Genomic DNA, 57,671 nt, shown 5'->3' on the forward strand with positions numbered 1-57,671 from the left:
AAATTATCACGAATACTCTATTTAACTCAAATATCTACAGGAAATATCCACTTTAATCTGTTCGCCCAGAATTACTGTTTTGACCCGTCGCCTCTTGATTATTATCAGGTTATATACTATCAACTACAAAATAATCATCGTACCCGTTCAAACTAAAGATAAATGGAGGGTTGTTTGATGCCAGCAAAAACCCCTTTTCTCCATAATGAGATGAGGGGTTTTGTTTTTATTTAGAATTATTATGATTAACCTATTTGGTTAATTAAACTTGACATTCGAGTTCATAATGGATATCCTGTTTAAAAAACAAAAAGACCGAATCATCTCAAACGACGAATCCAAATTAAAGCAAAAATATAAAGGCAATCCCCGAAGAAGCAAGCTGATCAGGGCCCGTCTGGATGAACTGACTGATGCCGAAAATCTGGCAGTCATGCGCTTTTTACCTCAAGCCTATTGTCATGAACTCAAAGGCAACCGGGCCGGTCAATTAGCGCTAAAGCTCGATCAGGGATACCGGATGGTATTCGAACCGGCCGATAACCCTGTTCCTAAAAAGAAAGACGGAGGCCTGGACTGGGACAGGGTGACTGCTATTCGAATCCTTGAACTGTCGGAGGATTATCATGATTAAACAAATTCAAAACGAATATACGCCCGATGTCGTTACCCCGCCCGGCGACACATTGCAAGAGGTTATTGATACCACCGGCATGACCAAGGCCGAGTTGGCGGACCGCATCGGCAAAACTCCAAAATTCATAAACGATATCATTAACCATTATGCGGCCATCACGCCGACAACGGCGATGGAGCTTGAAAAAGTTCTAGGGACTCCCGCGAGTTTCTGGAACAACCGTGAACGACGCTACCGTGAGAGCATTGCCCGCCAGAACGAACGCAAGCGTTTGCAGAAAGAAATACAATGGCTGGATGATTTCCCGATCAGCCCGATGGTTAAAGCCGGCTGGATCGAAAAACACAAAAATAAAATCAACCAGGTGGACGCCCTGCTGCGTTTTTTCGGCATCGCCTCTTCCCGGCAATGGGAAAAATTATGGCTTTCGCCGGCGACCGTTTATCGCAAGTCAAACGCCTTTGCCGCTAAACCGGAAGCCTGCTCGGTGTGGTTGAGAAAGGGGGAACTACAGGCGCAGGAAAGAATTTGCGAGACGTTTGACAAAGAAAAATTCAAGTCCGCCTTAACAACCATCCGCCATTTAACACGTTCCGAGCCACAGCAGTTTGAGAGCAAAACGATTCAATTATGCGCCGAGTCGGGGGTGGCGGTTGTTTTTACGCCCTCGATCAAGGGCGCTCCGGTTTACGGAGCTACCCGCTGGCTGACCCCGGAAAAGGCCATGATCCAGTTAAGCTTACGCGGAAAGTTTGAAGACCTGCTCTGGTTTACTTTTTTTCACGAATCCGGCCATATCCTTCTGCACGGAAAGAAAGAAGTTTTCATCGAAGACAACGACGGCCGGACCGAGAAAGAAAAAGAGGCCGACTGCTTTGCCGCAAACTTTTTAATTCCGATAAACGCCTGGCAAAAATTTTTTTCAACCGCCAATTATCAAAGCAAGGCAGCCGTTGAAGACTTCGCGAAAGAACAGCAGATTTCGCCGGCGATTGTTGTGGGGCGCCTGCAACACGACAATTTAATTCCCCACAATCGCCTGAATGATCTCAGGAGACGTTTTGAAATTAAAAGAAGTTCTTAAATGAAATCTGAAAAAATCACCCTCTCTCAACTCGAATCGTTTCTATTCAAGGCAGCCGATATTTTGCGCGGCAAGATGGACGCCTCGGAGTTCAAGGAATTTATTTTCGGGATGCTCTTTCTCAAGCGCTTGTCGGACGAATTCGACCGCAAGCGGGAGAATCTTCGGAAAAAAGACTTTGCCCACATCAAAGACCCTGCCCTCTTAAAGGAACTTCTTGAAGATAAAACCTCCTATGGCGAGACCTTTTTCGTCCCGCCCCGTGCTCGCTGGCATGGGTCATGGATCGATGAAAACAGCGATGAAGTCCCCCCGCTCAAGCACCTCAAGCACGACATCGGCAATATGCTCAACAAGGCCATCGCCGCCATTGAAGATGAAAACGATGTCTTGGCCGGGGTGCTGAAAAACAACATTGATTTCAATGCCGTCAAAGGCAAGACCAAGATTCCCGACCAGAAGTGGAAGGACCTGCTCGACCACTTTAACCAGCCTCAATTTGTCCTGGTCAACGACAATTTCGAGTTTCCCGACCTGCTCGGAGCGGCATACGAATACCTGATCAAGTTCTTCGCCGACAGCGCGGGCAAAAAAGGCGGCGAGTTCTACACCCCCGCCGAGGTCGTGCGGCTGCTGGTGCAACTCACCAAGCCCGAAGCGGGCAATGAGATCTACGACCCCACTGCCGGTTCCGGCGGTTTTCTCATTCAGGCCCACCAGTACGTCGAGGAGCAAGGGCAAGACCCCAACGATCTGGCTCTTTACGGGCAGGACTCCAACGGCACGGTCTGGTCAATCTGCAACATGAACATGATCCTGCACAACATCAACCGTTTTACCATTGAAAACGGGGACACCCTGGAGGATCCCCTGATTCTGGAAAACGGACAAATACGAAAGTTCGACCACGTCCTTGCCAATCCGCCGTTCTCCCAGAATTACAGCCGGGCCACCCTGAAGTTTCCCAATCGCTTTCGTGAATGGTGCCCCGAGACCGGCAAGAAGGCCGATCTTATGTTCGTCCAGCACATGCTGGCCAGCCTCAAATCCGATGGTCACATGGCCACCATCATGCCCCACGGCGTCCTTTTTCGGGGCGGCAAGGAAAAGCTCATTCGCGAAATCTTCATCGAGGATGATGTCATCGCGGCCATCATCAGCCTGCCGCCCGGGCTCTTTTACGGCACCGGCATTCCCGCCTGCGTGATCGTGGCCAACAAGAACAAGCCCGACGCCCTGCGTGACAAGGTGCTCTTCATCAACGCCGACCGCGAATACGCCGAAGGCAAGGCCCAGAACAAGCTGCGCCCCGAAGACATAGAGAAAATCGATTTTGTCTTTACCCACAAACGGGAGATACCCAAGTACAGCCGTCTGGTCGATAAGACCGAGATCGTCGAGACCCACGACTACAACCTCAACATCCGCCGCTATGTGGACAATACGCCCGATCCGGAACCCGAGGATGTGCAGGCCCACCTCATCGGCGGCGTGCCCGAGGCCGAAGTTCAGGCCAGACAAAATGATTTCTCCAGGTTCGGTATCAAATCAACCGTACTCTTTCAGGCCGAACGACCCGGCTATCTATCTTTTGTCCCGAAAATCGACGTCAAACCAGCCATCAAGACCACCCTCGAAGCCGCCCCCGAACTCAATAAGACCCTCAGCGCCCACCAAAACACCTTGGAAGCCTGGTGGGCCGTGGCCCGCGACGACTTTGCCCAGCTGCGCCAGTCCCGCAACGGGGGCAAAAAGATGCCCGAAGTCCGCCTCGAACTGCTGATCACCTTAAAGGATAAGCTCATCCCCTTGGGCGTGCTGGACGAGTTTAAAAGTGCCGGGGTTTTTGTCAACTGGTGGCAGCAGATCCGGTATGATCTTAAAACCATCATATCCACCGGCTGGCACCACAGCCTGATTCCTGATGATTATCTGATCGCCGACTGCTTCCAAGCTGAAGCCGACGCCACCGAAACCCTCGACGCCCGGATCAGCGAGGCACAGAGCGAACTGGCAGAAGCCTTGGAAACCGCCCAGGAGGTCGCCGGTTATGAACCGGAGGAGGACGAAAAAGTCACCGCCGCCGTCATCAAGAAAGCCCTAAAAGACCTCATCGACGACCTCAAGGGGAGTGAAGGCAGCTCCGCCCGCAAGGAGTTGAAAAACCTCAAGGCCCAGGACAAGGCGATCAAGGCCATCGAAAATCGCATCAAGGATGCCAAGACCGGCCTGAAAACAAAAACCGACGAACTGGCCCTCAAACTCCAGCTTAAACGCCTGGGCGGCGACGAGTTCAAGGCCGAAAGCCTGGAACTGATCCGGCAGGTGGAGGCCCAACTGGCCGAACTGGATTCAAAAAACAAGGCTGAAAAGAAAAATATCACCGCCCTGAACAAAGACAAAGCGGCCCTGAACGCGCGCCTTGCCAAAACCGACGGAATACTTACGGCCATCGGCGGGCAGCTCACCGAGGCCGAGGCCCGCGAACTCATCCTGAAAAAGATCTATGATCTGGTGACCAATGAGCTAAACCGCTACCTCAATACCGAAAAACGGCGCCTTATCGCCATGGTGGAAAACCTCTGGGATAAATATGCTGTTTCCAGCCGCGAACTGGAAAGCCGCCGGGCCGAAACCTTAAAGACGATAGAGGGGTTTCTCCAAAGCCTTGGTTATTTCGGAGGAACGATTAAGGGCGAAAGGGGGGAAATTTGAGATGAGCAAAGACAAAAACCCAAGCTTTAATCCCGTCGAATTCAACGGGATTAAAAAGAAAAGCGAAACCACAGATGGATGACCTTGTTCAGTCTATCGGCAAAATTGCACGGGCAACCCGGCGGCTTGCGCGGCAAGCTGAAAAACAATATGCTCCTGAGATAGAGGATATATTGCGAACCCGGTGCCGCGATCCCCAGCGCATCGAACACCTGCTTGACGGCATGCTCGATTTTGGCTTCGACGCAGGGATGGTCCGTTTATATAAAAAACTTTGCTGCTACTACTTCGAAATAGACCCTGAGGCAACCGCCTCATATGTCCGTGCCTATCGGGACATGTGGGATGAAGAAGGTCAGGCGAAGGGTAAAGAGCGAGGTGTGAAGTGAAGGTTTTGGAAGGTTGGGATAAAAAGACATTGCGGGACCTCGCAACTATCAATTATGGAAAATCACCAATCGAAATTTTGGCGCCCGATGGACCATATCCTGTTGTCGGAACAGGAGGGGCTGAACGACTTGGCGACGATTATTTATATGAAGGCGACTCGATTATTTTAGGAAGGAAGGGAACCATTGATCGAGTTCATTTCGCTACTGGTAGATTCTGGACCATTGATACTGCCTACTATCTTAGCGACTTCGCCGAATCGGTTCCACTATGGTTGTTCTACTTTCTTCAGACAATCGACCTGCGCCAGATGAATGAAGCGACTGGCGTCCCCAGCCTGTCGCGAGATACACTATACAAAATTGAAGTCTCCACCCCTCCAAAGCCCGAACAAACCAAAATCGCCGAGATCCTATCGACGGTGGACCGGGCCATTGAACAGACCGAGGCGTTGATCGCCAAGCAGCAGCGCATCAAGACCGGCCTGATGCAGGACCTCCTCACCCACGGCATCGACGAACACGGCAACCTCCGCTCCGAACAAACCCACCAATTCAAAGACTCGCCGCTTGGGAGGATTCCGGTTGAGTGGGACTGCACGCTTTTGTCACGCTTTGTTCCGTCAGCAGAATATGGCATCTCAACTTCACTTGGTGAGTCTGGAAATCCTGTATTGCGAATGAATAATTTTTTCAAAGGGGAGGCTGATATTTTTGACCTGAAATACACCGACCTAAAAGTCCCTGAAAAATTGTGGCTGCGAGATGGTGATGTATTGTTCAATAGAACGAATAGTTGGGAACATGTTGGTCGAACTGGCATTTGGCGAGGCCAGGTAGAGAAAGCGACATTTGCTTCGTATCTTGTTCGCTTGAATCCAGACCCTAATATGCTGCTTTCCGAACTGTTGAATGTCTGGTTGAACTGGGAGCCAACCCAGGTTGCGATGCGCAGACTCGCCACCCCAGCAGTCCAGCAAGTTAATATCAATCCGACAAACCTAAGAGGCATACATGCGGCATTCCCGAGCAGCTTGAATGAGCAATGCGAGATTGTCAAACGATTCACCAGCATGAGAAACACCATCAGTTCATGCTTTGAGAGTTTCAAAAAACTCCGCTCCCTCAAAACCGCTTTGATGGCAGACCTGCTCACCGGCAAGGTGCGGGTCACGCCGTTACTGGAAAAGAAGGAAGTTGGCGTATGATCAGAAAAAAGGCCCACTATCCACATCAAACTCGACGAACGCGATCATATTTGCTTGATATAATTGTAAAGAACAGGAGATAATCAATGCCTGCAAAACGCGAAATTAAAAGCGAAAAAATTCTGGTCAAGGATATTTTCTCAAATATGTGGTTCCGCATTCCCGAGTACCAGCGGCCATATATTTGGGGGGCAGACGAAATCAATGACTTGCTGGATGATCTTACATTTGCTCATGCGGAGAAGCCCGATCAGGAGTATTTCCTTGGTTCTTTCGTTTTTCAGACCAAGCGAGCAGGATCTGCACCAGGGCTAGATTTTGATGAAAACGATTTGTTGGATGGTCAGCAGCGAATGACCACCCTCCTGATGCTTTTTGGCTGTATTCGTGATTTGTGCACCGACTCTGATGTACATGAAATCTGTATAAGTTCCATTTTTCAAAAAGGGAATAAAATACATAAAATCCCGGAACGAACGAGAATTATGTTTGCAATCCGCGAGTCAGTTCAGGATTTCGTGAATGAGTTTATCAAGGCTGATGGGGCTACAAAACAAAGCGAGAAACTCATAGAGCTGGCAAAAACAAAAGACGATCCTTCGATTCGTAACATGGCCACAGCTGTGTTAGAAATTCATAAATACCTCAGCGATTCAAATAAAAAAATTGACTTGGTGGATTTTGTAACCTACCTTTCCAACAATGTCCTTCTGATCTACGTGGCAACAGAAGACCTGGACGATGCATTTCGGCTGTTTACTATCCTGAACGATCGCGGTGTTCCCCTCCGCAATAGCGATATCCTAAAATCCCAAAATTTAGGTGCTCTTGAGAATGATAAAGAAAAAGCTCGTTATGCAAAGCTGTGGGAAGAAGCAGAAGGCGAATTGGGCGACGACTTTGACCGGTTCCTGAACCATCTTCGTACAATTCTTGTAAAGGAAAAGGCTCGGCTGAGTTTGCTGGATGAGTTTGAACAAAAAATCTATCGTCCTCGCGAAAAGGATAAAACCACGGGGCAATTAAAAGCACCTCTTTTAAAAAAGGGCAAAGACACCTTTGAATTGGTCGACCGCTATCTTAAATATTATGACACCCTACTCGAAGGCGACAATTACGGACAGACGGGAAACTCTTTCCGTTTTGACAACCTTATTAAAGTGATGCTCGCCGGGTTGCCCTCTACCGACTGGATACCCCCACTACTTCGATACTACGACCGTTTTGGACATGATAACATTATGCGGTTTTTGGAATTGCTGGATAACAAGTTCTCTGGCGATTGGGTAGTACAATACACCCCTACCACTCGTATTGAAAACATGAACGAGATTATACGTGCCGTGGAAATAGCGGCTGATACTACCGCGATTATTAATAATATCTGCTTCGCTATTGAACAGGACGCATTTAAGCGTGCCATTGATTCGGCAGTGTATGGCAGACGATTTACCCGCTGTCTGCTGCTGAAACTGGATTATCTGTTTCATGATGACAGCCAACGGATGAGTATAGAGTCTCTTTCGGTGGAGCATATCCTGCCGCAAAACCCTGCGGATACCAGTCAATGGAGGAGAGACTTTACAGACGAACAGCGTGCCGAATGGACAGATCGGTTGGGAAATCTGGTTTTAATTACCACTAGAAAAAACACATCTCAGGGGAACTTAGACTATGCTGACAAAAAAATACGCTATTTTGAGAAACGGATAAATAGCTGCCCGAATTCACTTAGAGTTTTGAACAAATACTCGTGTTGGACGCCTGAGGAAGTTGAAGAAAATCATCGAGCAGTTCATAAAGAACTTAGAGATCATTATGGGATTATGTAATGAGCAAATCTACAGGTGGTTATCGGATTGACAAACGCAACTACGACGAAAAGCTATTACTCGACCTACTCACCGGCAAGATGTGCGTCGCCCCCCTCTTTACGGAACCACAGGAGGCCGGCGCATGAGTTCCAAACTCCCCATCAATCTCGAGGACCTGCTGCGACAGCGAAAGGTTGAGGGCGACCGTATCGAGTATAAAAAGGGATGGAACCCTGACCCGATCATGCGCACCCTCTGCGCCTTTGCCAATGACTTTGAAAATCTCGGGGGCGGATATGTCGTAATCGGGCAGGACTGCGACGAAGCCGGGATGCCCGTTTTTCCGCCGGCAGGTGTGCCTGACAATCAACTGGATGGCATCCAGCGTGAACTTCTGGGATGTTGCAACCAAATCAGGCCGCCCTATTTCCCCCTGCTGAGTGTCGAGCGGTTCGCAGGCCGCAACCTTGTGGTCCTGTGGGCGCCGGGAGGACAGAACCGGCCCTACAAGGTTCCTAGGTTCGTCACGACCGGCAAGAAGGATTACCGCTATTACATACGTCGTTACTCGAGCACGGTCGAGGCGAAAGGCGACGATGAGCGTGAGTTGATCAGCCTCACGGCCAGTGTTCCTTTTGATGACCGTTTTAGCCAGATCGCAACAATGGATGATCTGTCACCCCGGTTGATGGAAGAATTCCTGAGCGAAGTGGGCAGTGGTCTTGCCGATGAGGCGCGAAACCTCTCGATCGAAGCCCTGGGCCGACAAATCAATGTAGTGGGGGGACCAACGGAAGCGCCTTTGCCGAAAAACGTCGGCCTCCTCTTTTTCAATGAGCACCCGAAGCGATTCTTTCCGACAACACAGATCGATGTGCTCTGGTTTCCGGAAGGCGCGGGTGGAAATCGCTTTGACGAGAAAACCTTCGAAGGCCCTCTTGCCCAGATCGCGCGTGACGCGCTGAACTATATCCAGGCAAATTATCTCAAACAAACCGTCGTTAAACACCCCGACCGGGCCGAGGCCGAGCGTTTCTGGAACTTTCCCTATGCCGCCATTGAGGAAGCGGTGGTCAATGCCGTTTACCACCGATCCTACGAGATTCGCGAGCCGATTGAAGTGCGAATCAGCCCGGATGACCTGGTGGTTTTGAGTTTCCCCGGCCCGAACCGTTCCATTCGGATGGCGGACCTGCGGGCCGGCAAAGCTGTCAGCCGCCGCTACCGCAATCGCCGAATCGGCGATTTCCTCAAGGAGCTGGATCTCACCGAAGGTCGTTCCACCGGGATTTCAAAGGTTCTAAAAGTGATGAAAGAGAATGGCTCTCCACCCCCCGAGTTCGAGACGGATGACGACCGCAGCTATTTTCTGATCCGCCTGCCGGCGCATCCGAAGGCAGAATCGGACGAGAGAGCGCACGCCGACACAAAAGAGAAAACGTCGGGGAAAACGTCGGGGAAAACGTCGGGGAAAACGTCGGGGAAAACGTCGGGGAAAATTATTGAACTGATTTTACAGAACGCTTCCATTACCATTCCTGAAATGGCTTCAAAAATCGGGATTACAGAGAGATCGATAGAGCGAAATATTCGAAAACTCCAGGCAGAAGGCAAATTAAAACGCATTGGCCCGGCCAAGGGTGGACACTGGGTTGTCAAGGAGGAATGAGGAGAAGTTTGAAGATTGAAGTGGGAAGTTTGAAAAAAAGAGGAGAAATCCAAGACGATGAAAAGTGATTTGCCGGATCGGACATTTCAATTCGCACAGAGAATCGTGAAGCTGTGTCAGCATTTGGACAGTTCTTCCGGGATATCACGCTCGCTCGCGAACCAACTCCTCCGCTCCGGAACCTCCATCGGGGCGAATGTCGAGGAGGGGCAAGGCTCACAGAGCGAAGCGGACTTTGTGAGTAAATACAGCATTGCCTGCAAGGAAGCCCGAGAATCACACTATTGGCTCCGTTTGATTGCGGCTGCCGAAATGCTTGACTCAAAAAGTCTTGATCCTCTCACTCAGGAATGCGACGAAATTATTGCCATTCTCACGACCATAATCAAGCGACTGAAGACGAAGCTTCAATCTGGAAGGGAGAAGGGTAAAATTCGGTCCGGCGAACGAACAGGGGGAGCAACATGACGTCAAACTGCACCCGTCAAACTTCACTCTTGAGAATAGACGAGCGCAACCACGTCGAAAAGCCGCTGCTCGATCAGCTTGACGGCTTGGACTGGGAGATCACCGACCTCGATAATAAGCAGCATCCAGCCGACAGCTACCGGGATAGCTTTACCGAGGTGGTGATGCCGGCGGTGCTGCGCGAGCAGTTGAAGGTCATCAATGCTTGGCTGGAAGACGACCAGGTGGAAGAGGTGATCAAGCAGCTCACCGCCGGTTTTCCCGGTACCAGCCTGATCGAGAACAATCGCCATGTCCTGAACCTGCTGTTGGAAAACACCAGCGTCAGCGAAAACCGAAAGACAGGCGAAAAAAGCCCAACGGTACATTTTATCGATTTCAAGCACCGGGTCAAAAACCGCTTTATTGCGGTCTGCCGGTTCAAGGTGCGCATTCTGGGCACCGAGCACCACATTCTTCCGGACATCGTGCTTTTCTTAAATGGCCTGCCGGTTGTGGTGATCGAGTGCAAATCGCCCAAAGTCAAGGAGCCCATGGCCGAGGCCATTGCCCAGATGCTGCGTTACAGCGAGCAGCGCGGGGCCAAGGGCGAAGGCAGTGCGCCGCTGTTTTATTACAACCAGTTCATGGTCGCCACCTGCCGCCAGGAGGCCAAGTTCGGCACCATCACTACCCACAGCGAGCGCCTCTTTTTCCGCTGGGCGGACCCCTATCCCCGCAGCGTGGAGGACCTGGAACATGGCGCCAGTGGTCCCAACGACCAGCAGCGCCTGGTGGCCGGCATGCTCGACCGCGACAACCTGCTCGATCTGATCCGTACATTTACCCTCTTTTCCACCAACGACAAAGGCGAGACCATCAAGATAGTCGGTCGCTACCAGCAGTTTCGTGCGGTAAAGCTGGGGGTGCAGCGCCTGCTTGACGGCCGCAACCCCCGCGAGCGCAGCGGTATTATCTGGCACACCCAAGGCTCGGGCAAATCGCTGACCATGATGTTCATGGTGCGCGAGATGTATCGCCATCCGACCCTTTCCAAGTGGAAGGTGGTCTTTGTCACCGACCGCACCCAACTGGAGCAGCAGCTTTCGGAAACCAGTCAGAGTATCGGCTTTACCGTCAAGGTGGCCGACAGCATCCGCACCCTGAAAGACCTCTTGCGCTCAGATTCTTCGGATCTGGTGATGGCCATGATCCATAAGTTCCGCGAAGCGGACTTGACGCAAACCTTTCCGGAGTTAAATCCCAGCCCGCATATACTGGTGATGACCGACGAAGCGCACCGCTCCCAGTACGCCATGCTCGGGGCCAATCTGGACAAGGGGATCCCCAAGGCGGCCCGAATCGGCTACACCGGCACCCCCATCGACAAGACCGAGCGGGTCTTTGGCGATTATATCGACAAATACACCATGCGCCAATCCATCGAGGACGGTGTAACCCTGGAGATTGTTTACGAAGGCCGCACCCACAATGCCGAGGTGGCGGACCAGCAAGGCATGGACACCGCCTTTGCCGATGTGTTCAGCGAATATAACTTGCAAGAGCGCATGGAGATCCTCGGTTACGGCTCCCGTGACGCCTATCTTGAAGCCAAATCCACCATCAAGGCCAAGGCCGGAGATATGGTAAAACACTACCTGACCCACGTCTTTCCCAACGGCTACAAGGCCCAGGTGGTGGCTGTCTCACGGGAAGCAGCCGTACGGTATAAGACCTACGTCGATGCGGCTATCGTCAAGGCCATCGCCGCCCTTGAAAAAGACAATCCGAACTGCATCGATCTGGACCGGCTCAAAAAACTGCAAGCCGATGTGATCATATCCGGAGGGCACAACGATCTGCCGCATATTAAGGCGTATGCGGATAAGTCAAGGCACGAAACGAGCATCAAGAGCTTCAAGCTTCCTTTTGACGGCGAAGATGAGGGAATCACCGGCGACATGGGTATCGTCATCGTCCGGGATATGCTGCTCACCGGTTTCGACGCACCGGTGGAGCAGGTGATGTATCTTGACAAGGTGGTCGTTGCCCACAACCTGCTGCAGGCCATCGCCCGGGTGAATCGGGTCGGCGGCGAAGGGAAGGACAAGGGATTCGTGGTCGATTACGTCGGCATCGGCCACCATTTAAAAAAGGCCATCGAAATCTCCGACGAGCGCGAGCAGAAGGACGTTCTCGATGCCCTGAGCTTTCCGGAAAAAGAGCTGGATGATTTGCGGGCCGTCCACCGGTCGATTATGGCGTTTTTTGAAAAGCACGGCTTGACCGACCTCAACGACCATGACGCCTTTTTCGACCTTTTTTACGATGAAGATGTGCGCTTTGAGTACTTGCTGGCATTTAAAGGATTCACCAAGAGCCTCAACCTCGTTTTCCCGGCCAAGGAAGCGCTCGACTTCATGCCGGATTACCAGCACCTCTCTGAAATCAACGTACTGGCGGGAAAACATTTCCGCGACGCGCGTTTGAGCATGAAAGGGATTCCGCCCAAGCTCAGGGGGATTACAGATACGTATCTGAAATCCAAGGGCATCGACCTCAAAGTCGCCCCCATCTCGATTCTGGACCAGGACTTTGAAAGTCAGGTCGGAAAACGAAAACGGACCAAAACCAAGGCTGCCGAGGTCGAACATGCCATCCGTCACCATCTTGAGGTGGACCTTGATGACGATCCCGATCTGCAAGCCTCCTTTGCCGCGGCCTTGAAGAAAATCCTGGAGGATTTTCAAAAAAATTGGAAAATGATTTACGAGGAGCTGGAAAAACTGCGACAACGCATCATCAATGCCCGCAAGGAGCCGACTTACGGCCTGCACAGGAAAAAACAGATGCCGCTGTTTCGCATGTTCAGGCGGGAAATTTTCGAGGCCGGCGGCCTGTTTTCAAATGCCCAACCCGGGACTGCGGAAACCCAGAAAGCTTTCGGCATGACCGAGGAAGACAGGACCTGTCTGCTGGTGGATTTGACGCAGAACACTTTTCTGGCAGTGGAACGGGAATTGAAACTCACCGGGTTCTGGGAGAGCATCCCGGCCCGCAACAAGCTCAAAGGGGATTTGCAAAAAATTCTGCTGGCAGAGGAATTTGTCAGACTTCCCGATCTCATCAAAAACCGCGCTCATATCATTTCCAGGATTATGGAGATTGCGGAAAAAAACAACGACACCATCCTGTATGCGGAGTGACATGGACTTAGATTACACCATCGTAAGGTCGCCCAGGCGGCGCAAACTGACCATCACCGTCGAACGGGATCGTTCCGTGGTCGTGCATGCACCGGAATCGACATCGGAGGAAAAGATCCATCAGGTGGTGCAGGCAAAGCGCCAATGGATTTACGAAAAAATGAATCACCCCCAAAAGTACCGGGATCTGCCCCATCCCCCGGGAAAGGAGCTCGTCAACGGTGAATCCGCCCTTTACCTTGGGCGACACTACCGCATTGAAGTGGTCAAAACGGGGCTATCCGAGATTCGGTTCAACCAGCGCTTTTATATCCCTGCCGCCCACGCCGGAAAACGCCGGGAGGTTTTGCAGGAATGGTATATACAGCAGGCCGAGGCCAAGATCATCGCCCGGGTGAAACATCACGCCCGCAAACTTGGTGTGGCCTTTTCAAAAGTCAAAATAGTCGACAACCTTTATCGCTGGGGTTCCTGCACCGTGAATAACAATCTCAATTTCAACTGGCGCCTGATCAAAGCGCCTATGGTTGTCATTGATTACGCCATCGTTCATGAACTGGCCCACCTCATCGAGGCCAATCACACCTCAAGATTTTGGAATATCATCTGCGCACAGTCCCCAACCATGGAAAAGGCAAGAGCCTGGTTGAAAGAAAACGGACAGTTGTTGGAACAGGCCATATGAGTGAGATCAGAATCTATTCTTAATATTGATAATAGCGGGGGGTACGGAGTGATTAAACATGGCGACCCGGACTACTGTGTTGACTTGGCCAGGCCAGGCAAGCTGAAAGGCCGGCTCAGCGGCATGCCTCATATTCCACTGAAAGGTGTTCCTCCCATAAGATTGTCAGGTCCGTGCAGCCGGATACTTAAGCAGCTGGCAAAATCATGAAATCAGGGTTGAAAACTATAAAAATGATCCCTGTTGGAAAATTGGAGGTCGCAAATTGCGACATCCAATCCTTTTGTGTGTCTGTCTCGATAGCTCCAAAACTCGCACCATTGGCACGATAAATTAATTGAAGGAAATAATTACCATGAACGAAAGACTTTATTTGCTGAAAATCAGACTGCTTGAAATTCAGCCTGAAATTTGGCGGCAGTTTGTCGCGCCTGCCGGCATTACCCTGGACCGGCTGCATGATGTCATTCAGATTGTGATGGGTTGGACCGACAGTCATTTGCATGAATTCACGATCGGAAATAAACGTTACACGGAATTTCCTGAATCAAAAGAACAAGGTTTTGAATGCGGGAGATATCGCCTGGGGGATCTGGTTAAACAAAAAGACCGCACCTTCAGCTATCTGTATGATTTTGGCGACAGCTGGGAGCATGAAGTCATTCTTGAAGACAGTCGCTATTTCAACCCGAAACTTCAATCTGAAATCGAGTGCCTGGACGGCGTCCGAGCCTGTCCGCCTGAAGATGTCGGCGGTGTCCCGGGATATTATGAATTTTGTAAGGCTTTGAAAGATCCGCACCATGAAGAGCACGAGAGCTATAAAGAATGGATCTCTGGTTTTCCTTATTTTGAGAGTGCCTTCGACAGCGAGCGATTCGAAACCGAAAAGGTGAATCATGAGCTCTTGAAATATCTGAGGTGGTCGCGGGATAGGTTCAGGCCGTGGTAGCAGAAACCGTAAGCACGGGTGGAAAAACAAACCTGTGCAGACGACGGAAGCGGCATAGTTTTCAAATGAAGGGGAGCACTATATGGCAAAAAAACCGAAAAAAACGGATGTCCTGGCTGAGTTGCTGGCGGTTGCTTCGTCCAGGGTATTAACAGATCTGGTTCTAAAGCTTGCAGCGGGTCGGCCCGATGTCCGTCGGGAATGCCTCGATTTTCTGAAAACCCATGTTTCTGTTTCAAAAGCACTTGAAAAACGATCTGAAGGTGAAATCGTGTTGGCCCTATGGTCCGAGCTGGCGCTTGATCTGGGAGATCTGGATGAGTACGGCGGTGGCGATTATGCCACCGAGGATCATGTGGCTGAGCTTTTGGACCAGATTCGGACCCAACTGGATTCTAAAAATGTTGATTCAGACCATCGGCGCGAAATTCTTGATAGCGTTTTGCCCTATATTGAAAGCGGCAATGCCGGTATGGACGATCTGCTTTATGATGTCGCCTATGCCGCATGCTATGACGATCTCGACCTGCGCGAGCTGGCGGAGGCCTTCGAGTCGATGCCGGGTGATTGGAAAGCGGCCAATGCCCGTTGCATTTACCGCCAGATCGGAAATCAGGAAAAATATCTAGAGTTGCGTATGGGGCAGATGGAATACGGTGCGGATTACCATGACTTGGCGACATTTTATTGGGAGTCCGGGGAAAAGGAAAAGGCCCTGCAGGTGGCTGAGGAGGGTTTGCGCAAAGGGAAGGGAAGAATGGAAGAGTTGCGCATGTTTGTTGCCGATCGAGCTGAAGAATCGGGCGACCGCGAAAAGTATCTGGCGCTTCAATTCGACCAGGCTACGGATGGCCTGACGCTTGCAAAATACAAGGCTTTTAAGAAGATATGCACAGCAGCCGAATGGGCACGGTTCGAACCCAAAGTGCTTGCCCGGATCAAGGACGCCTGGCGCGCGGAACAGCTTAAAATTCGCATGCATCGCAAAGAGTACGCTGAGGCCATGGCCATTTTGACCAAGGGGCGATATCCGATGACGGACTGGGATTCAGATGATGAAATCCGGACAGCCAAAAAGCTTGAAACGCTCTACCCCGAAGAGATTCTCAAATACTATTTTTCGGGGGTCGGCGATTTAACGGTTAACGCCTCGCGAAAGGAGTATGCCCGCAAAGCCAAGGTGATGGCCAAGGTGCGGCATTTGCTGGTTGAGGTGATTGGCGAAGAAGCGCGCTGGAAAAATTATGCGGCTAAAGTCAAACAGGACAATATCCGGCGTCCGGCTTTTCAGGCGGAGTTTGCCGGGGCGCTGCCGGGCTGGCGGGAGTTGACCTGAACTGGACGCGAACAGAAAAAAGCTAACCGATTTGGGTCCGGAAGCCCTGGCCGACGCATTGGGCGAAAAGAAAATGGTTTCAGACCTCTTTGAAAAAGGGGGAAATATTAATCATACCTTGCATAGCAAACCACGACCACTCAGCAAGACTGTGCCGATGATATCGCACAAAGGGAGTAATTAAAAGAAATGGCGATAAATGAAAATTTTTTGGAAAAAAAGCAACGACTCGAACAGATCAAAGAATTGGTAAAGGACTTTTGTATGGCGCACATGAACGAGGAGTTGACGGGCTATGCCCTGAAACTGTGTGAGACCTTGGGTCGCAAGCGAAATATTTCTCTTGTGCGAGGGGAAAAGGAGATCTGGGCGGCGGCAATTGTTTATGTGATTGCCCGCCTTAATTTTTTGTTTGACAGGGACAATGCCTTTTAACTTTCGCCGGATACGATCTGTGATTTTTTCGGGACAAAAAAATCGACAACCGGCAACAAGGCATCCCAAATAGAGAAAACCTGCAACCTGCCAATGGGCGCCGAAGGTTTTTGCAGCCCGGACATTACCGATGCGCTGACGCTGGTTGAGTTGCCGAGCGGGATTGTGATTCCAAAAAACATGATGCCTAAATTTCAGTTTTCTTACGAAATAGAAAGCGATGAACAATCCGAAGAGCGGGAACGTCTGCCGGCTGAAAAAGAAAAATTCACCGTCCAGACTAAACAGAAACGCATGGCTGCCAAGAAAGAGGAAAACGACAAACAGCTCACCTTGTTCGACGATTTTGAGGCCTGAAGAACTCCGCCGTGAAAATATCCATACGGCTTGCTTTTTTAGCTTTCCACCTTTTCCACTTGACAATACACTTTAGGTGTATTAAAAATTATCCAAAACGGTTTAATCATTAAAGTGTAAAAATAATGCGTTACGCAGTCTACCCATGAGGGAAACGATGCAAAATCCATTTGCCTACAGCAACTATGTTACCGGAGAGTCTTTTTGCAACCGCCGCCAGGAACTGTCCCAGCTGCTGAACTATATAAAAGCATCTCAAAATGTACTTTTATTTTCCCATCGCCGATTCGGTAAAAGTTCTTTGATTCGGCAAGCTTTCCAGGAGACCAAGAAAAAAAAACTCAATGTCGGAACAATGCATGTCGAGTTATATGGAACGATATCTGAAAAGGATTTCATCACCCGAACGTTTCAAAGCTTAAATCAACTGGAATCAAACCTTGACAGGCTTCTGAAAACCGTCGGCGCGGCCTTAAAAAATATAAGGCTGAATGTAAGCATCGATCCGGCGACAGGGACGACTTCAGTCGCACCGTCTTTCGGGGCGATTAATGAAAAAACACTACTTGAAGAACTGATGGATATTCTTCAAAAATATTCACTAAAACATAAACTGGTCGTTGCTTTTGACGAATTCCAGGAAGTTGCCAATTATTCAGAAGAAGGTTTTGAAAAAAGACTGCGTTCGTTTATTCAGCGACATGCAAATATTTGTTATATTTTTGCAGGCAGCCAGCGCCATCTGATAACCGATATGTTTAATTCAACCAAACGGGCATTTTATAAATTGGCAGACAGTTTTCCGCTAAATAAAATTGATACCGAACATTACATCCCCTGGATTCAAAATTTGTTCAGAAAAAAAGGGATGGAGCTTGATGCAAAATTTATAGAGGAAATTATTGAGAGATTTGAAAATCATCCCATGTATATCCAGAACTTTCTGTTTCATTTATGGGATGAATCAGGGGAAAAAGGATTCACCCCTGAAGTTGTCGATAAAATCGAAAATTCGATCATCGAAAAAAGCAGTCTGGAATACACCATGCTATGGGAAACCTTAAGTCTCAATCAAAAGAAAACTCTAAAACTGATCCTGCTGAAGGATGGTTCAAACCTGTTTAATGCCGACGCCTTAAGATCAGTTAATTTAAAAACCGGGTCTTTGGTTACAAAAACCCTGTCAAGTCTCATCACCAAGGAGATTATCGTAAAAAATGGGAAATACATGATTCAGGATGTTGTTTTTAAAAAATGGCTGCAAAAAAATTTATCACTACCTTGATATTCGTGCGTCTGTCGCCCCACTCGCAAGATCACACCACCGTCTTTTTCGTCTTGATGTATTCATCCCATTCCATCGGCAACAAATACTTCTTTTTGTTGTTACATTCTTTGCAGCACGGGACCAGATTGCCCTTGGTGCTCCTGCCGCCGCGTGAGATGGGAACGATGTGATCCATGGTAAGTTCTTTTGGTGATATCCGGCTGCCGCAATAATAACAGACCCCCTTTGCCAGGCGGCGTTTCCACCATTGCGACCCCCGGAGCTCTCTGGCCTTTTGACGCTCTCTTTTTAGGTCCGACTCCTCTAAATGATACGCAAATGGGTCCATGGTTTCTTCTTCCGTTTTTGCTGGCAGGTGAAGTTTTTAAAATCCTAAGCTTTTAGCAGGCTGTTGAAAAACAAAAATCAGGTCGTCAGACAAGGCGCACGGCGATTCGACAAGCGCAGCATATTAGGCATATGTGAGCATTGGCGAGAGCCGTGCAACGCTGTATGACGGCATCAGGCGCAGTTTTTCAACAGCCTGTTAAAGACTTGCCCAACCCGGCAAGCCATTTCTCAACTTCGCTCCGGAGCAGTGCATAAAATTTTTCACTCCCGCCCAGCCCTTTTCGGCCGAAAAAATAATTGATTTCAAGAAACAGCGGCTCTCGTCGATCTTTTTCGGTTTCAGATAAAGTTGAAAAGATCAAATCAAAACCGGCCAGATTAATACCGGTTTCAGTGCAAAACTGCTTGACGGCTCTTTCGGCGGCCTTCCGCCGAATGGAATCGGAAACAGCATCAACTACGGCGCCCTTTGCCAGGCTGGAATAAAACCGCTCTTTTTTATGCTGGACCCGCCAGTAGGAAACGATCGTTTGGCCGACCACGACAACCCTCAACGTCTTTCCGTCTGCCGGAATGCATTCCTGTAATAAAAATCCTTTGAGCCCGCTCCGTTCATATGCAATTGCTTGTTGCATTATCCGGTCAAGGTCGTCGGCAGAGCGAATCAAATGAACGGATTCGCCTTCACCGCCCCAGGAAAACTTAAATACAAAAGGATAACTAAAATCACCCCCGGGCTGTTTGCCGCCATACCGGCTTGTGTATGTGTGGATATCCCGGAAAGTTTCGGTTTTGGGATGCGGCGCCTTGTTTTTTTGAAACAGCTCGATCTGCCCGGTTTTGCCCGGGTACCGAAACTTCCCGTCCAAATTAGGAAAAACATTCCCGCAGTGATTGCTTGCCATTTCATACAATACCCGACTGCAACCCTGGGATAGAATAACGGCATGGGCGGCCTTGATCGCTTTTAGATCTTCATTGTTCGGACTGCGGCCGGCACAGGTAATATTCCGGTCCCCTTCGATACAGGGATGAAACGATACAATCATGATGACTCAATACCCAAACCTTCTAAGGGCCTTCGTATCCTTGCTCCAGTTTTTTTGAACCCGGACGAAAAGCTTTAAAAACACCTTGGCGCCCACCATCTTTTCGATTTCTTTTCTGGCCGCTGCGCCAATTTCTTTCAGTTTGGCGCCGTTTTTCCCGATAATTATTCCTTTCTGGGAATCGCGCTCCACATGAATACTGGCGTCAATCTTTACCAGCGATGTTTCATCGTCCACCTGAAACAGATCGACGGTAACTGCCGTGGCATAGGGGATTTCCTGGCCCGTCAGGCGAAACACTTTTTCACGGATCATTTCCGCGGCAATAAATCGCTCCGGCAGATCCGTTAGACTTTCCGACGGGAAAAAGGGGGGCCCCTGGGGCAGAAGCGCCTCCATGGTTTGAACCAGCGCATCTATCCCGCTGCCATGTTTGGCAGAAACCGGAACTACTTTTTCAAACAGGTACCTGCCGGACGCCTTCTCAATTATTTCAGAATGCTGTGATTTTTTGATTAAATCGATTTTGTTGAGAACCAGCAGAACCGGCCTGTTTTGATTGTGCAGTTTGTTTATTAAAACCGCTTCCGATTCTGAATCCGGTTCGGATGCATCGGCCACCAGCAGGATCAGATCCACATCGCCAAGAACCGACAGGGCTGTATCCACGATCCGGATGTTCAGCGGGCTCCTGGCTTTGTGAATGCCGGGGGTGTCTATAAAAACAAGCTGGGCATTGGGACGGTGCAGGACGCCCAGAATGCGATTGCGGGTGGTTTGCGGCTTACTGGAAGTAATCGAAATCTTTTCTCCCAGTATCCGGTTCATCAGCGTGGATTTTCCCACATTGGGGGCGCCGGCAATCGCCACAAATCCGGATTTAAAGGTGACTGTATTATCCTCTGTTCTTACCACTAAAAAATCCTCAAAGATATTTCTGCGTTTAAAACTACACGGTTTTTTGTCGGCGCCTTGCTGTCTGCAATATCAGATCCTATATTTTCTTTCCATTGAATTATTTTAAATATTGTCCTTTTCTCGTCTAAAAAAATTGATCATAAAGGTGTCTTTTAGCTTGTTATTTTATAGTACAGGCGGTTAGTTTGGCCTGCCCCCGTTCACCAGAGTGGCAGGCGTTAAGTCCCGGAAATGTCAACGACAACAACGCGCAGTCTATGGCGATCTACTTCCGGGATGAGCGATTCGAGCATGCTTTTCAGTTCGGCTGCGTTACTTGGACGTTTAAGACCATTCGGAATCTTCGGCATTTTTCTCCCCCTTGTCTCGCCTGACCAGAGAACGAGATAGATGCCAAGTCCACCTGCCTTTGCATCGCGTGTGTATAGACGGTCAAGTTGGGTATGCCATGCGGTCCAAAGGTCACGGTTATAGTGGTGTTTAACCTCAATCGGCAACAGTCGTTCGGTTCCCTGTAAAACTGCTATGTCGCATTCCTTGTCTGCAACCATGTGGTGTTCCACAGTTACGATAAGATTTTGAACCCGCATTCTGTTCTGAAGATCCTCTGCCAACAATCCTGAGCAAACTTCTTCGCGTTTCGGTTTTACAAGATTGTGTTCATTCTCGTTCCAGAATGCCCGGTATCTTTCTCTTTGTGTTCGTGTTATTTCGCGTGATAGAATATTTAAGTGATCGATTATGAAGGCAAGGAGGTCGTGTGGAGTGGCCGGGGCACGATTCTGAATCGCTTCTGCCACTTGTTGAGGCAATGCGAATTCAAAATTTAATTCACGCTGATGCTTTTCATACTGGGCCCTTTGATGCCTGATAAAGTCGTGAAAACTTGCCAAGCCGTCGTCACCCTCCAACCGTTCAAGTAAGGTACCGGCACCCGTTGAACCATCAGCAGCCAATAGCCTGACCTGGTTGGTGATGAATTCTGAGGCATCCCAGGGATGACGGCTGCCCCACCCGCCGGAAGGATGTCCAACATTGGAAAATCTCTTTCCTATTACCGCAACAATTTCTGCACGTTGTGCCGATGTAAGATTGACAGATTCTCTGTTTTCATGTCGTCTACCCCTGATGGTTTCAATAGCACTCCATAATGCAGCATCAGCTTCTGACATAAGGGTTCTCCAAGAGTCTAAATACTTTTTCGGATCAATTACGAATAGGGTTGTGCTCCAGATGGTTCGAACTTCCGCTGACAAATCATTTCGAGAAAGTTCGATTTCACCGATTTCAAGAAGGGATTGTTGGTCATTGAGAAGAAGAACCGACACCAGTTTGTCAATGATGTTATGATTTTCATTGATCCCGGCCTTTAGAACATCAGCTGACAAAGATACGAGAAATTTTTGAGAAGCAGAATCCTCTCTAAGAATATAAAACCCCGGTAAATCTCCTTGTTTCTTTTCCGCGCCTAAAATCCACATTTCCTTTAAAACTGATTTCGCAATGTTTGGATTTTGGTGCACTACGTGAAGAATCCATGCTGAAAGCGTTTTATCATAATCCGGCACCTTATAGCCGGAGAAGGCAGTGACCGCTGCTGCGATACAATTCGGCAGCGCCTCCTTAGGAACATTCAACCCCTTCCTGTGTCGTAAAAAAACCGACAAGCTCAACAAGATGTGAGTGCGGGGAATACCATTCGCCAGCCAGCTCTCGATGACTGAGTCCTTTCTCGGAATATTTGGATTTTCTGCGTAAAGAATAAACCCCTGAACAAGGGCATCGGCGATCTTTTCATTTGTCACGCTGATAAGGCGGTCGCGAGGATTTTCAATGTTATTAATTTCGTAGAAAAGCCCTTGAAAGACACAAGCTGCCCAAGCAAGGATGCGCTCTTCCCTTCCTTGCCGAATGGTCGTTAGTCGAGGTGTTAAGTATTTAATATTCTGGGCGCGATTAACCAATTGTTTGCGTTTTTCTTTCTCGCGTCTTTTCCCCTCGTCTTTTCGCCATTTATCGATCTTACAGCTTTTCCAATTTCCAAGCACCTTTGCTACATCGGATCGACGATCCAATAAATTAAGACCTGCCTCAGCAAGAGTTACGGACGCTCCCTCTAATGGAAACCATGAAAGATACATACGGAAGAGATCCGCTGCACGTTCCGTATCGTTCTCATTTTCGGCATGCATTAAAAAGAATTCACATGGTTGAACCGGCCAGACAGTTGCTGGAAGAAGTTCCCACAGATCATGAGCGATGAACAGCCAGAATGACCGCTCCTCGTTTGGCACATCGTTTGATAGAAGCTCAAATACTTTTTCAAAGAGTATTTGATCCTCTTTAAATCGTTCTTTCAGAGCCGCCTGGGCTTCCTTAGAATAGTGATCACGCCCAAAACGTATGTTTCGAAGCCAACTGGACAGTTGTAAAGGAGTAATTGGAGTCTGACTCTCAAGACGCCGCTTTAACCACTCATTGAAAATGGACTGAAGCTCGTACCGGCAATCTGTCTTATGCATCAATACCCGAGATGCACCATCAAGAATCACATCCAAATCTGGATCGGATGGCATATCAATTAGTGGATAGAGACGGCCTATAGTATGATCTTCCTTTTTGGCAGAAGCAGCTTGTTCCATAATCGAGAGCAATCGCTGAGCCAAACTGCCTGATTTTCGTGTCAAACGGAGAAGATCGACTCGCACCTCGACGGCGGCAAGATCATTTGTTGCATAAGCAAGTTCACAATCGATACTCTCCAGTTCCGACATGTTGTTCTGCACTGATTTGGCAAAGGCACCTAAAGCCGTTGATCTAAGCCATGCATTGTCATGCTTTTCCAGCACCATGTCTCTTAAAGTCGCATTTAGCTCAATATTTTCAGTGCTGTTGGCAATTGCTTCGAGCACGGCGACCTTCAGATGGACGCTGATTATTGGATCCTGAAGGAGTTCATGTATGATTTTAGCTGTATTTGAGTTGGCAAGCTCACGGAATGAGCCTCGATCATCCTCGTTTGTGAGAAACCATGGATCGCGGAGTCGCTTAAGGCCATCCCATATTGAGCATTGAGCGTTTGGTGGCAGTACGCTGGCGTCGCCGTATATAACAATGCCATATGGGTCACGTTCGACGTAATCATCTGAGAGATGTCCGAGCCTGCCCATTAACCATGCGAAAAGGCCTCTTAGCGAAGAAACTGGTCTTCCATCAACTCCGCATATCAGCGCCATCACTCGATCAATTGGAAGGCCATTATCGATCCGATCAGAAAGGTCCTCTGCCGCCAAAAACTCTGCAATTGTGCGATGAATTAACTCGAACCGATCTACTCCCGAGGAAACAAAGAGCCGACGTTTCAAGGCAGCACTAAGATCGCTCCTGTTTGGATACGGCACAACTGAAATACTAACATAGCCATTTGCGTCCGTTGGCTCTGTACGTGAAATGCCAACCGAGTTGGAAAGTAGTATGATGGAAGCAGTTGCCCCTGCAGCTTTTCGCAAACTGATAGGATCAGGGTTGTTCACACCGCGCTCAGCATGACAAATATTTGTCTCCTTAAGTAGTTCAGAGACACCTATTTCATATGCTTCGAATTTATTCTTGGGCTTGTTGTCGGTTCCCCAAGCCCGCGCCAAGAGTTCAAGCGTTTGAGGGTTGCCAAGCAGGTTTCCGAACCCCGCGGATTCTGCTTCATCAAGAAAAACCTTCGGATCTGGCACTACCCCTTTCACAGCATTTAGAATTTCACCCCGTGAGAGGGGACAGAGTTCTAAAATCACGACTCGTCCGGATGGACTGGCTGCCCTAAGAGCTTCCTGATCCGGTGAGCCGAACCAGTCTGCTGCCCTACATGACAAGCGAAATTTGGGTTTTTCCAGAGCGCAGAGTGCTTTAGCAACTTCAAAGCTGGCATCTTGCCCGCTTGCAATTGTTCTGTGTTCATCTAAAGCATCAAGGAAAAGTGCCTGCCCCGGTGCAGTATGAGGATTAATAAGAAAATTTCGAACGGTTGTGTAATTTCCTTTGGCGACATCTTTAAAGAGTGTTGTCTTTCCCATTCCCGGATCGCCAAGGAGAATTATCGCATCCTCAGCCTCAAATTCTTCAAAGGTGCCGCTTATTTCCCTGCCTTTCCCGGCGCCGTCGTCTCTGACGCGAACTCTGCGTGACAATGTTCCGATCATCTTGTTTATGGAGCCCTATCGAAAGTGCAATAATTGAAAGCCTAAACTGTGAGGATGAAATGCAAAAACTCTCAGCCGTTCCTTGGCTTTGATCGAGACAAAAGAACGACTGATCACATTTTCATTTTAATCGCTTAGTTGTAAACTACCGCTTCTCGCGAATTCTTGAATCTCACTTTGTCTTAAAACTCTTGAGCCGGGTGTGTTCAACGAGTTGATCGAGAGTCTTAAGGGTAAAAACCTTGCCCCTGGTTGCGAGGATCATCTTCTTCATGTCTTCGCGGCGAACACCAAATCCTCGTCCGCCGATGCAGGCGATCACTTCATACTTGGGATTATTTGCCGAACGTCCGGCAAGGCTCAGTTCGCCGAGGTGCTGAATGCGTGTGACCTTGTCCCGGGCTGTACCGTCGTCTTCGGTTATCTTTGCTTCGATGATGACCTGAGGATTGAACTCGCTGGGGATGATAAAGTCCGGTGTCTGGTCAAACCCTTCGATTCGTTCGGCCCGTTTTGTTTTCCGGAAGCTGATCCCAGCCTTGGTTAGAACGTCTTCAATGGCGGATTCAAGGATGTCACCGACCAGTTCGCTGACCGAATCGCGATGACCTGCAAACGGTCTTCCCAGAAAACGCTCATACAGAAGCATGGCATAGGGCGCACCCATGCCCGCAATATTCTTTATGCTGTCGATTCCGCGTTTGGTATCTGCTTTATTCAAACGATGAAGCTGATCGTCCTCAACGTGCGGCGCTCCTTTTACAAGCATAAAACAAGCCGTTTCCACCAGTGCCTTTAGCCTTTCCTTGGTCACACCATTGGCGCTGATCGGCGTTTCCGGCGACATTCGCACTTTTCTATCGAGGGACCTGATGAATCCCTGAGTCACGCTTACCCCGGTCCGCTGGGTCGTCAGGTAACCCCATTCAGGCGGCGTAAAACCGAGCATTGTGCGCAGAACCACTATGGAGATGGGTTCTGTCAGCGTTACAGAAAGTACCTTGGCAGGTTCCAGTTCTGAAAATCCTCTGGTTGCGGTTTTCAACGCTTCGTATCCCCGTTCGAATATTGGATATTCAATGAAGCCTGCGCCCTTGGGCATTATCAAGAATTCAGACTCCAGGCATGAAAAAACAGCATCGATGTATCTTTCCGAGTCTTTCAGAATTTCATCAAAGGATGCTTCAAAAGGATACTTCGGCATAGGCGGCTCCGTATTTATCCTGATTTTCTTTCACCGCAAACAAAGGGGCATCATGGAATCGGTCTTCCGGTTCACTTAAATAATTTTCGATTTCAGTCCATCCGCCAAACTCCAAAAGCCAGGAAGAAACAACCGACAATCGCTTGCCGATGTCCAGGTTTTTGTTCCATGTCTTACGGAGGTTCCATATGGCCAAACGGATAAGATGCCCATAGGCAATGCACCGCATGTCGCCGGCGGTCGGATTGACATTTCCGGCACGAAGTTTGGCCAAGTCATCTTTGACAAGCTCGGCAACGCCCTCTAATGAATCGACCAGCCATCTTCGGGAGACAATGCCGGTTGATCGGCACACAAAAACGGTGTCGATGATGGATGAGCCGGTTCCATTGATATGAATAGAGGCTCCCATTTCCGCCGGGCAGGGCAGGGAAGCCGAGCAGGTCAAAGCGGCGTCAAGGATAGCGACGGCAATCGGATAGTAAGCCTCTATATTATTATGGTGATAGGTGAAAGCAAGCGGCGAACCGGGCTTAAGGGCTTTAGCCATCTGCTGAAAAACATTTGAGATGCCTTGGGCAAAGTGATCCAGTCCCCGGCCCATGTCTTCATTGCCGGTCAACTCCTGGGGGTTGCGTGTTGAAGGATTTTTAAAAGCATGGTCTTTGCTTTGTAAGAGACGGCGGAGCCAGACATAACAAAAATCCATCAGTTCCGCATATTGGACGTTTCCGAAATACGGTGGATCCGTGAGCACCGCATCCAATGTTGCCGGAGATAGAGTTGCTGTGGCAGCATCATGGCAACGAAGCCTAACACTTCGCTTTTGATCTTTGTGCTTGCCGTTTGGCTTGTCCCCGATCCATTCTCCATTTATGGGTACGATTTCTTTTTTTCGGCCTTGATGTCTGACTTCAAAGGGATTGTCGCAATAGGCTTTCGCCTTGCGAAACTTTTCGATGATGTTCGCCCATCCCCCGCTGCCGATACAGGTGTTCTTTTTGGGATCTATGATTCCAAGAAAGTTGGACTCGCAGTGAATAAGCCCCACCGGGAACCCATGAACCGAGAAAATATCAAGAGATTTCAAGGCGGTGGAATCATAGCGACAGAGCATGTTCTGATAGCGCAACAGGTCTGAGAGATTGGTTGCCAGCGCGTTGCGAATGCGCTCGTTGTCTGTTTTAGCAATCATCAGAGCGGACAACTCCAGGCATAGGAGTTGCCGGGAGTTGAACATTTCGTGGTAACGGGTATACCCCCAGCGGTGAAGTCGGTTGGTCTCGTCGCCGCTGGGAATTTCGTCGTCCGGAATGTAATTTGGTCGAATCCCTACCAATTGTCCATCAGCCTCGCGCACCATTGCCAGGTCCCTGTCATCGGGGGCCTTAAAAAATCTGCCTCTGTGACGGCTCCTGCACGAAGGGCAGAAATATTCAATGGCAAAAAGCCGGTGCCTTGGCGCACCCAATGCCTTGTTCGGAAAAGTATTGATGGTGCCGCAGCTGCGGCATTTGCAGCGGCTGCGCCTGGCAGGACCTTCTATTGCATGTTCAGCGCCGCAATGTTTGCAATCGCCCGGCTTTTTTCGGTCTGCTGTCTCCGTCAATTGACCGCAGGCATGACAGACAAAGACGTTCCTGGGATGCCGGGAGTCGGAAGCCAGCAGGTAGCCGGGGAACAAGTCAATGGATTCGTTGCATTTTCGACAAGAAATGGTTTTCACCCAGAGGAAATACTTTACATGTGCATTTCCCTCGCCACAGAAAACACAGGTGGTGCGGTGAAACTGTCCGATGTCCTTTTCCAACTGCATGCGCAGTGCATTTGCGGCTGCAACATACGCATCCAGATCCAGATGCTCAATCTCCTGCTTGACGACCCAATAGGACATCGGATTGATGTCGTACCCGATAACATCACACCCCAAACGATTGGCTTCAATTAAAGGAGTCCCTCCCCCCATGAAAGGGTCGGCTACTTTAATTCCTTTCAAATGATTGGACTGATAAAATGCCTCGGAAAGGGGTTTATTAAGAAACTCTGAGAGGAGCAAACCGCGGAACAGTGTACCGGGCCTTCTAGCGAACCACTTGTGCACTGCAATAATCGGCCGGTAATTTTGCTGGATTTGCTTTTCACGCAGGGCAAGGTCGGCAATAAATGAGATGTCGAAGTTTTTTTCAATCATTTGCCGTTATCCTGCCATGGGCAAGCAGATAGGTCAACCGGTAATCATCGAGACTTTTGCAAAACACCCCCTTTTGCCCAATTTCGGCGTCAGGCTCAAATTTTAATCCTCGAAATACTCAATGTATTCCTGTGGTTAAAATTATCGCCTTCCTTGAACTTGAACAAAATTGGGCATTTTTCAAAGGTCTCTCATCATATGACCGACTATCCTCACAGCAATCCTTCAATGGCCTCCCAGGCAGCCGTGCGCCCCATGCGCGTTTTCGTGGAAAATGGAATCAGGCCGTTTGTATCAACGCCAAGGGTTTCTGCAATCACAACCCTTTGCTGGGCCTGCTTGGATTTAGAGAGTTTGTCGGCCTTGGTCAGCACCAGAACAGGCGGGATGTTATAATGGCTCAGCCAGTCCATGAACGTCTTTTCTTCCTGTCGCGGTACGCGGCGGATATCAATCAGCAAAACCACCCCTTTTAAGTTTTCACGGTCCTTCAGATAGGTTTCTATCATGGGGCCCCAGGTTTTTTTTATAGACACCGGAACCCTGGCATACCCGTAACCCGGCAGGTCCACAAATGCAAAAGCCCCGTTAACCATGAAAAAATTGACCAGTTGGGTGCGGCCGGGGGTGGTGCTGGTCTTTACCAGCCGCTTGCGGTTGACGAGGGTATTGATCAGAGACGATTTGCCCACATTCGAACGGCCGGCAAAAGCAATCTCCGGTATGTCCGCCGGCGGATACTGGGACGGCTTGACAGCGCTGGTGACAAATTCGGCTGATTTGATAATCATTATTTCCTGTATACACCCAATCCCGGCAGGGTCGTTTTTGGTCCAATCTCAGAGTGCACTATTCAAACAAATTCCATCGAAAAACCCGAAATACGAATATCGAAATACGAAACGGTTCGACGGGCTCACCGCCCTGAGTCAAGTCGAAGGGCAAATTCAAATATCCCAATGACAAAAGGAAAATACTGAATTGCGCTGTTAGATCTACCGATGGTTTGGATCATTTGAATTTTGGTCATTTCGAATTGTTTCGAATTTTGGCATTCGTGCTTCGTATTTAAATTCATAGGACAGAAATTTAAGGCTCTGAACCGGTCCTGAGGACCGGGTTCCCGTGCCGGGGTCAGGATCTCCCGCCCAGGTATCGCTCCAGCCGGTTGAGTCCCTCGGCAATGTTTTCCATGGAATTCGCGTAAGAAAACCGCAAGTAGCCTTCGCCGTGTTTCCCGAAATCAATGCCGGGCGTTACACCGACATGGGCTTTTTCCAGGATATCAAAGGCCAGGCGGTAGGAGTCGCCGGATATGTGTTTAACATTGGCAAAAACATAAAACGCCCCGGTGGGCTCCCGGGCAATCCCCAAACCCATTTCCTTTAACCGGCGGATCATAAATCGCCGGCGCTCATCATAAATCGCCTTCATCCGTTTGACATCTTCACCGGCCAGTTTAAGAGCGGCAATCCCGGCTTTTTGAACCATGGCATTGGCTGAAATAAAAAAATTCTGTTGGACTTTCTGGATCGGCCGAATAAAGGGTCTGGGCGCGATCAGGTAGCCGAGCCGCAGTCCGGTCATGGCATACAGTTTTGAAAAGCCGTTTAATACAAACGCGTTTTCCGTAAATTCCAGTATGGAGTGCTCGGTGCCCTCATAGACCAGACCGTGATAAATTTCATCCGAAATAATATAGGGAGAAAATTGCGCGATGCGTTCCATCCGTTTTTTCGAAAGCAGATTCCCGGTGGGATTCGAGGGTGAATTGATAAAAATGGCCCGTGTCTGGGCGGTTATCTTTTTTTCAATATCTTCAGGCTTGTATTGAAAGCCGTCTTCTTCAAAAACCGGCACGGTGACCGGTTCGGCTTGCATGAATTTAATAAAATTGGGATAACAGGCATAATGCGGGTCGGAAATAATGACCTGATCGCCCTCCTCCAATAGGACCGCGAACAGCGAAAACATGGCCGGCGAGGTGCCGGAGGTTATGACAACCTGGTCGGGATGGACCGATGCCCCATAGGTGTCGTGGTAGTATTCACAAATGGCTTCCCTGAGCTCAACCATGCCCATGCTATGGGTATAATGGGTATAGCCATCGTCCAAGGCCTTGCAGGCGGCTTCCTTGATGCACGCCGGGGTGTCAAAATCCGGCTCGCCCACTTCCAGATGAATGATGGAAATCCCTTTGCGTTCCATCGCATGGGCTCTTTCCAGAACATCCATAACAATAAAGGACGTAATATCTTTCATTCGCTTTGTGATCATTCAGTCTGCCTCATGCGGGCTAAACCACCTTATTCAGGGGATACTCGATAATTCCTTCGGCTCCTTTTTTCAGCAGCTCCGGTATCAGTTCTCTCACGACATTGGTGCCTACAACGGTTTCAACCGAGAACCAGTCTGACTGGTACAAAGATGCGATGGTCGGCGCATTCAGGCTGGGAAGCAGCTTCACGATCGTTTCAAGGTTTTTTTGGGGCACATTCATCTTCAGCCCCACCAGCTTCTCCCCCAGCAGCGCGCCTTTGAGCAGGAGCGCAATTTGCTCGATTTTTTCCCTTTTAAAAGGATCCTTCCAGGCTTTGCGGTTGGCGATCAACTGGGTGTTGGTCTGCATCAGCTCATGAATGATTTTAAGCCCGTGGGCCTTGATGGTGCTTTCGGTTTCCGTAACCTCCACAATCGCGTCCGCCAGCCCCGACACAACCTTTGCTTCCGTGGCCCCCCAGGAAAATTCGATCTGCACATCTATTTTGCGTTCGGAGAAATACCGCTGGGTAAATTGAACCAGTTCCGTCGCGATTTTCTTGCCCTTGAGGTCCTCAAGCGTTTTAATCTCCGAGTCGTACGGCACTGCCAAGACCCATCTGGCCGGCCGTGAGCTCACTTTTGAATAAACCAGATCGCTGACAACATGAACGTCTGATTTGTTTTCGGCAATCCAGTCCTTGCCGGTCAGGCCGGCATCCATCGTGCCGTTTTCAACATAGCGTGACATCTCCTGGGCCCTGCAGATGGCGCACTCAATATGCTCATCATCTATTTCAGGAAAATAGCTCCTGCCGTTGATGTTGATCGTCCATCCGGATCGCTTGAACAATGCAACGGTCGCAGCCTGTAAACTTCCTTTGGGAATTCCCAATTTCAGCAGCTTTTTCACTTCTTATAAACCTCCCTGGGATCAAAAACGGGTTTGCCGATAATTTTAATGGTTCCGTCTTCAACTTTTTTAAAAAAACAGCTCCGGTGCCCGGTGTGACAGGCGGCCCCACCCACCTGTTCCACCAACAACAATATCGTATCATCATCGCAGTCGATTCTAATCTCCTTGACGATTTGTTCATGACCGGACGTTTTGCCCTTCACCCAGAGCTCCCGCCGGGTACGGCTGTAAAAAGTCGCTTTTCCGGTTGAAAGGGTTGCCTCCCACGCTTCCGGATTCATAAATCCGAGCATTAAAACGTCTTTTGTGTGAAAGTCCTGCACGATCGCAGGCACCAGGCCGTTTAACTTATTAAAATCAAGTTCTATCATCCGTGGCACTGCTCCACTTTAATCATTTGGGTGTTTTGTTGCGTCTCATAAATTTCAAATATTATTTAGTAACCCCATCACGATATAAAGTCAATTTTTTTAGAGAAGATTTTAATCCCCGCCCCTTTTTACTTGACATATTCCCATGATTTTTTTAAGGATATCACACAATTTAGCATCTGAAATTCCTCACCTGTATTTGGATGCTTAAAACCTGCTTTAAAGGCAAAGTGATTTTCTCCATCTGCGCTGCCACAGTAACGGTTCGGCACCGAATCTGTTGGAGAAAATCCTTAATAGATAAGCGTTAACCATTACATCCGGATTTTCACGCCCTAAAATAAACGTTTAAAGGGGGTGATAAAACTCCATTTTCACATCAGTGTTCCTGGCGACAAATCATTTTCCAATTGTCACATGCTGTTATGTATGTAACCACAAAGGGAGGATTTGTTATGAATTCATTAATTTTAGCAATTGGTGCGGGTGTGTTGTATGTGGTCGCCTATCACACCTACGGCAAGTTTCTGGGCAGTAAAATATTTAAACTCAACCCGGAAGCCGTCTGTCCCAGCAAGGAATTCCAGGACAATGTCGATTTTGTGCCCACCCAGAAGCCCATCCTTTTCGGCCATCATTTTACCTCCATCGCCGGCACCGGCCCCATTGTCGGTCCGGCCATCGCCATCATCTGGGGGTGGGTACCGGCCCTGGTGTGGGTCCTGCTCGGTTCGATTTTCATGGGGGCCGTACATGATTTCGGCGCCATGGTGGTTTCCCTCAGAAATCAAGGCCGCTCCATCGGCGATGTAGCCGCCGATTTGATCAGCAAGCGGGTCCGCACCCTGTTTCTCCTGATCATATTCTTTGAGCTCTGGATCGTGGTGGCCATCTTCGGCGTGGTGATAGCGGTTATTTTCAACATGTATCCCCAGTCGGTCATCCCGGTCTGGCTGGAAATCCCCATCGCCGTCTGGCTGGGTCACATGGTTTATAAAAAAGGGGCTGCGCATCTGCCCATGAGCATCGTCGCCGTGGTGCTGATGTATGTTACCGTCGTCATCGGCGCCTATGTGCCCATTAAAATGCCCGCCATGTTCGGGCTCGATGCAGTAGCCCTGTGGGTGATTATACTCCTGATCTATTCCTATATCGCGTCAACCCTGCCGGTTCAAACCCTGTTGCAACCCCGGGACTACATCAACTCGCACCAGCTTTTCGTCGCCCTGGGCCTGCTTACGCTGGGAGTGCTATTTGCCCATCCCACCATGGTTGCGCCGACAGCCAATTTTTCACCTTCCGGAGCGCCGCCCATCTGGCCGATGCTGTTCGTGGTAATTGCCTGCGGCGCAATTTCCGGTTTCCACTCCCTGGTTTCTTCCGGCACCTCTTCGAAACAGTGCGACGCCGAAAGCAGCTCCCTGGTCATCGGTTACGGCAGCATGCTCATGGAGGGAATGCTCTCCGTTTTTGTCATTATCGCATGCGGCGCGGGATTGGCCATTGGTTTGACCAAGGGCGGCCAGATCTTTACCGGCGTTGAAGCCTTCACCCAGAACTATACCAGTTGGGGCGCTGCCGCCGGTTTGGGCACAATGATCAGTTCCTTTGTGGTGGGCTCTGCCAATATGATTGAATCAATTGGAATCCCACATAACATAACCATCACCATCATGGGCGTGTTTGTGGTTTCCTTTGCCGGCACCACCCTGGATACCGCCACACGTCTGCAGCGCTACATCGTTGCCGAACTTGCAACAGCCGTAGGCTCACCGGCCCTTGCCAAAAAGCACCCGGCCACCCTGATTGCCGTCGTCACCGCCTTTATCCTGGCCTTTTACAACGGCAGCGGCAAAGGGGCGCTGACCCTCTGGCCCCTTTTCGGTTCCGTGAATCAGCTTTTGGCCGGGCTGGCGCTGCTGGTGATCACCGTGTATCTTGCCCGCAAAAAAGCCCCGCTGGTCTACACCCTGATCCCCATGATTTTCATGCTGTTCATGACCGGCTGGGCCATGCTGATTAACCTTGGAGACTTTTACGGCAAGGCCAACTGGCTGCTCTTTTTTATCGGGCTGGCTGTTTTTATATTGGAAGTGTGGATGGTGATTGAAAGCGTGATTGTTCTCAAGAAGGTTTACGGTGCTGAGATAGAACCGGTTGCTCAAATGCGCTGATCGGTTGTGACGGCACCAGGCCGCCCGGGTCTTAAAATTTATTCTGAGACTCGGGCGGTTTTTTTTTGCTCGCTGGTTGGCCCTTGTATCCATCGATTTTTCTTTTATTCCTTGACATGATTTTTGACTTTGATTATAAAAAATTTTCTTTTGGTCTTCTTTACCGCAAAGGAATTACAACACTTTTTGATTAAAAGATGCGACAAGAGACATAAATAGTTTTTGTTTTGGAGCCATCCCGAATATGCAGATTGAAAATCTATTGGAACAGCGTAAAGCTGTGATTGTAAAAAAGTGGTTTGACTTGGTGATTCAGACCTATCCCACCGACACTTCAAAATTTTTCAAATCCCAGAAAGATCCCTTTGCAAACCCCGTAGGCCAAACGGTTTTGCGTGGGCTGGAAGCCCTTTTTGACATTCTTCTGCAGGGCCCTGATACGGATACCATTTCGTCTTTCCTTGATCCCATCATCCGGATCCGGGCGGTGCAGGATTTTACACCCAGCCAGGCGGTTGCTTTCATATTTTCCCTCAAACAGGTCATACGGGACAATTTAACCAAAGAATTAAAGGACGCCGCCACGGGTATAGATCTGTTGAACCTCGAATCAACCATTGATGATCTCGCGTTGATCGCTTTTGACATTTATGTGGAATGCAGGGAAAAGATCTACGAATTAAAGGCCAATGAAGAAAAAGACAGAACATTCGCGGCTTTTAAGCGGGCGGGACTCATTTGCGAGACACCGGCCGCTCAATCAGATCCCGAATAATTAATTACATGATGAGGTAAAGGTCAATGAATGTAAATTATATGGTTTCCCTCATTGCGGTTATCGTGCTTTTTCTACTCGCCTATGTGGGTGTTGAGGCTGCGGGGCTTCAGTTTCTCTTCGGAATTATCGTCCCCTATCTGGCCGTCATTGCCTTCATTGGCGGGGTGATATACCGTATTGTCGACTGGGCGCGCTCGCCGGTGCCGTTCCGGATAACCACCACCGGCGGCCAGCAAAAATCATTACCCTGGATCCAACCGGCTCAATTCGACAATCCGTCCACCACCGCCGGGGTGATTGTCCGCATGGCACTGGAAATCCTTTTTTTCCGCTCCCTGTTTCGCAACACCTCGGCCCACCTGGATAAAGCCGGCAAGTTGTCGTACATCTGGGAAAAATGGCTGTGGCTGGGGGCCCTTGCATTCCACTATGCATTTTTGACCGTCCTGGTGCGGCACCTGCGTTTTTTTACCGAACCGGTCCCGCTTCCCGTCAAACTCCTGGAAACACTGGACGGCTTTCTCCAGATCGGAATCCCGGTGATCCAGCTGTCGGGCGTCGTTCTTTTGGCCGCCGCCCTTTTTCTGTTATTGCGCAGGGTGCTAATTCCCCAGGTTAAATATATTTCCCTTGCGGCCGACTTTTTCCCGATTTTTCTCCTGATCGGAATCGCCCTTACCGGAATTCTGATGCGGTATTTTACCAAAATCAATGTAATCGCCGCCAAGGAACTGGCCATGGGCCTGGTGACGTTTCACCCGTCTATCCCCCAGGGGGGAATCGGCGGTATTTTTTATGTCCACCTGTTTTTTGTCTGTATCCTCCTGGCTTATTTTCCTTTCAGCAAGCTCATGCACATGGGCGGAATCTTTTTAAGTCCCACCCGAAACATGCCCGGCAATACCCGCGCCATCAGGCATGTCAACCCGTGGAATTATCCCGTAAAGGTTCATACCTATGAAGAATATGAAGATGAATTCAGGGAAAAAATGATAGAGGCTGGATTGCCGGTGGAAAAGGAGTGAGTAATGTCAGATCTTCCAAAATCAGATGACCTTTTATCAAAGATAGATCCCCGTCCGCCGGCCAAAAGCTGGATGGACACTCCGGTCAACATTCGCAAGGGCATGTACTGTTACGCCTCAAATCCCAAAAGCGTGGAATATGTCGGCCTACCCCATGCCCGGGCCTGGAATCCCCTTGAGGAAGACTGGAATCTTCCGGAAAATTGGAAAGAAATCATTTATGAGGGTTTCCGGGAACGCCTGGATAAATTCAGATCGTTTAAGGTGTTCATGGATATCTGCGTGCGCTGCGGCGCCTGTGCGGATAAATGCCACTTCTTCATCGGGACGGGAGATCCCAAAAACATGCCGGTCCTGCGGGCCGAACTGCTGCGCTCGGTTTACCGCAACGATTTTACCACTGCCGGCAGGATTATGGGAAAGATGGCCGGCGCCCGGGAGATGACGGTCGATGTCCTCAAAGAATGGTGGTATTATTTCTTTCAGTGCACCGAGTGCCGGCGCTGTTCGGTTTTTTGCCCGTACGGCATCGATACGGCCGAAATCACCATGATGGGTCGGGAGCTATTGAACCTCCTGGGCCTGAATATCGACTGGATCGCAACCCCCGTGGCCAACTGCTACCGCACCGGCAACCATCTGGGAATTCAACCCCACGCTTTTAAAGACATGATCGACTTTTTCGTGGATGACATCGAAGAGATCACGGGTGTCCGGGTCGAACCGTCCATTAACAAAAAAGGCGCCGATATACTCTTTATCACCCCTTCCGGGGACGTTTTTGCCGATCCGGGCACGTATACCTGCATGGGATATCTGATGCTGTTCCACTTTTTAAAGGAAAAATACGGCTTTGATATCACCTGGAGCACTTATGCCTCCGAAGGCGGCAATTTCGGCTCCTTCACCTCCCACGAAATGATGAAACGGCTGAACGCCAAAATGTTTGCCGAAGCCAGGCGGCTGGACGTAAAATGGATTCTCGGGGGCGAATGCGGACATATGTGGCGGGTCATCCATCAGTACATGGACACCCTTAACGGCCCGGCCGATTTTCTGGAAGTGCCGGTTTCCCCCATTACCGGCACCCGGTTTGAAAATGCCAAGTCCACCAAAATGGTGCATATTGCCGAGTTTACAGCCGATCTCATCAAGCATGGCAAGCTGGACCTGAATCCCGGTCGCAACGACAATCTGAGGGTGACCTTTCATGATTCGTGCAACCCTTCCCGGGGGATGGGAATGTTCGAAGAACCCCGCTATATCATCAAGAACGTGTGCAATTATTTCCACGACATGCCCGCCAACACGATCCGGGAACAAACCTTCTGCTGCGGCAGCGGCGCCGGCCTGAACGCCGGGGAGGACATGGAGCTTAGAATGGTGGGCGGGCTTCCCAGGGCCAACGCGGTCAAACATGTACACGAAAAATACGACGTCAATATGCTGGCCTGTGTCTGCGCCATTGACCGGGCGGCATTGCCGCCGCTGATGGAGTACTGGGTCCCTGAGGTCGGTGTAACCGGTCTCCACGAACTGGTCGCCAATGCCCTGATCCTGCCGGGTGAGGGGGAAAGAACAACCGACCTGCGCGGAGAACCACTGCCGGGAATGGAGGGTGATGATGCCGAGGAATAATAACAAGATGTATAATAAAGGAATAATTGTCGCCGGGCTGGCTGTTTTTATCGTCCTGGCAACATTTCCTTTCTGGTATAACCTGGGAAAGGCCGCGCCGGCGCCGGAGCGCATCCTGACAGCCCAGGCAAAAGCCGCCAAGGAATGCATCCTTTCGGCTGAATTGATGCGGACCGAACACATGCAGATGCTCAATGACTGGCGCGATATGGTGGTGCGGGACGGCACACGCCTGTATGTAGGCAGCAGCGGCAAAAAATTCGAGATGAGTCTTTCAAACACCTGCATGGAATGCCATTCCAACAAAGCCGAGTTTTGCGACCGCTGTCACAATTATGCCGCAGTTACCCCCTACTGCTGGGATTGCCATATTGATAACCCGAAGGAGACAAAGTGATGAAACGCAGCAGAAGAAGCTTTCTGAAAATAGCGGGTATTTCTGCACTGGGTATCGGCTCCAAACCGATATTAAATGCATTTTCGGCATCCGCGCCCCAGGGGGATACCCCTCAACCCGCCGTCATGCGCAAACCGGAAGCGTTAACCGCCAAACACTGGGCCATGGTCATCGACACCACCAAATTCAAATCCAGAGATGATTTCAAGCCGATTATCGAGGCCTGCCACAGCATCCATAACGTTCCTGAGTTAAAGAACAAAAACCATGAAATCAAATGGATCTGGGAGGAAGGCTACAAGCATGCCTTCCCGACCCTGGAAAATCCCTATTTTGAGGAAAAAGTCAAAGATTTGCCGTTTCTGGTCTTGTGCAATCATTGCGAAAATCCGCCCTGTGTCCGGGCCTGTCCCACCAAGGCGACTTTTAAAAGGGAAAGCGACGGCATCGTCCTGATGGATTTTCACCGCTGCATCGGCTGCCGGTTCTGCATGGCCGCCTGCCCTTATGGCGCCCGCAGTTTTAATTTCAGGGACCCCCGCCCGTTTATAAAAGAAGAAAAGATCAATCTCAAATTCCCGAGACGCACGAAAGGGGTTGTGGAAAAATGTAATTTCTGTGCCGAAAGGCTGGCCGTCGGACAACTCCCGGCCTGTGTGGAGGCTGCCAACGGCGCCATTATTTTCGGAGACCTTGCCGATCCCGATTCAGATGTCCGAAAACTTGTCAGTACCAATTATACCATTCGACGTAAACTTTCACTGGGTACTTCACCGTCGGTTTACTACATCGTATGAGGTGGTTATGCTTGAATTAGCGCTAAAAGGAAGCAAAAAATATTACGGATGGATGACCCTGCTGCTGGGTGTTATCGGCGGGGGGTTCGTCTTTTATCTGTGGCAGTTTAATTTCGGCCTGGGGATCACCGGCATGAGCCGGGATGTTTCCTGGGGATTTTATATTGCCCAGTTCACCTTTCTGGTCGGGGTCGCCGCCTCGGCCGTTATGGTGGTTCTGCCGTATTATCTGCACGATTACAAGGCGTTCGGCCGGATTACCATTCTAGGTGAATTTCTGGCGGTGGCGTCAGTCACCATGTGCATCCTGTTTATTTTTGTGGACCTTGGCCAGCCCATGCGGGTCGTCAATGTCATCCTGTACCCGACGCCCAACTCGGTTCTTTTCTGGGACATGATCGTGTTAAACGGCTACCTGTTTCTGAACATCATCGTGGGCTGGAAGGTGCTGGAGGCCGAACGCAACGGGATCGCTCCGCCCGCCTGGGTAAAGCCCCTGATTTATTTGTCGATCCCCTGGGCCGTGAGCATTCACACCGTCACCGCTTTTCTGTACTGCGGCCTTCCCGGCAGAGGCTTCTGGCTCACTGCCATCCTGGCGCCGCGCTTTCTGGCCTCGGCCTTTGCCGCCGGCCCGGCTTTTCTGATCCTGCTGTGCCTGCTGATCCGCAAGCTCACAAAGTTCGACCCGGGCAAAGAACAGATTCAGTCCCTTGCCAAAATCGTTACTTACGGCATCCTCATGAACGTTTTCTTTTTAGTGTGCGAGGTCTTTGTCGTTTTTTACAGCCAGATCCCGGAACACATGGACCATATGAAATATCTCTTTTTCGGCCTCCACGGCCACGGCGTCCTGGTGCCCTGGATGTGGACCTCTGTCGGCCTGATGCTGCTGGCCATTATCCTGCTGGTCAATCCGATAACCCGCCAGAATGAATCCGTCCTTGCAGTGGCCTGCCTGGCGGTTTTCGCCGGCACCTGGATCGACAAGGGGCTCGGCATGATTTCCGGCGGGTTTGTGCCCTCGCCGCTGCACCATGTGAATGAATACGTGCCCACCATCCCTGAAATCATCATCACCCTGGGGGTGTACGCCACTGGTTTTCTGGTCCTGACCGCCCTGTTTAAAATCGCCGTGTCCATCAAGGAGGAAATAGCCGCCTGATCTTTTTCATTAAATAAAACACAATAGGGCTTCTCCTTTAGAGGATAAGCCCTTTTTTTTACTGCCCGTATCACGGCCTGGATATCATAACGGTAGCACAGTCTTTTTAAATTGCCGAAAAATACACATGAACCCATCTCAAAATATGGATGGGGTTCGAGGGCTCCGCCTTTGGCGGAATGAGCAAGTCCTTTTTTGAAGCGGCAGATGACCCGGACCCCCAATGTCAGATGGGTTCTAGTTCCCGAACACTGGCCCCCTCGGTCCCAAGTGACATGAATAGCAGCCGAATCCGGTGCGGGTGATGATACTGAAAGTCTTCAGGCCAAGGGCCTCAGCCATCTCCGGCACCAGGCGATTCAGCTTAAGCCGGGTGGTATCCGGATGCTTTTCAAACTCAGGCCCCAGGAGCAGTTCCCCGCTGAGCCGGGGAAGGTGGGTCGTGGGCATATCAAAATCACCCCTCTCCGCCCCCTGGCCGTGACACAGGGTGCAGTCCACACCGGCAAAGCGTGCGGGGCGCCAAGCGCGAAACACGTCTCCCGCCCGCGGCAGAACTTCTTTTCTCATATGCGCCATGCGCTGCTCGCGATTCATCGCGGCCCAGGTCAGCTGCTTTCCGTCAGTGCCCGGAGATCCCACAGCCTTTGGATAGCAGCCCCAGAACGCAAATGCGATTAAAAGCGTTATCCCGAACGTTTTGGTACTTCTTTGATGGGTCTGTAATATGGGGTATTGTCGCTGCTTATTGTTCAAAATAAAAAAGATCCTTTGTCAGCTATAAATTCGTATTGCCCCCATAAGGAAGTTTTTATTGCCGCTAATTATGGCCTAAAATCAGGGGTTCGAATATAACCCTGTATATCACTTATTTCAAGCGCTCTTCACCGCAAAATATCAGGAGTCCGGAATCATCGCCCGGACTTGCCAGGGTCATGTTCAGCTTGGAGGCCAGTTCAACGGCAAGGGAGGTGGGGCGGGAGATGGCCAGGATGATGGGGATGCGGGCCCGGGCGCTTTTCTGGACCAGTTCATAGCTGATGCGGGAAGAGAGCGTCAGAAAGGCGGCGTCTTTGAGTTTGTGATCCATAAACAGCGTGCCCACCACCTTGTCCAGGGCATTATGACGTCCGACATCCTCGGCTGCGGCCAGCAGTTTGTAGTTTGAATCATATAAAACAGCCGCATGGGCGGCCCGTGTTTTTTTGCGCAGGTGTTGAAGGGCGGAAATATTCTCCAGGCAATCCACTGCCTTTTGAATGTCTAAAGGGGCGTTATCGGTTATGGGGCGGATGGTCTGGTAAAGATCTTCAACGATTTCTTTGCCGCACAAGCCGCAGCTCGTCTGGCTGATATAGCCGCGGCGTTCGAGAATTTCGGGTATGGTCTTTCGGCGCGTTTCCTTCAGGGTCACGGTGACAACGTTGGTATCCTCCCCGTCGCAGAAAGCGATGCCGACAAAATCTTCAGGGGACTCAACAATCCCTTCCGCCAGGCAAAATCCGGCCACATGCTGAATTTCATTGCCGGGTGTCCGCATGACCACCGCATAGGGATTCCCCTGGATCCGGATCGACAGCGGTTCTTCCCGCAAAAGATCATGTTTTTTAGCGATACGGGAGCCTTTGTCCCAGTGTACGATCGACTTGTTCGATAAGGCGCTCACCAGTATCTCCTCAGGATAATATTTCCACCGCATCACCGCAGCGGATCACGCCGCCTTCGAGCACCCTGGCAAAGACCCCTTCCCGGGGCATGATGCAGTCGCCGGCCTGATAATAAATCGCGCAGCGGTTGGTGCATTCCTTGCCGATCTGGGTGATTTCAATCAAGGCTGTGTCCCCCAGCCGGACCCGGGTCCCCACGGGTATCGCTTTCCAGTCGGCGCCGGTGGTGGCGATGTTTTCGGCAAAATCGCCGAAGGTCACATCCAGCCCGCTGCTGCGGGACGCTTCGATGCTTTCGGACGACAGCAGGCTCACCTGCCGATGCCACGCGCCGGCATGGGCATCGCCTTCAAGGCCGTGTTCTTTTACCAGTTTTGCTTCATCTACGATTGTTTTACGGGTCCCTTTTTTTCTGCTGACTGCAAGGGATACAATTTTTACATCCATTCAACACCTTACCCAGTTTATATGTTTAAAAAATCCGTCCGACTGTCTCCGGGACCTACTCAGGTAGCTGCGCTGCTGCAAGCACAAGGCTCGCTTTTTCTAAATCCTTTTAAAACACTGTATCCGATCAGACCTGCCAGCACAATGGCGGCCGTAAATTCAACGGATACAGGAAATATTTCGGCCGCCTTGCCCGCTACTGCCCGGGCTGAAATGCCTAATTTTGAATACACCAGATCCGTCAAAAAACCAAGCACTAACGAACAAGATGAAATCGCCCCCAGATAGATGACAAGGGATCTTTTTCCCATGAGCTTAGAGACCATGCTCAAGGACGCCATATTTGTTGCCGGCCCGGCCAGTAAAAACACCAGGGCGGCGCCGGGGCTCAGCCCTTTCAGAATAAAGGCGGCCGCAATCGGCGTTGAAGAAGTGGCGCAGACATACATGGGAATCCCGACAATCAACATCAAGGGCATGGCTATAAAGGGATTGCCCAGATAGGCGTCCGCGAAACGCTCGGGAATCAGATAGGATATCAGGCTGGCCAGGAATACGCCGAGAATAAACCAGGGACCGATATCACCCATCAGCTCTCCAAACGCATATTTGAGCCCTGCCGCCATTTTATCGTGAAAAGATTCTTTTTCCCTTAACACAGTCTCCGGTTCCGGTCGGCTATGGCAGCAACAGCTCCCGGCAGCCGGCAGTTTTTGGTCTACGCTGGTGGAGACTTCTTTTTTGCCGTAAAAATTTTCAAAAATGCCGGCCGCCGAAGCGGTAATAAACGCCGATATCGGACGGATTACCGTCATCACCGGGTCCAGCAGCGCATAGGTGATCGGAATGGAATCCACTCCGGTTTCGGGCGTTGAAATCAAAAATGACAGGGTGGCCCCTTTGCTGGCCCCCTGTTTCTTTAATGCGGCCGCAGCCGGAACAACTCCGCAGGAACACAGCGGCAGCGGAATCCCGACCAGCGCCGCCAGCATCACCGACTGCGCGTCGCCCTTTCCGAGGTACCTGGCGATTTTCTCCGTTTTTACAAAAGCATACAAGATGCCGGCGATAAAAAACCCGAACAGCATGTAAATGGCGGACTGTTGAAATACATGCCAGGCCGCAGCCAGTATTTCTAAAATTATCTGCATGTTTGACTCCCAAACGCTTTATTCGACGACATGTTCCAGAGATTGATGCAGCAGAGCGCTGACATGCTGGTCATCCAGCCGGTAGAACATGATTTTACCTTCCCGGCGGTTGCGAACAATCTTCAAATTTCTTAAAATCCTGAGCTGATGAGAAACTGCCGAATCAGACAGGTTGCAAACCGCGGCAAGATCGCAGACACACAACTCTTCCAGGGCAAGGGCAAGGACAATCTTGACACGGCCGGAATCGCTTAAGGCCTTGAATATATCTGCCACGCCCTGAAGCGTGTCTTGTTCCGGCAGGCGGCTGACAACCTTTTTCACTTTTTCCACGTGAATCGCTTTCTCCTCGCATCGATCCATCTTGTACCTCACAGGTAATATATGAACGTTTGCTCATATGTCCATATATTCAATAAAAAATCAAGTTTTTTTCCTTTCCCCCAACCAATTGGGAGTTTATCTAAAAATCTTAACAATTTTTGCTTGACAAAAATTATTTATTAAGTAAAATTTACCATTTTTAAGGGCATAAGTGGGTCAGGGGTTTCAGGCGAATGTCAACCAATAGCCTTTTTCCTGACCGGTATAAAAATTGAAGGGGGTACATAACGATGTACGCTGTATTATCTACCGGCGGCAAACAATATAAAGTTGAAGAAGGGGATGTCTTAAGAATAGAAAAGATATCCGGTGACGTAGGGGCCTCGGTCTCTTTTGACAAGGTCCTGATGTTTTCCGACGGAGAAAAAGTCCGTGTCGGCACCCCCCTGATTGACGGCATATCGGTCAGCGGCCATATTGTGGAGCAGGACAAAGCAAAAAAAATACTGGTATTCAAATATAAACGCCGCAAGAACTATCGACGCAAACAAGGCCATCGCCAGCCTTTCACGGCCATAAAAATCGACAGTATCTCGGCATAACGGTTTGTGGCGTAAGTATTTTAATATAAAATTTCAGCCTGTGAATATGGCGCCGGATGTGGTGTATTTTCAAATAACAGGTGACCCTTTTCAGGGGATAAGCCAGACTGAAATTTTTTGAAACGATTATTTCAAGCTATTAGGATTTTAAGGAGCTTCTCATGGCACATAAAAAAGCAGGCGGCAGTTCTAGAAACGGCCGCGACAGCAACGGCCAGCGACGCGGCGTTAAACGATACGGCGGCAACAAAGTAACGGCCGGCAGCATACTGGTCCGGCAGATAGGCACCCGGATTCATCCCGGAAACAATGTGGGTATCGGTAAGGATTTTACCATCTTTGCCAAAATCGACGGTGTCGTTGCCTACGAACGGGAGGGCCGTTCACGTAAAAAAGTAAGCGTCTATGCAGAGTGAAATTCATTGATGAAGTAATTATCACCGTTCAAGCCGGAAACGGTGGTCGTGGATGCGTCAGTTTCAGGCGCGAACGGTTTATCCCCCGCGGCGGACCGGACGGCGGCGACGGCGGTGACGGCGGGTCTGTTATTTTAAAGGCTTCCCCCGGCAAACGCACCCTTTATCATTTTCAATTTAAAAGATCCTTCAAGGCCAAAAACGGTGACGGCGGACAGGGCAGCCAAAAAACCGGGAAAAACGGCCCCGACCTTATCATTGAAGTCCCCCCGGGAAGCATTGTCAGCGATACCGCTACCGGCCAGGTCATAAAAGATTTTGTAGAACCGGACGAAACTTTTGTGGTCGCCCAGGGAGGGCGCGGCGGCCGGGGCAACCTGCGTTTTAAATCTTCCACAAATCGTACACCCCGTCATGCCCAGCCGGGCGAACCCGGCCAGGCCCTTACCCTTAAAGTGGAACTCAAGCTGCTGGCCGATGTGGGCATTATCGGCCTGCCCAACGCCGGCAAATCCACCTTGGTCAGCGCCATTACATCAGCCAAACCCAAGATAGGGGCGTATCCTTTTACGACCCTGACACCCACCCTCGGTGTCGTTAATGCCGGTCGTAGAGAACCGTTTGTCGTTGCCGACATTCCGGGATTAATCGAAGGGGCCCATTCCGGTGCCGGGCTCGGCACCCGCTTTCTCAGACATATCGAACGGACCCGCATCCTGGTTCATCTCATCGATGCTTCCGGCATCGATCCGTCCGATCCGCTGCAGGGATACCATACCATTAACAGGGAACTTGCCCAATATAACAAGGACCTTGTTGAAAAACCCCAGCTTTTGGTGTTAAATAAAATCGACCTGCCCGGAACCCAAGCACTTTGCCAAACGTTTTTAAACGCGCTTAAAGGGCAAAACGTTTTGCTTATTTCAGCAGCGACCGGGGAAGGCCTGAACAAATTAAAGATGCAACTTTTTCAACTGTTGGACCGGCGCCATGGCTAACGACCGTAAAACGCTATTTCATCAAGCCCGGCGGATTATCGTCAAGGTGGGCAGCGGCGTGCTCACCCGGACCGACGGGTTAAACACAGCGGCGATTCGCTCCATCAGCCGTCAAATCTGCAATCTGATTGACCAGGGCAAGGAAGTTCTGCTGGTCACATCCGGCGCCATGGCCTCCGGCGTCAAAAAAGTTTCCCTTCCGAAGCGGCCGGATGAACTTCCCAAGCGGCAGGCTGCCGCCGCCGTGGGACAAGCCGGTCTCATCATGGAATATGAAAAAGCCTTTGGCCGTTTTGGGAAAAAAGTAGCCCAAATCCTTTTGACCAGTGATGATCTCAGCAACCGCAAACGATACCTGAACGCCCGCAACACGCTTTATACATTGCTGTCCTGGCAGGTCGTTCCGATTATCAATGAAAACGATACGGTTTCCATTGCGGAAATCCAGTTCGGCGACAACGACAACCTTGCCGCCATGATCGCCCTGCTCATGGACGCGGATATTCTCGTCAACCTTACCGTTACGGATGGCTTGTATGACAGGGACCCCCGCACGGAAAGCAATGCCGAGCTGATCCCCCTGGTTTCCACCATCGGTAAAGACATTGAAAAGCTGGCCAACGACATCCCCGGGGCTTTAAATTTCGGCGGCATGCTAAGTAAAATCAAAGCCGCCAAAAAGCTGACGGCCGTCGGGATCCCCATGCTCATTGCCAATGGCAGCACACCCCATATTCTGACAAAATTATTCGCAGGCAAAGATTTCGGCACTTATTTTATCCCTAAAACTGAAAAACTGGCCAGCCGCAAATGCTGGATCGGTTTTGCGTTGAAGCCCAAAGGCCTTATTCAACTGGACGCCGGCGCCGCTGCAGCCGTCCTGACCAGGGGCAAGAGCTTGCTGCCAAGCGGCATTACAGCCGTAGCGGGTGACTTTGATGTCGGTGCGGCAGTGGAATTGGCCAAACCCGATCAGGAAATCATCGGGGTCGGCCTCGTTAATTACAGCGCCGGCGATATCCTAAAAATAATGGGCTGCAAGTCCGGCCAGATCAGGGAACGGCTGGGCTACAAACCCTATGATGAAATCATTCACCGTGACAACCTTGTGATTACAGCGGCTTGAGATTACGAACCATAAAACCATCCCCTTCGGCAAGCGAGGTTTTTTGAAACGAATCGGGCTGTTTGGCGGTACATTTAACCCCCTCCACATCGGGCACCTTTTGGCGGCTGATGAAGTGTGCAAAAAATTTCCCCTGGACCATATTTATTTCATACCGTCCGCCACTCCGCCGCACAAAGAGCCGGAGGTGCTGGCCGGGGCCGATGATCGCCTGGCGATGATCCGCCTGGCAATCGCCGATTACCCCCTCTTTAGCGCTTCAGATGTGGAAGTCTCCCGTCCGGGGCCCTCTTTTACCATTGACACGGTCCGGTATTACAAATCGAACCTGCCGGAGGAGATCGATCTTTATCTGATTATGGGGTTTGACGCCTTTCTGGAACTCCACACCTGGAAATCTTATCTTAACCTTTTAAAGTTAATTTCATTTATTGTGATGTCGCGCCCCTGTAAAGCGTTTAGCCAAAGCCCCCGGGGTTGGAAAATACTCGAGGAATATCTGTCTCGGCAAATTTCAGACCGATATCGCTTCTCCCCTGAAAGGTCGTGTTACGACCATCCTGACAACCCGTCCCTTTTTCTGATGGACATCAATCTGACGGATATTTCCTCAACCCGGATTCGCCGCTCTATCAAAACCGGCCTGCCCATTGACCGGCAGGTGCCGCCGGTTGTGGACACGTATATCAAAACCAAAGGACTGTATGTATGACCGACGACCTGGATCTATCTTTGACACCCTATGTTCGGGCAGCGCTGGGACGAAAAGCCGCGAATCTGGTCCTGCTGGATGTGCGCGGGCTTTCTTCGGTAGGCGACTTTCTCATCATCTGCAGCGGCCGTTCCAACCGGCAGGTGTCCGCCATTGCCGATTTTATTCAAATGGACCTTAAAAGCAAAGGCATCCGGCCGCTGAGTGTCGAAGGTAAAAAAGAAGGGCACTGGGTCCTGCTGGATTACGGTCATGTGATCCTGCACGTTTTTTATGAACCGCTGCGTGATTTTTATGACCTTGAGAGCCTTTGGATCGACGCCCAGCGGATCAATATCGACACCCTTTTTAAAAACGAAAAGCCCCTGGGGGCGCCGGGAGAAACATTATGAAATCCAATAACTGCTGTATGTTGATGATCCTGGACGGGTGGGGTATTAACCCGTCCCATGACGGCAATGCCGTATATCTGGCCGGAACGCCGAACCTGAACAAACTGATGCAGGAATACCCCCACACGCAGTTGCTCTGCTCCGGCGAAGCAGTCGGCCTGCCCCAGGGAATTATGGGAAATTCCGAAGTGGGGCACCTCAATATCGGGGCCGGCAGAATTATTTATCAGGATATTCTCAGAATCGACACGGCTATTCGCGACGGCAGCTTTTTTAAAAACGAGGCGCTTGTCGAACTGATCAATGATGTTGTGGACCATGGCGCGGCACTGCACCTGATGGGGCTGGTCTCCGACGGCGGGGTTCACAGCCAGCTGAGCCATCTGCTGGCCTTACTGGACATGACCCGGCAAAAAGGCGTCGGCAAGGTCTTTGTTCATGCGATTCTGGACGGCCGCGACACCCCACCGGACAGCGGGGCTGCCTATGTCAAAAAAATCCAGGATCACCTTCAGGCCCATCACCACGGCGCCATCGCCACCATCTGCGGCCGCTATTTCGCCATGGACCGCGACAACCGCTGGGACCGAACCCAAAAGGCTTACCGGCTGTATGCCGCCGGGGAAGGCATAAAAGAGCCGGATCCGGTGATGGCGGTTAAAAATGCCTATACCCGCGGTGAAACCGATGAGTTTGTAAAGCCCATCGTCATCACTGCAGATGCCGGCAAAGCGGCGGGAACCATAAAGGACGGCGACAGCATCATTTTTTTTAATTTCAGGGCCGACCGGGCGCGCCAGATCACCCGGGCCTTTAATGATCCCGATTTTAATGGATTTAAACGAACCCCGCCGATAAAATTGTCCAAATATGTCACCATGACCCAATATGATGAAACGTTCACATTTCCCGTTGCATTCGGTCCGGTTCACCGGGATAAAATTTTGGGCGAGGTGATCAGCCAGGCTGGACTGGAACAGCTTCGAATCGCTGAAACGGAAAAATACGCCCACGTTACCTATTTTTTCAACGGGGGCGAAGAAAAGCCGTTTCCCCTTGAAGACCGCTGTATGGTCCCCTCACCCCGGGATATCCCGACGTATGATCTCAAGCCGGAAATGAGCGCGCTGAAGGTGAGCGCAGAAGTGATTTCCAGAGTTCAATCGGACAAATATCGTTTGATCGTTCTTAATTTTGCCAACATGGACATGGTGGGGCATACCGGCGTGCTGGAAGCGGCCATCTCCGCATGCCAAACCGTTGACCGCTGCGTCCGTGAAATCGTCGATACGGTTAAAGCCCGGGGAGGTGTTGTTTTAATTGCAGCCGATCACGGCAATGCCGAAATGATGAGGGAACCCAACGGCAACCCCCACACCGCCCATACCCTTAACCCCGTTCCCTTTATCCTGGTTGATGATACCCGAAAAAATGTGCGCTTGAAAGAAGGAAAGCTGGGAGATATCGCACCTACGATTCTTGAAATCATCGGTATCGACAAACCGGAACAGATGACCGGGTCATCCCTGATTATCCCATAGAGCCAAGTGATGATTGCCTTCCTATTGGTTGCATAATTATTTGAGGGGTCGGGGAGTTTTTCAAACGTTGTCCTGTCAGCCCGGAGACAGCCCCCGTGGGATGCATAACCATCTTATTGAGGCATGACCGCACGGCAGCGATCCCGCTCAAGTTCCATTGAACCAGCCCCAAAAGGTTGATTCCCACGGCGACGATGATCGTCTCTGCCTGTTACCGCTCAGCGCAAAGGCTGGGGGGCGTGTACGGAGCACAGTCACCTTTGGTTACGGCTCCCACGGGGGCTTTCTCCGGGCTGACCGTCGACAAACGCTGAAGTGACAAGGGCTTTCCCCATAGGCGCTTGTAACGAAACTCCCCGACCCCTGAATTATTTAGACGTCGGCCCGATCTGAAATACGGTTATCGCCGGCGTGTTCATTATGTCTATTTCATTCTGATTTCCTTAGTAAATCAGGAAAAAGAAAGTGCGAATAGAATTTGACATTACCTATGCCTTTCCGATAAATATATCCTAAATGGAGCGTTTCAGATTTTAAAATGGGATGATTATATTTCATCAAAGGAATTTTTATGGATATCAAACAACTAGCGAAAAAAGCCAAAGCGGCATCCCTTCAGCTTGCCGCAGTCGGCAGTGAAACAAAAAACACGGCCCTTGAAAATATAGCGCGCGCGCTGGAACAAAACAAAGCAGACATTGCTTCGGCCAACGCAGCCGATTTAAATAAAGCGGAAAAGGAAAACCTGGCTGCGCCGCTGCTCAAACGCCTCAACTTTGATGAAGGTAAAATACATGAAGCTGTGGAGGGTCTCAACAGCCTGATCGGCCTTGCCGATCCGGTGGGCCTTACGCTAAGCGCCATGGAGTTGGACAAGGGCCTGGAGCTTTTCAAGGTGAGCTGCCCCATCGGGGTGATGGGTATCGTCTTTGAATCCCGGCCGGATGCTTTGGTGCAGATATCATCGCTGTGCCTTAAAAGCGGCAATGCCGTCCTGATGAAAGGCGGCAGCGAAGCCGCCGGCACCAATCGAATTCTGGCGGACATCATCAACAAAGCAACCACGGCGGCCGGCATTCCGGCCGGCTGGCTGACCCTGCTGGAAGCCCGGTCGGATGTCACCGAGATGCTGGCAATGGATGCGCATATCGACCTGATCATTCCCCGGGGCAGCAACGAGTTCGTCCGACATATCATGGATAACACCAACATACCCGTTCTGGGTCATGCCGACGGGATCTGTCACGTGTATATCGACAAGACGGCGGATATCGACATGGCGGTAAGGATAACGGTTGACAGCAAGACCCAGTATGTGGCCGTGTGCAATGCAGCGGAAACCCTGCTGGTGCATAAAGATATTGCCGGGAACATCCTGCCGAAGCTCAAAGCGGCCCTCACAAAAAAAGGGGTTGAACTGCGGGGGTGTGAACGGACCGCCCGATTGATTGATGTCCTGCCCGCCACCGAAAAAGACTGGTGCACCGAATATCTGGATTTTATCCTCTCCATCCGGGTTGTGGATTCCCTGGCGGATGCCGTTGATCATATCAATCGTTACGGCTCTCGCCACACCGACGTGATTGTAACCGCCGACAAGGTGAGAGGGGGGCGGTTCATGGATTACGTGGATTCAGCCTGTGTATTTATGAACTGCAGCAGCCGCTTCAACGACGGCTTTCGATTCGGATTGGGCGCCGAAGTGGGTATCAGCACCAACAAAATTCATGCACGCGGCCCCGTGGGCTTGGAAGGACTGGTGATATACAAGTGGCGTCTGATCGGCAACGGCAATGTGGTAACGGACTATTCCGGAAAGGATGCCAGGGCCTTTACGCACCGGCCGCTTAAAATGGATTTCAAGCTTTGAGTTCGGAATCTTATCCCAAATTTACGCTAATCTTTTGTTTTAGGGAGCAGCAAAACCCATGAAAAAAGTCATCATCACAGCGGCCGTGACCGGTTCCTTTCCCACTAAGGAAATGAACCCGGCCGTTCCCTATTCACCTGCGGAGATAGCGACCGCAGCTGTGGACTGCTGCCGCGCCGGCGCAGCGATTGTGCACATCCACGTCAGAGAACCCGAAACCGGCCGTCCGGCATTCAGGCTCGACCTCTTCAGGGAAGTCGTCGAGCGCATCCGGCAGGAGTGCAACCTGATCATCAATCTGACCACCAGCGGCTTCAATATACAGGGCGATGATCTCATCGCCCAGCGCCTGCAGCCGCTGTCGTTGAAACCCGATATGTGTTCGCTGGATATCGGTTCGATGAACTTTCACGACAGGGCGTTCATCAATACGCCTGAATGGGGACAGGCCGCTGCAAAAAAAATGCGGGAAGCAGGCGTCAAGCCTGAAATTGAAGTGTTTGATATTGGGCACATCTATCAGGCGTTGGCGTTTATTGAAAAGGATGCATTCGCGCTGCCGCCTTATTTTCAGCTCTGCATGGGGGTCGGATGGGGAATCGAAGCAACCCCGGAAAACCTCCTTTTCATGAAAAGCAAACTGCCACCCGGCGTCGAATGGTCAGTCCTTGGGGTGGGGAAATCGCAGCTTGCTATGATCGGCATGTCTCTGATTCTGGGAGGCCATGTCCGGGTCGGCTTCGAGGACAACCTCTATATCAGAAAGGGTGAACCGGCCAAAAGCAACGCCCAGTTCGTGGAAATGGCGGCGGAGCTGGCGCATCGTTTCCAAAGAGACGTGGCGACACCGGACGAGGCCCGCGATATCCTCGGAATAAAAAAACAGGCCTGATATCGTCATCGACTTCTAAGCGGATCGGCGATCTTTCCATGAGAAACAAAGTCATGAGTCCCCGGGAAGCGGTTCAACGTTATGTCCAGGATGGGGCTCATATTTCAATCGGCGGTTTTACCATTGTCAGAAATCCCATGGGGCTCGTCCATGAGATTATCCGGCAAAAGCTCCGAAACCTGCACGTGTATGTCCATTCCCACGGCCAGGCCTTCGATCTTTTGATCGGGGCCGGATGCGTTGCTGCCATGGAGTTTGCCTACGGCGGAACGGCCCGGTTTTCGCCTTCAGGCGGCATCCGTTTCCGCAAAGCCATTGAACAGGGCCTTGTCCGCTTTGAAGACTACACCAACTACCAGATGGTCCTGCGCTTTTTAGCCGGCGCCATGGGGCTTCCCTTCCTTCCCTTAAAGGGCGTCGCCCAGACGGACGTTATAGAGAAATGGGGCTTTGACGAAACCTTCCGGTCTCAGAATCCCCGCCTGCCGGACAAAAAGCTGGCCGTGCTTAAAAACCCGTTTGATCCTCCCGGAAAAGAACGGGAGCTGGTTGCAGTACCCGCCATCCAGCCGGACGTTACGCTGCTCCACGTTCAGAAAGCCGATTCCGAAGGCACCTGCCGCATAGAAGGCCTGACCTTCGCGGACGTGGAACAGGCCAAAGCCGCCCGGCACGTGATCGTTTCGTGCGAAGAACTGGTTTCCAGAGAGGAGATCCGCAAAGACCCGGATCGCAACCGGATTCCCTTTTTTATCGTGGACGCGGTCGTACCCCTCCCCTACGGCGCCCACCCCACCGCCTGCAACAATTATTATGACTATGACGACGACCATCTCCTGTTATATGGAAAGTTGGCTGCCGACGACCGTGCTTTTCAGGATTATTTAGATACCTATGTCTTTGAAACCGAGACCCATGCAGACTATCTTGTACAAATCGGCGAGAAGGCGCTCCAAACGCTCCGGGCGGACCCCGATCTGGGGTACCGGCCCCGCAGCACTCGAGATTTAGACCATCAAGCCTGAGAGGTTGCCAAAGATATGTCCCAATTGATGGAATATACTTCCCAGGAAATGATGGCCCTAATGGCGGCCAGAGAAATTCACGATGACGATATTGTCTTTTGCGGCACCGGCATCTCCATGGTTGCGGCAATGGCTGCCAAACACATCAGTGCGCCCCGGAGCATCATTTTTTTTGAGACCGGCGGCATTGACTGCGAGCTCCGCGAACTGCCGCTTTCGGTGGGAGATCCGCGGGTCATGGTCGGCACCACGATCAATGCCGGCCTGGCGGAAAGTTTTGCCCTCCTCCAGAATCCCCGTACCGGACCCCGCACGGTGGCCATCCTGGGCGCCGCCCAGATCGATCCCTTTGGGAACCTGAATTCAACCTGCCTGGGTGACTATCATCGTCCCAGAATGCGCTTTCCAGGGGCCGGCGGCGCCTCGGATGCGGCCGCCTACGCCGGCCGCGTGATCACCTTTATGGTCCAGGAGCGCCGGCGGTTTGTCCGGCGTCTCGATTATGTTTCCTCCCCCGGCTGGCCTGAAAACCCCCAGGACCGATTTCGCGCCGGCCTCACGCTTCCGCAAGATTCTCTGGTGATCACCGACAAGGCCGTCTTTCGCTTTGATTCCGGCAGCGGCCGGATGTATCTCTCGGGCCACTACCCCGGAATCACGCCCGCAGATGTTGCGGCAGCGGTTGGCTTTGAGATCGAGACCCGTCGCAGCCGCGAAGTCCCGCCCCCTTCGGCCGCAGAAATTAGTCTGCTGCGTGAAAAAATCGATCCCTTAGGGCTTATCATCAAAAGAATAAAATCTGAAAAGAAAAGTTTCTGAGGCAGGCAAGCTTACTGGAAACACTTTATGCTGTTTCAGGATACAACAGAACCTTCAGGGGGGGCTCACCCTGTATTTTTCCACCCACCAGGCGCAGCGCCTGTTCGGCGTCTTCCAATTTAAAGCGATGAGATATCAGGTCATCAAAGGGATATTTGTTTTGACGAACCATCCGGATCGCGGGCCGCACGGCGCGAAAATCGTGGGAAAAAACCCCCAGCATCCTGATTTCATTGACCACCGCCCGATTCAGGTTGATCGGAACCCGGCTGTCTTTATAAATTCCGGGAAGTACCACCGTCGCCCGTTTCCCGGCCAGGGACAAGGCCAGGTCGGCTCCGGCCGGGCTGCCGGATACGTCCATCGCCACATCGGCCATCCTTCCGGCCGTCATTTCCGTGACAACTTTGACGGGATCCGTTTCTTCGATATCAATGACCCGGTCGGCCCCGAACCGCCGGGCTGTTTCAAGGCGAGCCCTGTCCCGGGCCAGGCCCGCAACGATGATACATCCCGCGCCCGCCTCCTTTGCCACGGCCGTGGCCGCGATTCCCTGCAGACCGGGGCCGACAATCACAACGGTGTCGCCGATGGAAACCCCGCCGATCTGTCGCAGCCAGCGGATCCCGTTTCCGATCACCGCGCAGATCAACACCCCGACTTCCGCTGAGATGTCTTCTCCGATTTTGTGCACCATGGCCCGCGGATGGATGTAGACAAAATCACTGTAACCGCCATACAGGTGCGGCGGGTCTTGACAGGTTATCATGGAGCCGTAAGTGTAATTTCTGTCGCACAGGGTATAACCGCCCGACAGGCAGGGGCCGCACTGTCCGCAGCCGAAAGCGTATTCCAGCACCACCCGGTCGCCTTCTGCTACCCCGTGGCGAATCTGGGCGGCCTTTCCCATTTTGTAGATCCGGCCCACGATTTCATGGCCTAAAATGATCGGATAGGGGCGGGGCCCGCGGGTAGGCCGGCCCTCAAATATCCCGGGATCGGAACCGCAGACCCCGACACATTCCAGCGCCAGCAGCCCGTCGTCTTCACCGGTCTCAGGCAGACCAAAGCGCTGCAGCTCCAGTTTTTGGGGACCTGTCAATACCATGGCCCGGGAATATGCTTTCATTGAAATCTCTTTTATTTTCAGCGGCGCCAGGCAGAACCCTCAAAATTTCAGGGCGATTTTTTCCCGCGCTATAAATCGTCGCAGCGCCAGAAGCCTGCGATCCCTTTCCTGCAGAATTTCAGCGGTTGAACGGCCTCCATAGGGATAAAAGCCCTGTCCTGTCTTGACCCCGAGGTTCCCCGCATCGACGCAGGCTTTCAACGACCGGGGGATTGTCTCTTCGTCGGCCGGACGGATGGAAGGGTTTTCGAGAAACTTGAGCGATATGTCCAGCCCGGTAAAATCATAGCGCCGGACCACTCCCAGAACCGACAGCCGCAAGCCTAAAGACGCCTGCACCGCCTCATCGATTTCTTCAGGTCCGGCATATCCATTGTCCAGCAGGTAGAAAATTTCCCTTCCTATGGCACGCTGGAGGCGATTAACGATGTAACCCGGAATGAAGCGCTGCATGGTCACCGGACGCTGGCCCATCCCACCGAGCACCGTCATCAGGCGGGGCACCACATCGGCTGCGGTTTTTTCTCCCCCCACCACTTCCACCAGTGGGATCAGATAGGGCGGGGCGTAAAAGTGAGCGATGGCCAGACGCGGCAGGATGTCTTCGGGAGCGATGGAAAAAACATCCAGATAAGAGGTGTTGCTGGCGACGATGCAATGGGAAGCGATCCGTGGGGCCAGACGCTTAAATAGTCCGGCTTTGACCGTCTCATCTTCGCTGACGGCTTCCAGGATCAGGTCGCAGGCGGCAGCGGCTTCCTTGAAATCCTGTAAGGGCTTAATGCGATCTAAGACCTGCTGCGGGGATTCAGACCCCAGCTCATCTTCCTGCTGCAGCCATTCCAGTTGGGATCGAATCAGGACCTGGGCTTTTGCCAGTTCCGCCGGTTCGGAATCAACCAGAAACACCGGTTGTCCGGCTTTGGCCGCCAGCAGCGCCAGGCCATGCCCCATGGTGCCGGCGCCCAGCACCATGACTTGAAGCGTCGCGTCGGCCGAAGTGGTGGTCATAGACCTTTTATCCTTCCGGGTTTTCAGATTCTATTCTTTTTTCTGAGCCGCAACAGCGCGCGCATTCCCCGTCCCGCGGCGTCCGGGACTGCAGGGTTCTTCAAGCTTTGCCGCTACACGATTTGCGTCAGATAGATCAGTATTTTTTTTTGTCTGGGTTGTCAACGCTTTTTAGCGCCGTTCAGGTTCCCATAACGATTCGTTCGCGTTTATGCTTCATTTCAGCTTTTTTTACGCAGCAGCCAAAAGACCCCTTTTACATTCTCCCCGAAATTGGTATATTCAGTATCCAGGAGAACATCAGATGACGGAAAAAGAAAAATTTATCTCGACGGTTATCGACTTTGTGACCGGCGAACAGGTGCCGGATATAGGCGCCGAATCGAATCGTCAGGCCCTTGAGCGGATATTGGTGAACACGCTGGGGTATGAAAAAAAAGATGTGGCGGTGGATGTTGATATCGAAATAGGCATCAGCGGCGAACCCTACCGTTCCCAGATTGATCTGGTGGTTTCCGTGGACGGCGTCCGCTTTATGGCTGTCAAGTGCGCCGCCGGCTCGCTGGGTTCACGGGAACGGGAAATTTTAGCGGCTGCTCGGCTGCTCGACACCTATCAGATTCCCCTGTCTATCGTCTCCGACGGAAAAACCGCCATCATTCTCGATACGGTTACCGGAAAAAAGATCGGCGAAGGATTGCACATGATTCCCACAAAGGCACAGGCCCATGAAACCCTGCAGTCTTCTGGTCTTCATCCCCTTGATCCTGGTCGGCGGGAACGGGAAAAACTTATTTTTCGCTCCTACGACAGCATGAACGTGAACGTCAGACGCAATTTCTCAGTCCAGTAAAAAAAATCCCCATGAATCGATCACGGGGATTTTCAAAAATATTATTCAGTTTATACCGGCTTTATCCGGCGGTGAAATAAAACCCTAATTTCATTATTGACCGGCAACCTCCCGGCTGCAATGCTTGCAAATATCGGCCCGTTTTTTGATGATTTCCGCGCAGAACGGGCATTCCCGGGTAAAATATCTTTCATGTATCTTTTTAACAGCCTCGTTGACTCTGGTCTGAAGAACATCATTGCCGAATTTTTGGTTCCGGATGGGTTCAATCGCATCCAGCTCGCCGATGTCTCCGACGATTTCGGCGGCCTTTACCCGGACCCGGACCGGCTGGGTCGGGTCCATCAACAGGCTCAGTGTCGTAGACCAGTCCTTTTTGACGTAAGTCTCGGCCAGAACTGAAAACCCCTTTTTAATGGCTTCCTTAAGAACCTCCTGCTGGGCGACAACCTGCTCGTCGATGATTTGAGCTGTCCCCCCCATGGAACTAAAGACCGGCATGCATTCAAACGTGTCCGTACCCGGATAACACATGCAGCGGTATGAAGAGGTATGACCGTAATTTTCTTGAATATTTTTCCATCCCTGGATATAAAGCGGACAGTCGTCATTGAAACACAAATATAAATACGGGGTCCCCCAGCCGAGACCGTCGCTGAAGGCTACCGGCGGGACTTCCCAAAGTTTCATTTCTTCTTTGCAATGCGGACAAACCGGTCGTTCCTGGGCTATGATCTTTTCCAATACCTGTTCTTTGGTTTCAAAAGCCATTGACTTCCTCCATTTCTTATAAGCTAAAATTCAGCACATGGACCTTACCGGTATCTTTTTCAAGCAGTTGCAGCCGCAACTGCTTGGCTGAAAGGGCCTCTCCGGGGAAAAAGATAAATCCATGGGCCAAACCTTTTGGTTCAACCGCTTGATTTTGTAGAGATTTGTCGCGCAGATCGTTTGTTATTTTCCTGCGGGCATCGTTGGATCCGTAGCCGCCGGCCCCGCCGATAACCGCACCGGCGGCCCCGCCCACGGCAGCACCTTTTCCGGCAGTAGCCGCCACGTTATCGCCTGT

The 57,671-nt window shown here is 50.9% G+C and carries 53 protein-coding genes (1 of these 53 running past the window's edge); 34 read left to right on the top strand and 19 right to left on the bottom strand.

All coding sequences use genetic code 11. The features are described from left to right. Window positions 1-286: 286 nt before the first annotated feature. The 15 genes from P1P89_01720 to P1P89_01790 all read left to right on the top strand — a co-directional run bounded on the left by P1P89_01720 (window position 287) and on the right by P1P89_01790 (window position 18,219). Window positions 287-634, top strand: coding sequence for a killer suppression protein (locus P1P89_01720; protein MDF1590205.1), 348 nt, complete (start codon window positions 287-289; stop codon window positions 632-634). Continuing rightward, complete coding sequence (locus tag P1P89_01725) at window positions 627-1,721, top strand: helix-turn-helix domain-containing protein (GenBank protein MDF1590206.1); 1,095 nt, start codon at window positions 627-629, stop codon at window positions 1,719-1,721. Before P1P89_01720 ends, P1P89_01725 begins: the two co-directional genes overlap by 8 nt. After that, window positions 1,722-4,436, top strand: a complete 2,715-nt coding sequence (locus P1P89_01730) for a type I restriction-modification system subunit M (protein ID MDF1590207.1) — start codon at window positions 1,722-1,724, stop codon at window positions 4,434-4,436. Window positions 4,437-4,510: 74 nt separating this feature from the next. After that, a complete protein-coding gene (locus tag P1P89_01735; protein MDF1590208.1) occupies window positions 4,511-4,825 on the top strand; it encodes a hypothetical protein in 315 nt (104 codons plus the stop codon). Continuing rightward, on the top strand, window positions 4,822-6,033 hold the full coding sequence (locus P1P89_01740; protein MDF1590209.1) for a restriction endonuclease subunit S: 1,212 nt from the start codon (window positions 4,822-4,824) through the stop codon (window positions 6,031-6,033). The genes P1P89_01735 and P1P89_01740 overlap by 4 nt, the downstream gene beginning before the upstream one ends. A gap of 86 nt (window positions 6,034-6,119) precedes the next feature. Then, a complete protein-coding gene (locus P1P89_01745; GenBank protein ID MDF1590210.1) occupies window positions 6,120-7,865 on the top strand; it encodes a DUF262 domain-containing HNH endonuclease family protein in 1,746 nt (581 codons plus the stop codon). A 124-nt stretch (window positions 7,866-7,989) separates the two neighbouring features. Next, window positions 7,990-9,516, top strand: coding sequence for an ATP-binding protein (locus P1P89_01750; protein ID MDF1590211.1), 1,527 nt, complete (start codon window positions 7,990-7,992; stop codon window positions 9,514-9,516). 57 nt (window positions 9,517-9,573) lie between these two features. Next, window positions 9,574-9,984 (top strand): four helix bundle protein, encoded by a 411-nt coding sequence (locus P1P89_01755; protein ID MDF1590212.1) that lies wholly within the window; start codon window positions 9,574-9,576, stop codon window positions 9,982-9,984. Then, a complete protein-coding gene (locus P1P89_01760) occupies window positions 9,981-13,169 on the top strand; it encodes an HsdR family type I site-specific deoxyribonuclease (GenBank protein ID MDF1590213.1) in 3,189 nt (1,062 codons plus the stop codon). The genes P1P89_01755 and P1P89_01760 overlap by 4 nt, the downstream gene beginning before the upstream one ends. Window position 13,170: 1 nt before the next feature. Next, complete coding sequence (locus P1P89_01765) at window positions 13,171-13,854, top strand: SprT family zinc-dependent metalloprotease (GenBank protein ID MDF1590214.1); 684 nt, start codon at window positions 13,171-13,173, stop codon at window positions 13,852-13,854. 355 nt (window positions 13,855-14,209) lie between these two features. Next, window positions 14,210-14,806, top strand: a complete 597-nt coding sequence (locus tag P1P89_01770; GenBank protein ID MDF1590215.1) for a plasmid pRiA4b ORF-3 family protein — start codon at window positions 14,210-14,212, stop codon at window positions 14,804-14,806. An 82-nt stretch (window positions 14,807-14,888) separates the two neighbouring features. Continuing rightward, window positions 14,889-16,142 carry a hypothetical protein gene (locus P1P89_01775; GenBank protein MDF1590216.1) on the top strand — a complete coding sequence of 418 codons (1,254 nt, stop codon included), beginning with the start codon at window positions 14,889-14,891 and terminating at the stop codon, window positions 16,140-16,142. Between the two features lie 189 nt (window positions 16,143-16,331). Next, entirely contained in the window at window positions 16,332-16,577 is a 246-nt protein-coding gene (locus tag P1P89_01780) for a DUF6398 domain-containing protein (GenBank protein ID MDF1590217.1), read from the top strand. 93 nt (window positions 16,578-16,670) lie between these two features. After that, a complete protein-coding gene (locus P1P89_01785) occupies window positions 16,671-16,934 on the top strand; it encodes a hypothetical protein (protein ID MDF1590218.1) in 264 nt (87 codons plus the stop codon). Window positions 16,935-17,091: 157 nt separating this feature from the next. Further along, window positions 17,092-18,219 carry an ATP-binding protein gene (locus tag P1P89_01790; GenBank protein ID MDF1590219.1) on the top strand — a complete coding sequence of 376 codons (1,128 nt, stop codon included), beginning with the start codon at window positions 17,092-17,094 and terminating at the stop codon, window positions 18,217-18,219. Between the two features lie 31 nt (window positions 18,220-18,250). Here P1P89_01790 and P1P89_01795 read toward each other — a convergent pair whose 3' ends face one another. The 10 genes from P1P89_01795 to hisI all read right to left on the bottom strand — a co-directional run bounded on the left by P1P89_01795 (window position 18,251) and on the right by hisI (window position 31,653). Further along, complete coding sequence (locus P1P89_01795; protein ID MDF1590220.1) at window positions 18,251-18,550, bottom strand: HNH endonuclease; 300 nt, start codon at window positions 18,548-18,550, stop codon at window positions 18,251-18,253. Between the two features lie 187 nt (window positions 18,551-18,737). Further along, window positions 18,738-19,601 carry a glutathione synthase gene (locus tag P1P89_01800; GenBank protein MDF1590221.1) on the bottom strand — a complete coding sequence of 288 codons (864 nt, stop codon included), beginning with the start codon at window positions 19,599-19,601 and terminating at the stop codon, window positions 18,738-18,740. 6 nt (window positions 19,602-19,607) lie between these two features. Next, complete coding sequence (era, locus tag P1P89_01805) at window positions 19,608-20,516, bottom strand: GTPase Era (GenBank protein ID MDF1590222.1); 909 nt, start codon at window positions 20,514-20,516, stop codon at window positions 19,608-19,610. Window positions 20,517-20,737: 221 nt separating this feature from the next. Next, window positions 20,738-24,586, bottom strand: coding sequence for a hypothetical protein (locus P1P89_01810; GenBank protein MDF1590223.1), 3,849 nt, complete (start codon window positions 24,584-24,586; stop codon window positions 20,738-20,740). Between the two features lie 298 nt (window positions 24,587-24,884). After that, window positions 24,885-25,916: a hypothetical protein gene (locus P1P89_01815; protein ID MDF1590224.1), complete on the bottom strand. Its 1,032-nt coding sequence runs from the start codon at window positions 25,914-25,916 to the stop codon at window positions 24,885-24,887. Further along, the gene (locus tag P1P89_01820; GenBank protein ID MDF1590225.1) at window positions 25,897-28,107 is read right to left on the bottom strand and encodes a DUF1156 domain-containing protein; all 2,211 of its coding nucleotides are present in this window, start codon (window positions 28,105-28,107) and stop codon (window positions 25,897-25,899) included. Before P1P89_01820 ends, P1P89_01815 begins: the two co-directional genes overlap by 20 nt. Before the next feature lie 212 nt (window positions 28,108-28,319). Continuing rightward, window positions 28,320-28,898, bottom strand: coding sequence for a ribosome biogenesis GTP-binding protein YihA/YsxC (yihA, locus tag P1P89_01825; protein ID MDF1590226.1), 579 nt, complete (start codon window positions 28,896-28,898; stop codon window positions 28,320-28,322). Window positions 28,899-29,241: 343 nt separating this feature from the next. Beyond that, window positions 29,242-30,384, bottom strand: a complete 1,143-nt coding sequence (locus P1P89_01830; protein MDF1590227.1) for a pyridoxal phosphate-dependent aminotransferase — start codon at window positions 30,382-30,384, stop codon at window positions 29,242-29,244. A gap of 19 nt (window positions 30,385-30,403) precedes the next feature. Continuing rightward, complete coding sequence (gene hisG, locus P1P89_01835; GenBank protein ID MDF1590228.1) at window positions 30,404-31,279, bottom strand: ATP phosphoribosyltransferase; 876 nt, start codon at window positions 31,277-31,279, stop codon at window positions 30,404-30,406. Continuing rightward, the gene (hisI, locus tag P1P89_01840) at window positions 31,276-31,653 is read right to left on the bottom strand and encodes a phosphoribosyl-AMP cyclohydrolase (protein MDF1590229.1); all 378 of its coding nucleotides are present in this window, start codon (window positions 31,651-31,653) and stop codon (window positions 31,276-31,278) included. Before hisI ends, hisG begins: the two co-directional genes overlap by 4 nt. Window positions 31,654-32,108: 455 nt before the next feature. Between hisI and P1P89_01845 the strand changes: the two genes are divergently transcribed. The 7 genes from P1P89_01845 (at window position 32,109) to nrfD (ending at window position 39,627) form a co-directional block, all read left to right on the top strand. After that, on the top strand, window positions 32,109-33,827 hold the full coding sequence (locus tag P1P89_01845; protein MDF1590230.1) for a carbon starvation protein A: 1,719 nt from the start codon (window positions 32,109-32,111) through the stop codon (window positions 33,825-33,827). A 244-nt stretch (window positions 33,828-34,071) separates the two neighbouring features. Further along, a complete protein-coding gene (locus P1P89_01850; protein MDF1590231.1) occupies window positions 34,072-34,602 on the top strand; it encodes an RsbRD N-terminal domain-containing protein in 531 nt (176 codons plus the stop codon). Window positions 34,603-34,628: 26 nt separating this feature from the next. Continuing rightward, on the top strand, window positions 34,629-35,630 hold the full coding sequence (gene dsrM / locus P1P89_01855; GenBank protein MDF1590232.1) for a sulfate reduction electron transfer complex DsrMKJOP subunit DsrM: 1,002 nt from the start codon (window positions 34,629-34,631) through the stop codon (window positions 35,628-35,630). 3 nt (window positions 35,631-35,633) lie between these two features. Next, on the top strand, window positions 35,634-37,268 hold the full coding sequence (locus P1P89_01860; GenBank protein ID MDF1590233.1) for a (Fe-S)-binding protein: 1,635 nt from the start codon (window positions 35,634-35,636) through the stop codon (window positions 37,266-37,268). A gap of 7 nt (window positions 37,269-37,275) precedes the next feature. Further along, window positions 37,276-37,665: a sulfate reduction electron transfer complex DsrMKJOP subunit DsrJ gene (dsrJ, locus tag P1P89_01865; GenBank protein MDF1590234.1), complete on the top strand. Its 390-nt coding sequence runs from the start codon at window positions 37,276-37,278 to the stop codon at window positions 37,663-37,665. Then, window positions 37,665-38,462, top strand: coding sequence for a 4Fe-4S dicluster domain-containing protein (locus P1P89_01870; GenBank protein MDF1590235.1), 798 nt, complete (start codon window positions 37,665-37,667; stop codon window positions 38,460-38,462). Before dsrJ ends, P1P89_01870 begins: the two co-directional genes overlap by 1 nt. Window positions 38,463-38,469: 7 nt before the next feature. After that, on the top strand, window positions 38,470-39,627 hold the full coding sequence (gene nrfD, locus P1P89_01875; protein ID MDF1590236.1) for a polysulfide reductase NrfD: 1,158 nt from the start codon (window positions 38,470-38,472) through the stop codon (window positions 39,625-39,627). A 237-nt stretch (window positions 39,628-39,864) separates the two neighbouring features. Here nrfD and P1P89_01880 read toward each other — a convergent pair whose 3' ends face one another. From P1P89_01880 to P1P89_01900, 5 genes are all read right to left on the bottom strand, one after another. Continuing rightward, entirely contained in the window at window positions 39,865-40,383 is a 519-nt protein-coding gene (locus tag P1P89_01880) for a hypothetical protein (protein ID MDF1590237.1), read from the bottom strand. A 112-nt stretch (window positions 40,384-40,495) separates the two neighbouring features. Then, window positions 40,496-41,293, bottom strand: a complete 798-nt coding sequence (fdhD, locus tag P1P89_01885) for a formate dehydrogenase accessory sulfurtransferase FdhD (GenBank protein ID MDF1590238.1) — start codon at window positions 41,291-41,293, stop codon at window positions 40,496-40,498. 10 nt (window positions 41,294-41,303) lie between these two features. Further along, window positions 41,304-41,741, bottom strand: a complete 438-nt coding sequence (locus P1P89_01890) for an MOSC domain-containing protein (GenBank protein MDF1590239.1) — start codon at window positions 41,739-41,741, stop codon at window positions 41,304-41,306. 59 nt (window positions 41,742-41,800) lie between these two features. Beyond that, window positions 41,801-42,892, bottom strand: coding sequence for an SO_0444 family Cu/Zn efflux transporter (locus P1P89_01895; protein ID MDF1590240.1), 1,092 nt, complete (start codon window positions 42,890-42,892; stop codon window positions 41,801-41,803). Between the two features lie 18 nt (window positions 42,893-42,910). Beyond that, window positions 42,911-43,255: a metalloregulator ArsR/SmtB family transcription factor gene (locus P1P89_01900; protein MDF1590241.1), complete on the bottom strand. Its 345-nt coding sequence runs from the start codon at window positions 43,253-43,255 to the stop codon at window positions 42,911-42,913. Between the two features lie 251 nt (window positions 43,256-43,506). On the opposite strand from P1P89_01900, the gene rplU reads away from it, so the two are divergent. From rplU to P1P89_01955, 11 genes are all read left to right on the top strand, one after another. Further along, window positions 43,507-43,818 (top strand): 50S ribosomal protein L21, encoded by a 312-nt coding sequence (rplU, locus tag P1P89_01905; protein ID MDF1590242.1) that lies wholly within the window; start codon window positions 43,507-43,509, stop codon window positions 43,816-43,818. Window positions 43,819-43,979: 161 nt separating this feature from the next. Next, window positions 43,980-44,234: a 50S ribosomal protein L27 gene (gene rpmA / locus P1P89_01910; protein ID MDF1590243.1), complete on the top strand. Its 255-nt coding sequence runs from the start codon at window positions 43,980-43,982 to the stop codon at window positions 44,232-44,234. Beyond that, a complete protein-coding gene (gene obgE / locus P1P89_01915; GenBank protein MDF1590244.1) occupies window positions 44,231-45,232 on the top strand; it encodes a GTPase ObgE in 1,002 nt (333 codons plus the stop codon). The genes rpmA and obgE overlap by 4 nt, the downstream gene beginning before the upstream one ends. Next, window positions 45,225-46,358: a glutamate 5-kinase gene (gene proB, locus P1P89_01920; protein MDF1590245.1), complete on the top strand. Its 1,134-nt coding sequence runs from the start codon at window positions 45,225-45,227 to the stop codon at window positions 46,356-46,358. The genes obgE and proB overlap by 8 nt, the downstream gene beginning before the upstream one ends. Before the next feature lie 43 nt (window positions 46,359-46,401). Then, on the top strand, window positions 46,402-47,070 hold the full coding sequence (nadD, locus tag P1P89_01925; GenBank protein MDF1590246.1) for a nicotinate-nucleotide adenylyltransferase: 669 nt from the start codon (window positions 46,402-46,404) through the stop codon (window positions 47,068-47,070). Continuing rightward, the gene (gene rsfS / locus P1P89_01930) at window positions 47,067-47,462 is read left to right on the top strand and encodes a ribosome silencing factor (protein ID MDF1590247.1); all 396 of its coding nucleotides are present in this window, start codon (window positions 47,067-47,069) and stop codon (window positions 47,460-47,462) included. Before nadD ends, rsfS begins: the two co-directional genes overlap by 4 nt. Next, the gene (gpmI, locus tag P1P89_01935) at window positions 47,459-49,003 is read left to right on the top strand and encodes a 2,3-bisphosphoglycerate-independent phosphoglycerate mutase (protein MDF1590248.1); all 1,545 of its coding nucleotides are present in this window, start codon (window positions 47,459-47,461) and stop codon (window positions 49,001-49,003) included. Before rsfS ends, gpmI begins: the two co-directional genes overlap by 4 nt. Before the next feature lie 571 nt (window positions 49,004-49,574). Next, window positions 49,575-50,873 carry a glutamate-5-semialdehyde dehydrogenase gene (locus P1P89_01940; GenBank protein MDF1590249.1) on the top strand — a complete coding sequence of 433 codons (1,299 nt, stop codon included), beginning with the start codon at window positions 49,575-49,577 and terminating at the stop codon, window positions 50,871-50,873. A 58-nt stretch (window positions 50,874-50,931) separates the two neighbouring features. Continuing rightward, the gene (locus P1P89_01945) at window positions 50,932-51,765 is read left to right on the top strand and encodes a 3-keto-5-aminohexanoate cleavage protein (protein ID MDF1590250.1); all 834 of its coding nucleotides are present in this window, start codon (window positions 50,932-50,934) and stop codon (window positions 51,763-51,765) included. A gap of 38 nt (window positions 51,766-51,803) precedes the next feature. After that, complete coding sequence (locus P1P89_01950; protein MDF1590251.1) at window positions 51,804-52,790, top strand: CoA transferase subunit A; 987 nt, start codon at window positions 51,804-51,806, stop codon at window positions 52,788-52,790. A 15-nt stretch (window positions 52,791-52,805) separates the two neighbouring features. Further along, complete coding sequence (locus P1P89_01955) at window positions 52,806-53,609, top strand: ketoacid-CoA transferase (protein MDF1590252.1); 804 nt, start codon at window positions 52,806-52,808, stop codon at window positions 53,607-53,609. A gap of 25 nt (window positions 53,610-53,634) precedes the next feature. Here the strand turns inward: P1P89_01955 and P1P89_01960 are convergent, their stop codons facing one another. Together P1P89_01960 and P1P89_01965 are read right to left on the bottom strand one after the other, a co-directional pair. Next, the gene (locus P1P89_01960) at window positions 53,635-54,738 is read right to left on the bottom strand and encodes an alcohol dehydrogenase catalytic domain-containing protein (protein ID MDF1590253.1); all 1,104 of its coding nucleotides are present in this window, start codon (window positions 54,736-54,738) and stop codon (window positions 53,635-53,637) included. A 39-nt stretch (window positions 54,739-54,777) separates the two neighbouring features. Beyond that, complete coding sequence (locus P1P89_01965; GenBank protein ID MDF1590254.1) at window positions 54,778-55,749, bottom strand: 3-hydroxyacyl-CoA dehydrogenase family protein; 972 nt, start codon at window positions 55,747-55,749, stop codon at window positions 54,778-54,780. A gap of 304 nt (window positions 55,750-56,053) precedes the next feature. Between P1P89_01965 and P1P89_01970 the strand changes: the two genes are divergently transcribed. Next, window positions 56,054-56,602 carry a type I restriction enzyme HsdR N-terminal domain-containing protein gene (locus P1P89_01970; GenBank protein MDF1590255.1) on the top strand — a complete coding sequence of 183 codons (549 nt, stop codon included), beginning with the start codon at window positions 56,054-56,056 and terminating at the stop codon, window positions 56,600-56,602. Window positions 56,603-56,695: 93 nt separating this feature from the next. Here the strand turns inward: P1P89_01970 and P1P89_01975 are convergent, their stop codons facing one another. Together P1P89_01975 and P1P89_01980 are read right to left on the bottom strand one after the other, a co-directional pair. Beyond that, window positions 56,696-57,373, bottom strand: coding sequence for a zinc ribbon domain-containing protein (locus P1P89_01975; GenBank protein ID MDF1590256.1), 678 nt, complete (start codon window positions 57,371-57,373; stop codon window positions 56,696-56,698). A gap of 16 nt (window positions 57,374-57,389) precedes the next feature. After that, window positions 57,390-57,671 carry the end of a hypothetical protein gene (locus P1P89_01980; protein MDF1590257.1) on the bottom strand. It continues 450 nt past the right edge of the window, so 282 of the gene's 732 nt are visible here — the last part of the coding sequence; its start codon lies beyond the right edge, outside the window; the stop codon is at window positions 57,390-57,392.

Source organism: Desulfobacterales bacterium (assembly GCA_029211065.1).
Classification (GTDB): domain Bacteria; phylum Desulfobacterota; class Desulfobacteria; order Desulfobacterales; family JARGFK01; genus JARGFK01.

Coding starts and splice junctions, on each gene's coding strand:
- P1P89_01870 (MDF1590235.1), top strand. CDS start 37,665: ATGAAACGCAGCAGAAGAAGCTTTCTGAAAATAGCGGGTATTTCTGCA.
- P1P89_01890 (MDF1590239.1), bottom strand. CDS start 41,741: ATGGATGTAAAAATTGTATCCCTTGCAGTCAGCAGAAAAAAAGGGACC.
- dsrM (MDF1590232.1), top strand. CDS start 34,629: ATGAATGTAAATTATATGGTTTCCCTCATTGCGGTTATCGTGCTTTTT.
- P1P89_01725 (MDF1590206.1), top strand. CDS start 627: ATGATTAAACAAATTCAAAACGAATATACGCCCGATGTCGTTACCCCG.
- P1P89_01940 (MDF1590249.1), top strand. CDS start 49,575: ATGGATATCAAACAACTAGCGAAAAAAGCCAAAGCGGCATCCCTTCAG.
- P1P89_01735 (MDF1590208.1), top strand. CDS start 4,511: ATGGATGACCTTGTTCAGTCTATCGGCAAAATTGCACGGGCAACCCGG.
- P1P89_01790 (MDF1590219.1), top strand. CDS start 17,092: ATGCAAAATCCATTTGCCTACAGCAACTATGTTACCGGAGAGTCTTTT.
- dsrJ (MDF1590234.1), top strand. CDS start 37,276: ATGTATAATAAAGGAATAATTGTCGCCGGGCTGGCTGTTTTTATCGTC.
- rsfS (MDF1590247.1), top strand. CDS start 47,067: ATGACCGACGACCTGGATCTATCTTTGACACCCTATGTTCGGGCAGCG.
- P1P89_01850 (MDF1590231.1), top strand. CDS start 34,072: ATGCAGATTGAAAATCTATTGGAACAGCGTAAAGCTGTGATTGTAAAA.
- P1P89_01785 (MDF1590218.1), top strand. CDS start 16,671: ATGGGCGCCGAAGGTTTTTGCAGCCCGGACATTACCGATGCGCTGACG.
- P1P89_01955 (MDF1590252.1), top strand. CDS start 52,806: ATGTCCCAATTGATGGAATATACTTCCCAGGAAATGATGGCCCTAATG.
- P1P89_01765 (MDF1590214.1), top strand. CDS start 13,171: ATGGACTTAGATTACACCATCGTAAGGTCGCCCAGGCGGCGCAAACTG.
- P1P89_01780 (MDF1590217.1), top strand. CDS start 16,332: ATGGCGATAAATGAAAATTTTTTGGAAAAAAAGCAACGACTCGAACAG.
- P1P89_01720 (MDF1590205.1), top strand. CDS start 287: ATGGATATCCTGTTTAAAAAACAAAAAGACCGAATCATCTCAAACGAC.
- P1P89_01810 (MDF1590223.1), bottom strand. CDS start 24,586: ATGGGAAAGACAACACTCTTTAAAGATGTCGCCAAAGGAAATTACACA.
- P1P89_01860 (MDF1590233.1), top strand. CDS start 35,634: ATGTCAGATCTTCCAAAATCAGATGACCTTTTATCAAAGATAGATCCC.
- P1P89_01760 (MDF1590213.1), top strand. CDS start 9,981: ATGACGTCAAACTGCACCCGTCAAACTTCACTCTTGAGAATAGACGAG.
- P1P89_01945 (MDF1590250.1), top strand. CDS start 50,932: ATGAAAAAAGTCATCATCACAGCGGCCGTGACCGGTTCCTTTCCCACT.
- P1P89_01950 (MDF1590251.1), top strand. CDS start 51,804: ATGAGAAACAAAGTCATGAGTCCCCGGGAAGCGGTTCAACGTTATGTC.
- P1P89_01755 (MDF1590212.1), top strand. CDS start 9,574: ATGAAAAGTGATTTGCCGGATCGGACATTTCAATTCGCACAGAGAATC.
- P1P89_01965 (MDF1590254.1), bottom strand. CDS start 55,749: ATGACCACCACTTCGGCCGACGCGACGCTTCAAGTCATGGTGCTGGGC.
- nrfD (MDF1590236.1), top strand. CDS start 38,470: ATGCTTGAATTAGCGCTAAAAGGAAGCAAAAAATATTACGGATGGATG.
- P1P89_01975 (MDF1590256.1), bottom strand. CDS start 57,373: ATGGCTTTTGAAACCAAAGAACAGGTATTGGAAAAGATCATAGCCCAG.
- P1P89_01770 (MDF1590215.1), top strand. CDS start 14,210: ATGAACGAAAGACTTTATTTGCTGAAAATCAGACTGCTTGAAATTCAG.
- rplU (MDF1590242.1), top strand. CDS start 43,507: ATGTACGCTGTATTATCTACCGGCGGCAAACAATATAAAGTTGAAGAA.
- P1P89_01745 (MDF1590210.1), top strand. CDS start 6,120: ATGCCTGCAAAACGCGAAATTAAAAGCGAAAAAATTCTGGTCAAGGAT.
- P1P89_01960 (MDF1590253.1), bottom strand. CDS start 54,738: ATGAAAGCATATTCCCGGGCCATGGTATTGACAGGTCCCCAAAAACTG.
- P1P89_01815 (MDF1590224.1), bottom strand. CDS start 25,916: ATGCCGAAGTATCCTTTTGAAGCATCCTTTGATGAAATTCTGAAAGAC.
- gpmI (MDF1590248.1), top strand. CDS start 47,459: ATGAAATCCAATAACTGCTGTATGTTGATGATCCTGGACGGGTGGGGT.
- P1P89_01800 (MDF1590221.1), bottom strand. CDS start 19,601: ATGATTGTATCGTTTCATCCCTGTATCGAAGGGGACCGGAATATTACC.
- P1P89_01895 (MDF1590240.1), bottom strand. CDS start 42,892: ATGCAGATAATTTTAGAAATACTGGCTGCGGCCTGGCATGTATTTCAA.
- yihA (MDF1590226.1), bottom strand. CDS start 28,898: ATGATTATCAAATCAGCCGAATTTGTCACCAGCGCTGTCAAGCCGTCC.
- P1P89_01900 (MDF1590241.1), bottom strand. CDS start 43,255: ATGGATCGATGCGAGGAGAAAGCGATTCACGTGGAAAAAGTGAAAAAG.
- hisI (MDF1590229.1), bottom strand. CDS start 31,653: ATGATAGAACTTGATTTTAATAAGTTAAACGGCCTGGTGCCTGCGATC.
- P1P89_01775 (MDF1590216.1), top strand. CDS start 14,889: ATGGCAAAAAAACCGAAAAAAACGGATGTCCTGGCTGAGTTGCTGGCG.
- P1P89_01750 (MDF1590211.1), top strand. CDS start 7,990: ATGAGTTCCAAACTCCCCATCAATCTCGAGGACCTGCTGCGACAGCGA.
- rpmA (MDF1590243.1), top strand. CDS start 43,980: ATGGCACATAAAAAAGCAGGCGGCAGTTCTAGAAACGGCCGCGACAGC.
- P1P89_01820 (MDF1590225.1), bottom strand. CDS start 28,107: ATGATTGAAAAAAACTTCGACATCTCATTTATTGCCGACCTTGCCCTG.
- P1P89_01845 (MDF1590230.1), top strand. CDS start 32,109: ATGAATTCATTAATTTTAGCAATTGGTGCGGGTGTGTTGTATGTGGTC.
- P1P89_01970 (MDF1590255.1), top strand. CDS start 56,054: ATGACGGAAAAAGAAAAATTTATCTCGACGGTTATCGACTTTGTGACC.
- P1P89_01795 (MDF1590220.1), bottom strand. CDS start 18,550: ATGGACCCATTTGCGTATCATTTAGAGGAGTCGGACCTAAAAAGAGAG.
- proB (MDF1590245.1), top strand. CDS start 45,225: ATGGCTAACGACCGTAAAACGCTATTTCATCAAGCCCGGCGGATTATC.
- P1P89_01830 (MDF1590227.1), bottom strand. CDS start 30,384: ATGATCACAAAGCGAATGAAAGATATTACGTCCTTTATTGTTATGGAT.
- P1P89_01730 (MDF1590207.1), top strand. CDS start 1,722: ATGAAATCTGAAAAAATCACCCTCTCTCAACTCGAATCGTTTCTATTC.